We start from the raw sequence: 57671 nt of genomic DNA on the forward strand, positions 1-57671 counted from the left end.
AATCAGCATCAACGCGCCGAAATGGATGAAGCGTAACGCCACGTAGACCAGCGCCAGCATATTACTTCACGCTAAAGTGATAGCTGCCTTTGGTTTTGTGGCCATCAACCGAGACCACATGCCAGTCCACCTGATAGGTGCCCGCCGCCAGCGGCTGTTCCAGTGGCACAACCAGCCGGGCGTTGTCTTTTTCATCCCGCTTCACGGTACCGGTTTTCATCAACTGCTGTTGCGCATCGGTCACCACAACGCCGCTAAATGCCGGTTCAATACCTTCGGAGAAGTTCAGCGTAAGGGTCTGCGGGGCCGCTACCTGAGTATTGGCCGCCGGGGATTGCTGTTTGAGATGCGCGTGAGCCAGAACGGCGGGCGTCACTGCCGATGCGATCAATAAAGTGAGCGCACGCACCGCGCGGGAAGAGGAGAAATCCATCACAATCATTCCTTTTTGTTATGCCTGTAAGGTAAAGAATAACGCTGTATAATAAACGAGTCGAGGATCATCCTCCCTTCGCTTGTCATCGTCATCCAATCGCGGTAACGTTGCCACCGCATAAAAAGGAGAAGGTAATGAACATTAATCTGGCTGCCCTTCCTCAGGACGAGATGGACAAAGTCAATGTCGATCTCGCTGCCGCTGGCGTGGCATTTAAAGAACGCTACAACATGCCCATCGTGGCTGAAGTTGTCGAGCGTGAACAACCCGCGCACCTGCGCGACTGGTTTCGCGAACGCCTGATTGCGCATCGCCTGGCCTCGGTTAATCTCTCGCGACTGCCGTACGAACCGAAAGTTAAATAAGCTTAACGACGCATTACACTTCCTTACGCGGATTATGGCAGGATAAGAAAACCCTTAGTTAATTAGGTGTATTCTTAAATCCCGGCGACTCAGTGTATAAGGAAGTCACGATGTCTCGATGGAATATTGCAGCAGCTCAATATGCCGCACAGCACCCCAGTGTCGATAGCCACGTAAAACACCACCTCCGTTTCATTGACGAAGCGGCGCGACAGCAGTGTCAGTTGCTGGTGTTTCCTGAACTCTCATTAACAGGCCCCGGCGAGGCTGACCTGCCCGCGCCGCCCGACGATCTGCAGCTTGCCCCACTCCTTTACGCCGCGCAGTCACACAATATAACGGTTATTGCAGGGCTGACGCTCGTTCATCAGGGCCAGCGTCAGAAAGGACTCGCCCTCTTCACGCCCCATCTTGATACTGTCCTCCGTTATCCTCAGGGAAGCGGTGCAAGCCTGATCCCAGGGGATAAACAGCTCACCATTATCGATACCCAGTCAGACACCCCTAACCTCGATCCGCAAGCCACGTTATTTACCAGCTGCCAGGCGGTGGGCGATAACCGCTGGCGGCAGTCCATCAGCACATTGCAGCGCTTCGCGCATAAGTATGCCATTGCGGTATTGATGGCCAACGCCCGCAGCGGCAGTGCATTATGGGATGAAAAAGGTCAGCTGATCGTTCGTGCCGACAAAGGCGAACTGCTCTTAACCGGATCTCTTGGCAGACAGGGTTGGCAAGGCGATATCATTCCTTTAGGCTAAGCGTTTTAGGGTCAGGAGCGATCAATGCTGCGCGTCATCGATACCGAAACCTGCGATCTGCAGGGCGGAATAGTAGAAGTGGCTTCAGTCGATGTGGTTGACGGAAAGATAGTCAACCCGATGAGCCACCTGGTGCGTCCCGACCGTCCGATAAGTCCGCAGGCGATGGCAATCCATCGCATTACGGAGTCGATGGTGGCGGACAAGCCATGGATTGAAGAGATCATACCGCATTATTACGGCAGCCCGTGGTATGTCGCACATAACGCCAGCTTTGATCGTCGCGTTCTTCCGGAAATGCCGGGCGAATGGATTTGCACCATGAAGCTGGCTCGTCGACTGTGGCCGGGGATTAAATACAGCAATATGGCGCTGTATAAATCCCGCAAGCTCAGCGTCAGGACGCCCGAGGGGCTGCACCATCACCGCGCCCTCTATGACTGCTATATCACCGCCGCGTTGCTGATTGATATTATGAATATCTCTGGCTGGACGCCGGATGATATGGCAACCATCACCGGACGCCCTGCGTTACTGACCACCTTTACCTTTGGGAAATATCGCGGCAAACCGGTGTCGGAAGTGGCGGATAAAGATCCGGGTTATCTGCGCTGGCTGTATAACAACCTCGACAGAATGAGCCCGGAGCTTCGCCTGACGCTGAAGCACTATCTGGGCGACGCCTAACGTTCTGCGCGGCCTGGCAGCGTATCCTGCGCCAGGCCAATCAGGAACGCGTACTCCAGCGCGACGCCTTCATAAGATTTAAATCGCCCTGATTTCCCCCCGTGCCCGGAGTCCATGTCGGTACAGAGCAGCAGCAGATTATCGTCGGTTTTCAGTTCACGCAGTTTCGCCACCCACTTTGCAGGTTCCCAGTATTGCACCTGTGAATCATGCAGGCCGGTGGTGACCAGCAGATGCGGATACGCTTTCGCCTCCACGTTATCGTAGGGGCTGTACTCTTTCATGTAGCGATAATAGATTTCGTCCTGAGGATTCCCCCACTCTTCAAATTCACCCGTGGTTAACGGGATGGACTCATCCAGCATGGTGGTCACCACATCGACAAACGGAACCTGCGCAATGATGCCCTTAAAGCGCTCAGGGCGCTGATTAATCACGGCCCCCATCAGCATGCCGCCCGCGCTTCCTCCCATCCCAAAGCAGAGCGTCGGGTCGCCATAGCCTTGTTCGATGAGGGCATCGCAGACGTCGAGATAGTCGTTGAAGGTGTTTTTCTTCTTCAGGAATTTCCCCTCTTCATACCAGTGCTGGCCCAGTTCACCGCCACCGCGCACGTGGGCAATAGCATAGACAAAGCCACGGTCGAGAAGGCTCAAACGGCTTCCGCTGAAATCCGCATCCATACTGGAGCCGTAGGAACCGTAGCCGTAAACCAGAAGAGGGTTTTTACCCTTTTTAAAATGCGCCTTGTGATACACCAGGGAGACCGGCACCTCAACGCCATCGCGGGCGGTCACCCACAGGTGTTCGCTGCGGTAGTTATCCGACTCAAATCCTTTTACCTCAGCCTGTTTAATCACCTGGCGCTGCCCGGTATCCATATCCAGTTCAAACAGGGTGTCCGGCGTCGTCATAGAAGAGTAGCCATAACGCAGGCGCGACGATTCCGGTTCAGGGTTGAAGCCAATCCACGTGACATAGGCCGGATCGTCGAAGGCAATTCCCACGACTTCCCGCGTTTTCCTGTTGATTTGGCGGATACTGGTCAACCCCCGCTGACGCTCTTCCACCACCAGCCAGTCGGTAAACAGCGTAAAGCCTTCCAGCATCACATGTTCCCGCGCGGGGATCAGCACCTCCCACTTGCGCTCATCACGCACTTTGGTCTTGTAGAGGCCGAAGTTTTTACCCTCGCGATTCGATCGCAGGTAAAAACTGTGCTGAAAATGGTCAAGACTGTACTCATGATCTTTGCGGCGCGGCAAGAAGCAGAGCGGCTGCGCATCAGGCAGCTCAGCATCCAGCAGCAGGACTTCCGAGGTGGTGGCGCTGGCCAGGTAAATAATCACATAGTGACGCGATGAGGTTTTGTGCAGGCTGACGTAAAATGTTTCGTCTTTCTCTTCATACACCAGTTCATCATCGGCAGAATCCGTCCCTACGGTGTGCCGCCAGACCTGATAAGGCAGCAGCGTGGACGCATGCTTTTTGACGTAGTAGACCGTTTCAGAATCATTCGCCCAGACAAAATCCGGGGAGATATTCTCCAGCATTTCCGGATACCAGTTCCCGGACTCGAGATTGCGGAAGCGCAGGCCGTACTGTCGGCGAGAAAGATAGTCTTCAGCAAGCGCCATAATGGCGTTATCTGGCGACACCGACATACCGCCCAGCGTATAGAATTCACTGTGAGCGGCACGCTGGTTGGCGTCCAGCAGGATTTCCCATTCGTCCCATTCGGCACATAGCACCGACTGGCGCTGATAGATGGGGTATTCATTGCCGGGCTCATAAATATGACGGTAGCGATAACCGTTTTTGGTCCAGGGGGCAGATACATCGCGCTGGGGAATACGCTGCACCATTTCGTTCAGCAGCTGGTCCTGTAGCGCCTGCTGGCTGGACATGACCTTGCGGCCATAATCGTTTTCCTGGTGCAGATAGTCGAGCACGTCTGGCTGGGAACGCGAGTCATCCCGCAGCCAGTAATAGTGGTCTATGCGCGTATCACCATGCGTGGTGATCGCATAAGGAGTGCGTCGGGCTTTCGGTGGCATGTCATGATTCTTTTGAGTTTTACACCCTATAAGGTTGGCAAAACACGCGCATGATGCAAGCGAAACATGACCACATCAGATGATTACCCGGCCTGTAACGTCTGTTTTTGCTGCTGAATATCCTGCTCAATGCCCTCACGAACATCCTGAGGGATCTTCAGCGCATCGCCGAGCGCATTGAGGTAGCTGCGCTCCATAAAGTGATCGACATCGATAGCCGCGCAGCTCAGAAAATAGAGTTCCAGCGCCTCTTCTTCGTTCTTCACGCTTTGCGCCAGACGCTGGGGATCGAGAGGCTGTTCGATGGCCTGTGCAACCAGCGCTCTCCCCTGCTCTTCCACACCGGCCTCACGCATTTGCTGCTCTATCGCCGCACGCTCTTTGCTATCAATATGCCCGTCGCTTTTGGCCGCAAATACCAGCGCCAGAATGAGCCGCTCTGTTCGGAGATCCAGCGGTGTGACATGCTCGCCGTATTGCGGTTCACCCTGATGCGCGGTGCGCACTTTGTCCTTGTATTTGTTCCACAGGACGGTACCCGCAATGGCTCCGCCCCCCGCCAGGAGCGCGCCAGTGCCATATTTTGCCAGCAGCTTACGCGATGACTTATTGGCGACCAGCAGCCCCGCCAGTCCTCCCAGCGCGCCCGGCACCAGGAGCTTGCTGAGTCCTTGCTCACCCGACGACACGCCTTTCTGACCCAGCATGGATTGCAGTTGATTTAACCAGCCTGACATAATTTCCCTCACTTAACGGTGCATATGCTCACAGCCTAAGCGAGTGGGTGTCAGGAAATGTCTGCCGGCACTAAAGAAGCGCAAATTCTTACGTGATGAAACGCCCCGTGCGCAAGACAGACGCAAACGTTTTCGTTTATACTGCCCGCAACTTTTTCAGGGGGATTTTTATGACTCGTTTAGGAACCGCGCTGCGACCTGCGGCGACACGTGTGATGCTTTTGGGCTCGGGTGAACTGGGTAAAGAGGTCGCTATTGAATGCCAGCGTTTGGGCATTGAAGTCATTGCCGTAGACCGTTATGCCGATGCCCCCGCGATGCACGTTGCCCATCGTTCTTATGTCATTAACATGCTGGATGGCGATGCCCTTCGCAAGCTGATTACGCGTGAGAAACCCGATTTTGTCGTGCCGGAAATTGAAGCCATTGCCACCGACACGCTCATTGCTCTTGAACAGGAAGGTCAGCGCGTGGTGCCCTGTGCCAACGCAGCAAAGCTGACCATGAACCGCGAGGGCATTCGCCGCCTGGCCGCAGAAGAGCTGGAGTTGCCCACGTCGAGCTACCGTTTTGCTGGCGATAAAGGCGCGTTCCTGCAGGCCGTAGAGGAGATTGGCTACCCGTGCATCATTAAGCCGGTGATGAGCTCCTCCGGTAAAGGACAGAGCTTTATTCGTGACAGCAGCGCGCTGGATAAGGCGTGGGATTATGCCCAGCAGGGCGGTCGTGCCGGAGCCGGTCGTGTGATCGTTGAGGGCGTCGTGAAGTTTGATTTCGAAATCACTCTGCTCACCGTTAGCGCTGTTGATGGCGTCCATTTCTGCGACCCGATTGGCCACCGTCAGGAAGACGGCGATTACCGTGAATCCTGGCAGCCGCAGCAGATGAGCGCTCTGGCGCTGGAGCGCGCACAGGAGATCGCCCGCAGGACCGTCCTGGCGCTCGGCGGCTATGGCCTCTTCGGCGTAGAGCTGTTTGTTTGCGGCGACGAGGTGATTTTCAGCGAAGTCTCCCCTCGCCCGCATGATACCGGCATGGTGACGCTTATTTCGCAGGATCTCTCCGAGTTCGCCCTGCACGTGCGCGCTTTCCTCGGCCTGCCTGTTGGCGGCATTCGCCAGTACGGTCCTGCGGCATCGGCAGTGATCCTGCCCGAGTTGACCAGCCGGAACGTGACGTTTGATAACGTCGACGCAGCGGTAGGTGCAGGATTGCAGATCCGTTTGTTCGGCAAGCCGGAGATCGACGGAACTCGTCGTTTGGGCGTAGCGTTAGCCACCGGGGATAACGTTGACGACGCCGTGGAGAGAGCGAAAGCGGCCGCTGCGAACGTCAAGGTAGAGGGATAAAAAAACGGGCCAAAAGGCCCGTTTTTCATGCTGCGATTAACTTACTGTTTCGCACCTTCAACCGCTTCGCGAGCCAGTTTGGTGATGCGATCCCAGTCGCCGGCTTCCAGCGCATCCGCTGGCACCAGCCATGAACCGCCGATACACAGTACGCTTTTCAGCGCCAGGTAGTCACGGTAGTTGGCAGGAGAGATACCGCCGGTCGGGCAGAAACGCACCTGAGAGAATGGACCCGCAATCGCCTGCAGCGCTTTGGTGCCGCCGTTCGCTTCAGCCGGGAAGAATTTAAACTCTTTCAGACCGTAATCCATGCCCAGCATCAGTTCAGACACGGTGCTGATACCAGGGATCAGAGGAATAGAACCTTCGGTTGCCGCTTTCAGCAGAGGCTCAGTCAGTCCCGGGCTGATCGCGAACTGAGCACCGGCTTCCGTCACTTCTGCCAGTTGCTGCGCATTCAGAACGGTACCCGCACCGATGATGGCATCCGGCACTTCTTTGGCGATAGCGCGGATAGCGTCCATCGCACACGCGGTGCGCAGGGTCACTTCCAGGACGCGAACGCCGCCCGCAACCAGCGCTTTCGCCATTGGGACAGCGTGCTCCAGTTTGTTCACCACGATGACCGGCACGACAGGGCCAGTGGTCAGGATTGCTTCTGCACTTGTTTTCCAGTTTTTCATCAGAGTTTTCTCTCGCCAGATCGTTAAAAACACGTCGTCTTAAAACGTAATACAGGTTGCGCCCTGCTCTGCGCCGGACAGCTTCTCGCGCAGCGCGCCAAACATTTCGCGTCCGGTACCCACGCGCGATGCGCTCAGGTCAGGAATATGAGGCTGACGTGCTGCCAGCTCTGCATCATCGACCAGCAGGGTTAACTCACCTGTCTGGCCGTTCACGCGGATCATGTCACCGTCACGCACTTTCGCCAGCAAACCACCGTCGTAGGCTTCCGGGGTCACATGGATGGCAGAGGGCACTTTACCCGATGCGCCAGAGAGGCGTCCATCGGTCACCAGCGCGATTTTGAAACGGCGGTCCAATAATACACCAAGTGGTGGCATAAGTTTATGTAATTCTGGCATCCCGTTGGCTTTTGGCCCCTGATGACGCACCACCACCACGCAGTCTTTATCAAGCAGGCCCGCGTCAAAGGCAGGCAGCACGTCGTGCTGGCTTTCGAACACCACCGCAGGCGCTTCGATAATCTGGTTCTCTTCCGGGACGGCAGAGGTCTTCATGACTGCACGACCGAGGTTACCGCTCAGCACTTTGGTGCCACCGTGACGCGAGAACGGCTGTTCGAAGGTCGCGATTACCTGAGGATCGAGAGAGTCGCTCGCCCCTTCGCGCCAGTCCAGCTCGCCGTTGTTCAGCCACGGCTCAAGGGTATAACGCTGCAGGCCAAAGCCCGCCACCGTGTTCACGTCTTCATGCAGCAGACCGCCTTTCAGCAGCTCGCGCATCAGAACAGGAACGCCGCCCGCCGCCTGGAAGTGGTTGATGTCTGCCGGACCATTCGGGTACAGGCGCGCCATCAGCGGCACGACGGAGGAGATGTCGGAGAAGTCATCCCAGTTGATCAGGATACCCGCCGCGCGCGCCATCGCGACCAGGTGCATGGTGTGGTTGGTTGAACCACCGGTTGCCAGCAGCGCAACAATCCCGTTGACGATGACTTTCTCATCAACCATTTTGCCCATCGGCATCCAGTCGTTGCCGTTCCCGGTCAGACGCGTCACCTGACGCGCCGCGGCTTCAGTCAACGCCTTGCGCAGCGGCACATCCGGCTGGATAAAGGACGAGCCTGGAAGCTGCATCCCCATGAACTCCACCACCATCTGGTTGGTGTTGGCCGTACCGTAGAAGGTACAGGTGCCCGGCGCATGGTAGGAGGCGGCTTCCGCTTCCAGCAGCGCCTGACGATCGGCTTTGCCTTCCGCGTAGAGCTGGCGGATACGCACTTTTTCTTTATTTGGCAGACCGCTCGCCATCGGGCCGGACGGCACGAAAATCGCGGGCAGATGACCAAATGACAGCGCCGCCATCACCAGGCCAGGGACGATCTTGTCGCATACGCCGAGATAGAGCGCTCCATCGAACATATTGTGAGACAGGCCCACCGCCGCGGACATCGCAATCACTTCGCGGCTCAGCAGCGACAGCTCCATCCCGTCCTGTCCCTGCGTCACGCCGTCGCACATGGCGGGCACACCGCCTGCCACCTGACCCACGGCATTTACGCTGTGCAGCGCGTTACGAATGATAGTGGGATAGACCTCATACGGCTGGTGTGCGGAGAGCATATCGTTGTAGGAGGTGATGATGGCGATATTGTTACGCAGCATGCTTTTCAGCGAATCTTTATCACCCGGCTGGCAGGCGGCGAAACCGTGCGCGAGGTTACCGCAGGCCAGCTGCGAACGGTGGACGGTCTCACTCTTTGCTTGTTCAATACGGGCGAGGTAGGCGGAACGGGTCTCTTTCGAGCGTTCAATGATGCGTTGTGTTACGCGTAACAATGTCGGATTCATAAAAGCTCCTCTAATTTATTTGTCTGGGCTCGGGAGTTTACAAAGTCGCTGGCAGTTGTTAACAACGCTGAAACGCTTGCTGTCCGGAGCTCAAGGGCAAAATCGCTTCCGGCAGTGTAATAAAAAAAGCTCCGCGGGTGAATCCACGCGGAGCTTAAAAGTTTAAAAAATGTGCCACTAGCTGTGTTAGATCATGTTACCGGTAAAATAACACCTTTGGGCTAGAGGTGACTGTTACTCAAACTCGTTCCAGGAGCGACCGTCACGGGTGATCATCGCAACCGATGCGACCGGTCCCCATGTTCCTGCCTGATACGGTTTTGGCGCATCCTGATCGGCTGCCCAGGCTTCGGTGATGGAGTCGACCCATTTCCACGCCTCTTCCACTTCGTCGCGACGCACGAACAGCGCCTGGATACCGCGCATGGTTTCCAGCAGCAGACGCTCGTACGCATCAGCCAGGTGCGTCTGGTTGAAGGTTTCGGAGTAGCTCAGATCCAGCTTGGTGGTCTGCAGGTTATGTTTGTGATCCAGACCCGGCACTTTGTTCAGGATCTGGATATCCACACCCTCGTCCGGCTGCAGACGGATGGTCAGTTTGTTCTGCGGCAGCTCCTGCCAGGACTCTTTGAACAGGTTCAGCTCTGGGTTTTTGAAGTAAACCACCACTTCGGAACATTTAGCAGGCAGACGTTTCCCGGTACGCAGGTAGAACGGAACCCCCGCCCAGCGCCAGTCGTCGATATCCACGCGGATCGCCACGAAGGTCTCGGTGTTGCTGGACTTGTTCGCGCCCTCTTCTTCCAGATAGCCAGGCACTTTTTTACCCTGAGCAAACCCGGCGGTGTACTGGCCGCGGACGGTCTTCTCACGCACGTTGGAGCGGTCGATGCGGCGCAGTGATTTCAGCACTTTCACTTTGGCGTCACGAATGCTGTCGGCCGTCAGGTCAGACGGTGGAGACATGGCAATCATGCACAGAATTTGCAGCAGGTGGTTCTGGATCATGTCGCGCATCTGACCGGCCTGGTCAAAGTAACCCCAGCGACCTTCAATCCCCACCTCTTCCGCCACGGTGATCTCCACGTGGTCGATGGTGCGGTTGTCCCAGTTATTCACAAACAGGGAGTTCGCAAAACGCAGCGCCAGCAGGTTCAGTACCGTCTCTTTTCCGAGATAGTGGTCGATACGGTAGACCTGGCACTCTTCAAAGAACTCGCCCACCTGGTCGTTGATTTCCCGCGACGTTGCCAGCGAGGTACCCAGCGGTTTTTCCATCACGACGCGTGCCGGTTTAGCGTTCAGCTTCGCTTCGCCCAGACCTTTGCAGATCGCGCCGAAGGTGCTTGGCGGCATCGCAAAATAGTTAATGGTGACGCGATTTTTTTGATCCAGCATCTCGCCCAGACGGGTAAAGGCGCTTACGTCGTTTACGTCCAGATTGCAGAAATCAAGGCGTCCGCTCAGCGTATCCCACAAACTTTCATCAATTTTCTCTTTCATGAAAGTTTCGAGCGCTTCGCGCACCACTTTTGTATAAGCGTCCTTGTCCCAGTCGGCGCGCCCAACACCCAGGATACGGGTATCCGGATGAATTTGACCCGCTTTCTCCAGTTGATACAGGGAAGGCAGCAATTTTCGGCGTGCTAAATCGCCTTTCGCGCCGAAAATGACCAGGTCACATGCCTGGGCTGTTTGCGTTACCGCCATGTCATTCTCCTCAGTTAGATCACCTGGTGCTTCTGCCAGGTATCGTTGTAATTTTATTACAATGCACTGTACTGCTTTTACGTCATTCCTGAAACCATTAGCGCTTAACGTCGCGTGCGATACCGCGATTTTCCGTCCTTCAGACGTTAGCGATGGCGCAATGACGCAACAAACGTCGATTCTTTGCGCAACAGGGTCCCAGCAAAATCCGACATCGATCAAGTAATGAAAAAAAACAACAACATTTCTTGTCGACTGTTACCCTTTCGTAAAACACAGGGGTAATATCGGCTAAATCGAATCTCGATTTCATCTATTAATGAAATCGTTTCCACCCCCACGAGCGCCCTGTTAACAATGAACATGCTGGAAAAAATCCAGTTTCAACTGGAACACCTTAGCAAATCCGAGCGAAAAGTGGCCGAAGTTATTCTTGCCTCTCCCGCTCAGGCGATTCATTCAAGCATCGCCGCTCTGGCGCAGGAATCGGGCGTCAGCGAACCGACGGTTAATCGATTCTGCCGCAGCCTGGAAACGCGCGGCTTTCCTGATTTTAAACTGCATCTTGCGCAAAGTCTGGCGAACGGCACCCCGTATGTTAATCGCAATGTGGATGAAGACGACAGCGTTGATGCATACACAGCGAAAATATTTGAATCCGCCATGGCGACGCTGGACCACGTACGTCAATCGCTGGACATGGGCTCGGTCAATCGCGCGGTCGATTTGCTGACGCAGGCCAAACGCATTGCCTTCTTCGGTCTTGGCTCGTCGGCTGCCGTGGCGCATGATGCCATGAACAAGTTCTTCCGCTTTAACGTACCGGTAATTTATACCGATGACATTGTGCTGCAACGCATGAGCTGTATGAATTGTAGCGAAGATGATGTCGTGGTACTGATCTCGCACACCGGGCGCACCAAGAGCCAGGTTGAGCTGGCTCAACTGGCACGTGAAAACGATGCCATGGTGATTGCCCTGACGACCGCAGGCACGCCGCTGGCGCGGGAAGCAACGCTCGCCATCACTCTGGACGTGCCGGAAGACACCGACATGTATATGCCTATGGTGTCACGTCTGGCGCAGCTAACGGTGATTGACGTGCTGGCGACCGGTTTTACCTTGCGCAGGGGTGCAAAATTCAGAGATAACTTGAAGCGTGTCAAGGAAGCGCTCAAGGAATCGCGTTTTGATAAAGAATTGCTTATAAAGAGCGATGTTCCCTAATAACTAAGATGTACGACTTACGGCATTCGGTCCCCTCTTTGCTGCCTTGCGGCAGATGAAGGCCGATTTAATGTTCACGCAACACCAAAGTTGTTTCAGTCAACGGAGTATTACATGTCCAGAAGGCTTCGCAGAACCAAGATCGTAACTACATTAGGCCCGGCTACCGATCGCGATAATAATCTCGAAAAGATTATCGCCGCGGGTGCCAACGTGGTGCGTATGAACTTCTCTCACGGTACGCCAGAAGACCATAAATTACGTGCCGATAAAGTGCGTGAAATCGCGGCTAAACTTGGCCGCCATGTTGCCATCCTCGGTGACCTCCAGGGTCCAAAAATCCGCGTATCGACCTTTAAAGAAGGCAAAGTCTTCCTCAATATTGGCGATAAATTCCTGCTGGATGCCAACCTGAGCAAAGGCGAAGGCGACAAAGAGAAAGTGGGTATCGACTATAAAGGTTTGCCTGCTGACGTTGTGCCTGGCGACATCCTGCTGCTCGATGACGGACGCGTACAGCTGAAAGTCCTCGAAGTTCAGGGCATGAAGGTGTTCACCGAAGTGACCGTCGGTGGCCCGCTCTCGAACAATAAAGGTATCAACAAACTCGGCGGCGGCCTCTCTGCAGAAGCGCTGACCGACAAAGACAAAGCGGATATCGTGACTGCGGCGCAAATTGGCGTTGATTATCTGGCCGTCTCCTTCCCGCGCTGCGGCGAGGACCTGAACTATGCCCGTCGTCTGGCGCGTGATGCAGGCTGCGACGCGAAGATCGTTGCCAAAGTGGAGCGAGCTGAAGCCGTGTGCGATCAGGACGCGATGGACGACGTGATTCTGGCGTCTGACGTGGTGATGGTTGCCCGTGGCGATCTGGGTGTAGAAATTGGCGACCCGGAACTGGTCGGCATCCAGAAAGCGCTGATTCGTCGCGCGCGCCAGTTGAACCGCGCGGTAATCACCGCCACCCAGATGATGGAATCCATGATCACTAACCCAATGCCAACCCGTGCGGAAGTGATGGACGTGGCGAACGCCGTGCTGGACGGTACCGATGCGGTTATGCTGTCTGCGGAAACCGCTGCGGGCCAGTATCCGGCAGAAACCGTGGCCGCCATGGCGCGCGTGTGCCTGGGTGCAGAGAAGATCCCAAGCATTAACGTCTCTAAACACCGTCTGGACATTCAGTTCGACAACGTGGAAGAAGCGATTGCGATGTCTGCGATGTACGCAGCCAACCACCTGAAAGGGGTGACTGCCATCATCACCATGACCGAATCTGGCCGCACCGCGCTGATGACCTCGCGTATCAGCTCCGGCCTGCCGATCTTCGCCATGTCCCGTCACGAGCGTACGCTGAACCTGACGGCGCTGTACCGCGGCGTGACCCCGGTTCACTTCGACAGCACCAATGACGGCGTCGCTGCCGCGCACGATGCCGTGAACCTGCTGCGCGACAAAGGCTACCTGGTGTCCGGTGATATCGTCATCGTGACGCAGGGTGATGTGATGAGCACCATCGGCTCAACCAATACCACTCGCGTACTGACCGTAGAGTAAGATCCGCTCCCCTCTCCCCTAAGGGGAGAGGGATAGGATGAGGGGAAGGTTTTTTATTTCCTCGGGAAAAGCTCTTTGCGCTTGTACGGCTCTGTTTCACCCGGTTTACGCGTCTTCAGCAGCTTCAGTATCCACGTGTACTGTTCGGCATGCGGCCCCACCAGAATTTCCACCTCTTCATTCATACGCCGCGCGATAGTGCGATCGTCTGCGGTCAGCAGGTCATCCATCGGTGGCCGCACCTCAATGCTCAGGCGATGCGTTTTACCATCATAGACCGGGAACAGCGGGATCACGCGAGCGCGACAAACCTTCATCAGGCGACCAATCGCAGGCAGCGTGGCTTTGTACGTTGCAAAGAAATCGACAAACTCGCTGTGCTCCGGGCCGTGGTCCTGATCCGGCAGATAGTATCCCCAGTAGCCCTGACGAACAGACTGAATAAACGGCTTGATGCCATCGTTTCGCGCGTGCAAACGTCCACCAAAGCGACGGCGCACTGTGTTCCAGACAAAATCATAGATCTTGTTACCCTGGTTATGGAACATCGCCGCCATTTTCTGCCCCTGAGAAGCCATCAGCATCGCCGGAATATCAACGCCCCAGCCGTGTGGCACGAGGAAAATAACCTTTTCGTCGTTGCGACGCATTTCGTCGATGATTTCCAGCCCTTTCCAGTCAACGCGGTCGACGATCTTCTCCGGCCCTTTCAACGCCAGTTCGGCCATCATCGCCATTGCCTGCGGCGCGGTGGTGTACATCTCATCAATGATGGCTTCGCGCTCGGCCTCGCTTTTTTCAGGAAAACAGTAGTAAAGGTTGATCTGCGCGCGACGGCGGGCGCTCTTGCCTAAACGCCCGGCCAGACGGCCAATTTTACCCAGAACGGGATCGCGCACCGAAGCAGGCAGCATCGCTATGCCAGCAAAAGCATATACCCCAAGCCAGGCGCCCCAGTTGCGCGGATGGCGAAAAGATTTTTCAAACTCAGGAATGTATTCAATATTGTTTTTTTTGGTTTCCATGCTGGTTCCAGGGTCTGGTGACGCAAAAATATATTCAGATAGTGTAGCGAGGCAGTCGCTTGCGTACAAAAGAAAAAGCCGGCGCATACAGACGCCGGCTTCATTAACAAACAGAGGGCTTAATCAAAGCGCAGCTGTGGCATCACCTCTTTGACCTGTGCCAGGTAATCGGTACGATCTTTACCCGTCAGACCTTCGGTACGCGGCAATTTCGCCGTCAGCGGATTCACGGCCTGCTGGTTGATCCACACTTCATAGTGGAGATGTGGGCCGGTTGAACGTCCGGTGTTACCCGAGAGCGCAATGCGGTCGCCACGCTTCACTTTCTGGCCAGGTTTAACCAGCAGCTTACGCAGGTGCATATAGCGCGTGGTGTAAGTACGACCGTGACGGATAGCCACGTAATACCCTGCCGCACCGCTGCGTTTTGCCATGACCACTTCGCCATCGCCAACCGACAGCACTGGCGTACCTTGTGGCATCGCGAAGTCTACACCACGGTGCGGCGCAACGCGTCCGGTGACAGGGTTAAGACGGCGCGGGTTGAAGTTTGAGGAGACACGGAACTGCTTAGCCGTTGGGAAGCGCAGGAAGCCCTTCGCAAGCCCCGTACCGCTTCGGTCGTAGAACTTACCGTCTTCGGCACGGATCGCGTAATAATCTTTGCCATCAGAGCGTAAACGAACGCCCACCAGCTGGCTCTGCTCGCGCTTACCGTCCAGCATTTCGCGGGACATCAGCACGGAGAATTCGTCGCCTTTTTTCAGTTTGCGGAAATCCATCTGCCACTGCATGGCTTTGATCACCGAGCTGATTTCAGCGCTGGTCAGCCCGGCATCGCGCGCGCTGGAAACAAAGCTCGCCCCGACGGTACCCTTCATCACGCTGTTAACCCAGTCGCCCTGCTGCATTTCGCTGGTCATTTTGAAACCGTTTGCAGTGCGATCGTAGGTGCGGGTTTCGCGGCGGGACATCTCCCAGGTCAGACGTTGTAAATCGCCATCTGCGGTTAGGGTCCAGGAGAGCTGTTGACCAATTTTCAGATTACGCAGATCTTTGTCCGAGGCCGCGAGCTGGCTGATATTCCCCATGTCGATACCGTACTGGTTGAGCACGCTGCTCAGCGTATCACCGGTCGACACGACATATTCATGGATACCCGCTTCATTGGAGATTTTATCGTCCAGCTCATCCTGCGGGATAGCTTCATCTTCCTGAGCAGCCTGGTCGATAGGTTCACTGGCCTCAGGCAACAGCGAACGGATCTCACTTTTCTCAAGCTCGATGGTTTTAATGATAGGGGCAGAACTCGGGTGGTAAACATAGGGCCGCCAGACGGCGACCGCTAAGGTGAGAACTGTAAGCGACCCCAGCATAACGCGGTGGGGTCGAGGCAGATTGTTAAATGCCAGGGCGACAGAGCGGGCTATCTGTTGCACGTATTCACTTCCTCGTTAATCTCCTTTCAGGCAGCTCGCATACTGATTCCCCAGTTGGCTGAGGAACTGCGAATAGCTCGCTTTGCTCAACTGGATGTTCGTACCTAGCGGGTCAAGGGTTCCCATGCGCACGGATGTTCCCCTGGCCACGGCTTCTACGACCGCTGGCCTGAACTGTGGCTCAGCAAAAACGCACGTCGCTTTTTGCTCAACCAACTGTGTTCTAATCTCATGTAAACGCTGCGCACCAGGCTGAATTTCAGGGTTAACGGTAAAGTGCCCCAGTGGGGTCAGGCCGTAGTGTTTTTCGTAATAGCCATAGGCGTCATGAAAAACGAAATACCCTTTTCCTTTTAGCGGTGCGAGCTCGGTACCCACCTGCTTGTCGGTTGCAGCTAATTGAGCTTCAAACGCTTTCAGGTTGGCGTCGAATTTGACTCGACTTTGCGGCATAAGTTCCACTAATTTGTCATGGATTGCAACCGCCGAGAGCCGCGCTATCTCTGAGGAGAGCCAGAGATGCATATTGTACTCGCCGTGATGGTGATGCTCGTCACCTTTTTCGTCGTGAGCATGATCGTGGTCGTGTTCGTCACCGTCGTCATCTGCCCCTTTCATGAGCAGCGGCGTTACGCCAGAAAGTTCGGCAATAGTGACCTGTTTTGCAACGGGTACCTGTTTCGCCGACTTCTGCATGAACGCTTCCATTTCTGGTCCAATCCAGACAACTAAGTCCGCGTTTTGTAAGCGTTTTACATCAGACGGACGCAGAGCATAATCGTGCTCGGATGCACCATCCGGGAGCAGAACCTCGGTCTCAGTCACCCCATCAGCAATGGCGGCGGCAATAAATCCAAGCGGTTTAAGCGAAGCGACAACGGCGGCGTTAACATCTTGTGCTGTTGTCCCCCAAAGCGCAGCGGATAATGCTGCGAAAAGAAGCGTATTTTTATGTAACATAATGCGACTAATCATCGTAATGAATGCGTGGAATGTGATATTATAACATTCGTTGACTTCTGCAAGCTTAAATTGACATGACGACTTTGGTTTCTCTTGAAAATGTGTCGGTATCATTCGGTCAGCGCCGCGTCCTTTCTGACGTGTCACTGGATCTAAAACCCGGCAAAATTCTGACGCTGCTTGGCCCTAATGGCGCAGGCAAATCTACGCTCGTGCGCGTGGTACTGGGTTTGGTAGCTCCCGATGAAGGTGTTATCAAACGTGAAGATAAACTGCGTATCGGCTATGTACCGCAAAAATTACACCTGGACGCCACGCTGCCGCTGACGGTCAGTCGCTTTCTGCGTCTGCGCCCGGGTACCCGTAAGGCCGATATCCTCCCCGCACTGAAACGCGTACAGGCAGGTCATCTTGTCGACGCCCCGTTACAAAAGCTTTCTGGCGGTGAAACCCAGCGCGTGTTGCTTGCCCGTGCACTACTGAGCAGCCCGCAGCTGCTGGTGCTGGATGAACCCACCCAGGGCGTGGACGTGAACGGTCAGGTTGCGCTTTATGATTTGATCGACCAGCTTCGTCGTGAGCTTGATTGCGCGGTGTTGATGGTTTCTCACGATCTGCATCTGGTGATGGCGAAAACTGACGAAGTGCTGTGCCTGAATCATCACATCTGCTGCTCCGGCACGCCGGAAGTGGTCTCGATGCACCCGGAGTTCATCTCAATGTTCGGCCCGCGTGGTGCAGAACAGCTGGGAATTTACCGCCATCATCATAACCACCGCCATGATTTACAGGGACGAATTGTCCTGCGCCGGGGAAACGGACACTCATGATTGAACTGTTACTGCCCGGCTGGCTGGCCGGGATTATGCTTGCCTGCGCTGCGGGCCCGCTGGGCTCGTTTGTGGTGTGGCGCAGAATGTCCTATTTCGGCGATACGCTGGCCCATGCTTCTCTGCTAGGGGTAGCTTTTGGCCTGCTACTGGACGTGAATCCCTTCTACGCGGTGATTGTGGTGACGCTGCTGCTGGCGGCCGGTCTGGTCTGGCTGGAGAAACGCCCTCATCTTGCGATAGACACGTTGCTTGGCATTATGGCACATAGCGCCCTCTCTCTCGGCCTGGTGGTCGTCAGTCTGATGTCGAATATCCGCGTTGACCTGATGGCATACCTGTTTGGCGACCTGCTGGCCGTTACGCCGGAAGACCTCATCTCTATCGCCATCGGCGTGGTAGTGGTGCTCGCTATTCTGCTCTGGCAGTGGCGTAATTTGCTGGCGATGACCGTCAGCCCGGACCTGGCGTTTGTCGACGGTGTGAAGCTGCAGCGCGTGAAGCTGCTGCTGATGCTGGTGACGGCATTAACCATCGGCGTGGCGATGAAGTTCGTCGGTGCGCTGATTATCACGTCACTGCTGATCATCCCTGCGGCAACCGCGCGTCGTTTCGCCCGTACGCCTGAGCAGATGGCCGGTGTGGCCGTCATTATCGGGATGATTGCGGTAACGGGTGGGCTAACCTTCTCGGCGTTCTATGACACGCCAGCGGGGCCGTCAGTGGTGCTGTGTGCGGCGGCGCTGTTTATCGTCAGCATGATGAAAAAAACCGCAAATTAACATGGAGGGCACTGGTGCCCTCACCCTGGCCCTCTCCCACCGGGAGAGGGCACAATGCATTACGGCATCGCCGGTGGCGTAATGCCGAAATGATTCCACGCCCGCACCGTTGCCATACGTCCACGCGGCGTACGCTGCAAGAAGCCCTGCTGGATCAGATACGGCTCCAGCACATCCTCAATCGTCTCTCGCTCTTCTCCGATTGCCGCCGCCAGGTTATCCAGCCCGACCGGGCCGCCAAAGAACTTATCCAGTACTGCCAGCAGTAGCTTACGGTCCATGTAATCGAAGCCTTCCGCATCGACATTCAACATATCCAGCGCCTGGGCGGCGATCTCTGCCGAAATCGTGCCATCATGCTTCACTTCGGCAAAGTCACGCACGCGGCGCAGCAGGCGGTTTGCGATACGCGGCGTACCGCGAGAACGCTTCGCCACTTCAAACGCGCCCTCTTCGCTCATCTCCAGCCCCATATAGCGGGCGCTACGGCCAACAATATGCTGGAGATCGGGCACCTGGTAAAACTCCAGGCGCTGCACGATGCCGAAACGGTCGCGCAGCGGAGAAGTTAACGACCCGGCGCGGGTCGTGGCGCCAATCAGGGTAAACGGCGGCAGATCGATTTTAATGGAACGCGCGGCTGGACCTTCGCCGATCATGATATCCAGCTGGTAGTCTTCCATCGCCGGATAGAGCACTTCCTCCACCACCGGCGACAGACGGTGGATTTCATCAATAAACAGCACGTCGTGCGGCTCAAGGTTGGTGAGCATTGCAGCCAGATCGCCCGCTTTCTCCAGCACCGGACCGGAGGTGGTGCGCAGATTCACGCCCATTTCATTGGCGACGATATTCGCCAGGGTCGTTTTCCCCAAACCCGGAGGGCCAAAAATCAACAGGTGATCGAGCGCATCGCCGCGAAGTTTTGCCGCCTGGATGAAGATCTCCATCTGGGAACGAACCTGCGGCTGGCCGATATACTCATCAAGCAGTTTTGGGCGGATCGCGCGATCCACCACGTCATCTGCCTGAATTGTGCCTGCCGATACCAGGCGGTCTGCTTCAATCATCCTTTACCTCACAATGCAGCGCGCAGCGCTTCACGAATCAGGGTTTCACTGCTGGCATCCGGTTTGGCAATTTTACTCACCATACGGCTGGCCTCCTGAGGTTTATAGCCCAGCGCCACCAGCGCAGCAACCGCTTCCTGTTCCGCATCGTCATCCGACGCAGGCGCGCCCGGGGACGTCAGCACCAGGTCAGCCGCCGGGGTAAACAGATCGCCGTGCAGACCTTTAAAGCGGTCTTTCATTTCGACAATCAAACGCTCGGCGGTTTTCTTGCCGATACCCGGCAGTTTGATCAACGCAGCAGGATCTTCGCGCTCAACGGCATTCACAAACTGTGGAGCGGACATGCCGGATAATATCGCCAGCGCCAGCTTCGGTCCGACGCCGTTGGTTTTAATCAGTTCGCGGAACAGGGTGCGTTCCTGCTTGTTATTGAAGCCGTACAGCAGTTGGGCATCTTCACGCACCACGAACTGGGTAAAGACAATCGCCTCTTTGCCCGCGTCCGGCAGCTCGTAGAAGCAGGTCATCGGCATATGGACTTCATAGCCCACGCCACCCACTTCCAGCAGCACTAACGGGGGTTGTTTTTCAATGATGATGCCTCTGAGTCTGCCTATCACGTGACGCTCCTGCGTTCTGGAAAAATGTTGACTGGCGACATAATAAAAAAAGGCTGGATGTTTATCCAGCCTGATTTCTTATTATCGTAACCTGCCTCGTGCCAGATTAAGCCGCGACTCGCTCATCTGCATCGCGTTCTGGCTGACGTGACAGTGGGTAATCGCAATGGCCAGCGCATCGGCGGCGTCGGCCTGCGGGTTCGCGGGAAGCTTCAGCAAGGTACGCACCATATGCTGCACCTGGCTTTTCTCCGCGCTACCGATGCCCACCACCGTCTGCTTAACCTGTCTTGCCGCGTATTCGAATACCGGCAAATCCTGGTTCACGGCAGCGACGATGGCAACGCCGCGCGCCTGACCGAGCTTTAGCGCCGAATCAGCGTTTTTCGCCATAAAGACCTGCTCAATGGCGAAATAGTCAGGCTGAAACTGGGTGATGATCTCCGACACGCCCGCATAAATGAGCTTCAGACGCGACGGCAAATCGTCGACTTTGGTGCGAATACAGCCACTGCCCAGGTAGGTTAGCTGGCGTCCAACCTGACGGATAACGCCATAACCGGTGACGCGTGAGCCTGGGTCAATCCCGAGAATAATCGACATCACGCGTCTCCTGTAACGGATTTATACGCTCTCATTAGAGAGTCGCTGCAACCTCATCAGAGATTTCACCGTTGTGATACACTTCCTGCACGTCGTCGCAGTCTTCGAGCATGTCGATAAGACGCAGCAGTTTTGGCGCAGTCTCTGCATCCATATCCGCTTTGGTGGACGGGATCATGGAGACTTCAGCGTTGTCAGCTTTCAGGCCAGCCGCTTCCAGCGCGTCGCGCACCGCACCCATCTCTTCCCACGCGGTGTAGACGTCGATAGCACCGTCGTCAAAGGTCACCACGTCTTCCGCACCGGCTTCCAGTGCCGCTTCCATGATCACATCTTCGTCGCCTTTCTCGAAGGAGATGACGCCTTTTTTGCTGAACAGGTAAGCCACGGAACCGTCAGTGCCCAGGTTACCACCTGTTTTGGTGAACGCATGACGCACTTCCGCTACGGTACGGTTACGGTTGTCAGACAGACATTCAACCATTACCGCTGTACCGCCAGGACCGTAACCTTCATAAATGATGGTTTCCATGTTCGCGTCTTCATCACCGCCCACGCCACGTGCGATTGCACGGTTCAGGGTGTCACGCGTCATGTTGTTTGACAGCGCTTTATCGATCGCTGCACGCAGACGTGGGTTAGAACCCGCATCGCCGCCGCCCAGACGCGCTGCAGTCACCAGCTCGCGAATGATTTTGGTAAAGATCTTACCGCGCTTGGCATCCTGTGCCGCTTTGCGGTGTTTGGTGTTGGCCCACTTACTATGACCTGCCATAAAAATATCCTCAAAGAGCGCGCCTTTTCAGGCAGCGTTAATTACAAATTCTTCAATCGCCTGCCGGTTGCTCCACGACTTGGTGAGTGCGGCGGCATCCGCCGCATTCATCCAGCGGTAGGTCAGGTGTTCAGTGAACACGATCTCCCGTTCGTGGGGAAGCGCAAGACAGAACCACGATTCCGTATTGCGTTCGATACCCGGCGCATAGCGATGACGTAAATGGCTAAAAATTTCAAACTCCACCGTGCGCTGACAGTCCTTCAGGGTCAGTTGCTCGCGAGCAACATCAATGGCGACCTCTTCCTTTACTTCACGCGCGGCGGCCTGCGGCGCAGTCTCCCCCTCTTCCAGACTGCCGGTAACCGACTGCCAGAAATCAGGATCGTCGCGCCGCTGCAACATCAGCACCCGCTTCGTGTCTTCTGCATAAATGACCACCAGGACAGAAACGGGAAGCTTATATGCCATATCAGTTTTTCTCTTCCTTCTTCACCACTTCAATGCCCAACTCAGCCAGAGAGGCCGGGTTGGCAAAGCTTGGCGCTTCGGTCATCAGACACGCGGCAGCAGTGGTTTTCGGGAAGGCAATAACATCACGGATGTTATCGGTGCCGGTCAGCAGCATGGTCAGACGGTCAAGACCAAATGCCAGACCCGCGTGTGGAGGCGTGCCGTATTTCAGGGCGTCCAGCAGGAAGCCGAATTTCTCGCGCTGCTCTTGCTCGTTAATGCCGAGAATGCCAAACACGGTCTGCTGCATTTCGCCGCTGTGAATACGCACGGAACCGCCGCCCACTTCATAGCCGTTGATAACCATATCGTAAGCGTTCGCGACCGCGTCTTCCGGCGCCGCTTTCAGCTCTGCCGCACTCATGTCTTTTGGCGAGGTGAACGGGTGGTGCATTGCGGTCAGACCGCCTTCACCGTCGTCTTCAAACATTGGGAAGTCGATAACCCACAGCGGCGCCCATTTGTTTTCGTCGGTCAGGTTCAGGTCTTTGCCGAGCTTCAGACGCAGCGCGCCCATCGCATCCGCCACGACTTTCTTATTGTCTGCACCGAAGAAAATCATGTCGCCGTCCTGTGCGCCTGTGCGCTCAAGGATCGCTTCCACGATGTCTGCGTTCAGGAATTTCGCTACCGGGCTGGTGATACCTTCCAGACCTTTTGCACGTTCGGTCACTTTAATATAGGCCAGACCTTTCGCACCGTAGATCTTAATGAAGTTACCGTAGTCGTCGATCTGCTTACGGCTCAGGGCCGCACCGCCCGGAACGCGCAGGGCCGCGACGCGACCTTTCGGATCGTTAGCCGGGCCAGCAAATACCGCAAACTCAACGGCTTTCACCAGGTCTGCCACGTCCACCAGCTCCATCGGGTTACGCAGGTCTGGTTTATCAGAACCGTAACGGCGCTCGGCTTCGGCGAAGGTCATGATTGGGAAGTCACCCAGCTCAACGCCTTTCACGTCGTTCCACAGGCCGCGCACCAGCGCTTCCATCACTTCACGCACCTGCTCGGCGGTCATGAAGGAAGTTTCGACGTCGATCTGGGTAAATTCTGGCTGACGGTCAGCGCGCAGGTCTTCGTCGCGGAAGCATTTTACGATCTGATAGTAACGGTCGAAGCCGGACATCATCAGCAGCTGTTTGAACAGCTGAGGAGACTGTGGCAGCGCGTAGAATTTGCCTTTATGAACGCGGGACGGGACCAGATAATCGCGCGCGCCTTCCGGCGTGGCTTTGGTCAGCATCGGGGTTTCGATATCGAGGAAACCGTGGTCATCCATAAAACGACGCACCAGGCTGGTGATTTTCGCACGGGTTTTCAGGCGCTGAGCCATCTCCGGGCGACGCAGATCCAGGTAACGATACTTAAGACGCGCTTCTTCAGTGTTGACGTGGTTTGAGTCCAGCGGCAGCGCTTCAGCACGGTTGATGATAACGAGGTCAGACGCCAGGACTTCAATCGCACCGGTCGCCATGTCTGCGTTAACGTTTTTCTCGTCACGCGCACGCACGGTGCCGGTGACCTGAATGCAGAACTCATTACGCAGTTCAGAAGCCAGCTTCAACGCCTCTGCACGATCCGGATCGAAGAACACCTGAACGATACCTTCGCGGTCGCGCATATCGATGAAGATAAGGCTACCAAGATCACGACGACGGTTGACCCAACCACACAGGGTAACCTGCTGCCCGACGTGGGACTGACGCAGCTGCCCGCAATATTCTGTACGCATGAGATATCCCTTAATTAGCCGCAGGCTGATTGTCGCCTGTCTTGCAGGCCACGATGTCGCAGCTTTCTGTATGTCACAACTGGATGAAAAAAGGCGGCTATTATACTGGAAATTCCGCCGGACGATAAGAGAGAAGCGCGGCCTGGCGCTCGTTTGCTGCTCTCTTATTGCGTATTCTCACAAAAATTAACAAAATTATCCGACCGATAACAGGCAATCACGTCGTAAGGTGTGGCCGAAGCTATTCATTTAACTGGAGTTACTATGTTGACACTTGATGCCACCAAAACTGCACTTGTGGTGATTGATTTACAGGAAGGGATCCTCCCCTTTGCCGGTGGCCCACATACCGCTGACGATGTGGTCAGCCGTGCGGCCCGTCTCGCGGAAAAATGCCGTGCCAGTGGTGCGCCTGTTATCATGGTGCGCGTCGGCTGGTCAGCGGATTTCGCCGAAGCGTTGAAACAGCCGGTTGACGCACAGGCTGCCGCGCACGCATTGCCGGACAACTGGTGGACATATCCTCTCTCGCTCGGCAAACGCGACAGCGATATCGAAGTCACCAAACGCCAGTGGGGCGCGTTCTACGGCACCGATCTGGAGCTGCAGCTACGCCGTCGCGGGATCGACACCATCATCCTGTGCGGGATCTCCACCAACATCGGCGTGGAGTCAACGGCCCGCAACGCCTGGGAGCTGGGTTTTAACCTGGTGATCGCCGAAGATGCCTGCAGCGCGGCATCTGCGGAGCAGCATCAGGGCAGCATGACCCACATCTTCCCGCGCATCGGTCGCGTACGCAGCACAAGCGAGATTTTAAGCGCCTTATGATATACGTGGGTCTGCCCCAGTGGTCGCACCCAAAATGGGTGCGTCTGGGCATCACCAGCCTTGAAGAGTATGCCCGACACTTCAACTGTGTCGAGGGGAATACCACGCTGTACGCGCTCCCCAAAGCAGAGATTGTTGAGCGCTGGCGGGAACAAACCACGGACGCGTTTCGCTTCTGCTTTAAATTTCCGGCAACTATCTCCCACAACGCCGCGCTGCGTAACTGCGGTGACTTAACCGAAGAGTTCTTTACGCGCATGTCCCCGCTGGCCAACCGAATTGGCCAATACTGGCTCCAGCTTCCCGCAACCTTTGGCCCACGCGATTTGCCCGCGCTGTGGCAGTTCCTGGATGTTCTGCCCCGTGAATTCACCTACGGCGTTGAAGTCCGACACCAGGACTTCTTTGCGAAAGGTGAGGCCGAACGCGCGCTCAATCGCGGTCTTCTTGAACGTTCCATTAACCGGGTGATCCTCGATAGCCGCCCGGTACACAGCGCAATTCCTCATAATGAGGCTATTGTGGATGCCCAGCGCAAGAAGCCAAAAGTTCCGGTGCACGCCATCGTGACCGCGCAAAATCCAATGGTCAGGTTCATCGGCAGCGATAACATGCAGCAAAATCAGGATATGTTCGCCGTCTGGCTGCAAACGTTAGCGAAATGGGAGCAAACGACCACACCCTATCTTTGCCTGCACACCCCCGACATTGCCCAGGCTCCCGAACTGGTCGATGCTCTCTGGCAGGCCTTGCAGGCCGCGGTACCGTCCGTCGGCAGCGCCCCTTCTATTCCACAACAATCTTCTCTTTTTTGAGGAAGGCACTTATCATAGAGAGGTGCCATCTGCCAAATAACAGGGAGTTTGTATGGTCAGCGCGCTGTATGCGGTGTTAGGTGCATTACTGCTGATTAAGTTTTCATTTGATGTTGTGCGCCTGCGAATGCAATACCGCGTCTCCTACGGTGACGGTGGTTTTTCCGAACTGCAGAGCGCCATTCGCATTCACGGTAACGCGGTTGAATACATTCCCGTCGCACTGATCCTGCTGCTGTTTATGGAAATGAACGGGGCAGAAACCTGGATGGTGCACGTCTGCGGCCTGCTCCTGATTGCGGGTCGGTTAATGCATTATTATGGCTACCACCACCGCGTATTTCGCTGGCGTCGTTCCGGCATGAGCGCGACCTGGTGTTCGCTTGTGCTGATGGTGCTGGCTAACCTTTGGTATATGCCGTGGGAGTTGGTTTTCTCCTTCCGTTAGCGCACAATACGCCCCTTTATTTTTCCCGGATTTTTACGTTATGTCAGATCGCGACACGCTTTTTTCCGCGCCTATCGCCAGCCTGGGCGACTGGACCTTTGATGAACGGGTGGCCGAAGTCTTCCCGGATATGATCCAGCGCTCTGTTCCCGGTTACTCCAATATTATTTCTATGATCGGCATGCTGGCTGAACGTTTCGTTCAACCCGGCACGCAGGTCTATGATCTGGGCTGTTCGCTCGGCGCGGCAACGCTGTCGATCCGTCGTAACGTACGTCAGGATGACTGCAAAATCATTGCCGTCGATAACTCTCCGGCCATGGTCGAACGCTGTCGCCGCCACATTGACGCCTATAAAGCACCCACCCCTGTCGAGGTGGTGGAAGGCGATATTCGTGATATCGAGATCAGAAACGCGTCGATGGTGGTACTGAATTTTACCCTGCAGTTCCTGGTGCCTGAAGACCGCCAGCTGCTGCTGGACAAAATTTATAAAGGTCTGAACCCCGGCGGTGCGCTGGTGCTCTCAGAGAAGTTTAGCTTTGAAGACGCTAACGTAGGCGAACTGCTGTTCAACATGCACCACGATTTCAAGCGTGCGAACGGCTACAGCGAGCTGGAGATCAGCCAGAAACGCAGCATGCTCGAAAACGTGATGCTGACGGACTCCGTAGAAACCCACAAGGCGCGCCTGCGCAAAGCGGGATTTGAGCACAGTGAACTGTGGTTCCAGTGCTTTAACTTTGGCTCTCTGGTGGCGCTGAAAGCTGAGGATGCAGCATGATTGAGTTCGGCAACTTCTATCAGCTGATTGCAAAAAATCACCTCTCCCACTGGCTGGAAACCCTGCCTGCGCAAATCGCCACCTGGCAGCGCGATCAGCAGCATGGGCTGCTTAAGCAGTGGTCCAACGCGGTGGAGTTTCTGCCGGAGCTGACGCCGCACCGTCTGGATCTGCTGCACAGCGTGACGGCGGAAAGTCAAGAGCCGCTCCCTGCCGGGCAGATAAACCGCATCGAGACCCTGATGCGTAACCTGATGCCGTGGCGCAAAGGGCCGTTCTCGCTGTACGGTGTGGACATTAATACCGAATGGCGCTCAGACTGGAAATGGGATCGCGTTCTGCCACATCTTTCAGACCTGAGCGGGCGCACCATTCTGGACGTGGGCTGCGGCAGCGGTTACCACATGTGGCGCATGATCGGCGCAGGTGCCCATCTGGCCGTCGGTATCGACCCGATGCAGCTGTTCCTGTGCCAGTTTGAAGCGGTGCGTAAACTGCTGGGCAACGACCAGCGCGCGCACCTGCTGCCGCTGGGCATTGAGCAACTCCCTGCCCTGAAAGCCTTTGATACCGTCTTTTCCATGGGCGTGCTGTACCACCGTCGTTCCCCGCTTGAACATCTCTGGCAACTGAAAGATCAGCTGGTCAGCGGCGGCGAACTGGTGCTGGAAACGCTGGTGATTGAAGGTGATGAACATGCCGTTCTGGTGCCGGGCGATCGCTACGCGCAGATGCGCAACGTCTATTTCATCCCTTCCGCGCTGGCGCTGAAGAACTGGCTGGAAAAATGCGGGTTTGTGGATGTGCGGATTGCGGATGTCAGCGTGACCTCTCTCGAAGAACAGCGCCGCACCGACTGGATGATCACCGAATCGCTGGAGCAGTTCCTCGACCCAGCCGACCACAGCAAAACCATTGAAGGCTACCCGGCCCCGATGCGTGCAGTGTTGATTGCGACCAAGCCGTAGCCTTTTAGCCGGGTGGCGGCTGCGCCTTACCGGGCCTACTCCCGATGTTGTAGGCCCGGTAAGCGAAGCGCCACCGGGCGCAGGAGAAAAAAAGGCCCCTGTTGAAATTGCAGGGGCCTGGTACAAGCAAGCATCATATTGGGCGACATGATGCGCGGTAAAAATCGGTACGTTGCTACACGTGATGACGTTCAATCAACGATTTCATTACCGCAACCGACTCTCCATCTACACCGTAGCGCGAGTACTCATCCGCTTCAGCATCCGTCGACATAGACAACCCTGTATTGCGATAACGCATGGGTGACGGTATCCATTTCCCGGCAGAGCTGTGAAGCTCTTCTACCCCTGCGTCTAAAAACAGTTCCAGATTGCTGGCGCGTACTCCTGCGCCCGCCATGATTATTGGAACACCGGAATGTGCTTTTAGTTCCGTAATTAATTGCAGTCCTTTTTCAGCTGACGACTGCTGACCCGATGTCAAAATGCGCGCCACGCCAAGTTCTCCAAGCGTTTCAAAGGCCTGAAGCGGATCTTTACACATATCAAATGCACGATGAAAAGTGACGGCCAGCCCCTGCGCGGCGCTTATGACCTGACGCATGCGCGGTATATCAATATTGCCGTCTTCATCCAGCAGACCGGTAACCAGCCCCGGGAACCCCAGTTCCCGAACGAGCGCAATATCATCAAGCATGGCACTGAACTCGCCCGCCGTGTAACAAAAATCACCGCCGCGCGGACGAATAATCGGGTGAACGGGGATCGTGACGGCCTGACGGGCAGACTTTAACACCCCGCAGGAGGGCGTCAGCCCGCCTTCTTTCGGTGCCGCGCACAGTTCAATGCGGTCTGCACCCTGCTCCTGCGCGGTCACGGCACACTCCACGCTGTAACAACAAATCTCCAGCAGCGCCATTTAATCCTCCTTAATTTCCACTCAACGAACCATCATGTCACGCCATCCCTTTTCGGTCCCGGCCTGAACTCACAACTCTTACGCTTCACTGGCAACGATCTGTTCGATCGTCCACGGATGAAATTTCACCGTGACCTGTCCGTCAGTAACGGCAAGCGTCGGATTGGGTAAACGCTCGCGCTCACCTTTTGGTGAACTCGTTTTCACATAGATACCCGGCTGGCTTAAGCCCGCGTCGGATAACAGCGCCAGCGCGCGCGCATTCAGCGTTTCAGGCTCGCCCGGCAAAACAATTTCAATATGCTCCCAGCCTTCATGCGGATAGCGTTTCTCACCCGGCCACGGCAGTTCAACCACGGTGAATTGCCAGTGCGCGACACACACCGGTTCATGCAGTTTGAACAGGCAGATTGGGCGACCGTTAATGATATTCTCAGAAAGCAGTTCACCGCACTGCTTGAAACCGCGACGCCAGCGCTCGGCTGTCGCATTCTGATGGCAGCGCAGAGAAATGTGATCGGCCTCAAGCGGTGCGATATCCAGACCCAGGCGGGTGGCAAGTTCTGTGAACGCCTGAGTGAAGCGCGGTAAATCTGCGGAAATATCATGCAGTTCGTCAATGGTTTGCCAGTTCGCCATACGTCAGTCTCTTATCATGTCGCAAAGCCGCTAATTTACTCTGTTCCCCTCTTTCGACCAACCGCAGAATAGGGGTTTTTACGACTGCATGATTATGCACACCTTCTTAGCCTGGATTCTGTACTATCTTCAGCCCCCGCAGTGCTGACGCCAGAGGGCATTTGCAGTATACTCCCGCCCTAAATTCTTTAACGGGCGCGGGTCGTTGTTCCCCCGCACCAAAAACGTAAGGTATCCAGGTGAATATTCAGGCTCTTCTCTCAGAAAAAGTCAGTCAGGCACTGATTGCCGCAGGTGCGCCTGCGGATTGCGAACCGCAGGTTCGTCAGTCAGCAAAAGTACAGTTTGGCGACTATCAGGCTAATGGCGTGATGGCAGTGGCTAAAAAACTGGGCATGCCGCCGCGACAGCTCGCTGAGCAGGTACTGACGCATCTGGATCTCACCGGGATTGCCAGTAAGACTGAAATCGCCGGTCCGGGCTTTATCAACATCTTCCTCGAGCCCGCTTTCCTGGCAAGCCACGTTGACGCGGCGCTGAAATCAGACCGTCTGGGCGTTTCCCAGCCGAAGGCGCAGACCATCGTGATCGACTACTCCGCGCCAAACGTCGCAAAAGAGATGCACGTTGGTCACCTGCGTTCCACCATTATCGGCGACGCCTCCGTGCGTACCAATGAATTCCTCGGCCATAAAGTGATCCGCGCGAACCACGTGGGCGACTGGGGAACCCAGTTCGGTATGCTGATTGCTTACCTGGAAAAACAGCAGCAGGAAAACGCAGGCGAGATGGCGCTGGCGGACCTGGAAGGGTTCTACCGTGAAGCCAAAAAACACTACGACGAAGACGAAGCCTTCGCCGAGCGCGCGCGTAGCTACGTGGTGAAACTGCAGGGCGGGGATCAATACTTCCTCGAGATGTGGCGCAAGCTGGTTGACATCACCATGTCCCAGAACCAGCTGACCTATAACCGTCTGAACGTCACCCTGACCCGCGACGACGTGATGGGTGAAAGCCTCTATAACCCAATGCTGCCTGGCATTGTGGCAGACCTGAAAGCCAAAGGTCTGGCGGTAGAGAGCGAAGGTGCAACGGTGGTGTTCCTTGATGAGTACAAAAACAAGGAAGGCGAACCGATGGGCGTCATCATCCAGAAAAAGGATGGCGGCTATCTCTATACCACCACCGATATCGCCTGTGCGAAATACCGTTACGAAACCCTGCATGCAGACCGCGTGCTGTATTACATCGACTCCCGCCAGCACCAGCACCTGATGCAGGCATGGACCATCGTGCGTAAAGCCGGTTACGTGCCGGATTCCGTACCGCTGGAACACCACATGTTCGGTATGATGCTGGGTAAAGACGGTAAGCCGTTCAAAACCCGCGCGGGCGGCACCGTGAAGCTTTCTGACCTGCTGGACGAAGCGCTGGAACGCGCCCGCCGTCTGGTCGCGGAGAAGAACCCGGACATGCCTGCTGACGAGCTGGAAAAACTGGCTAATGCTGTCGGTATCGGCGCGGTGAAATACGCGGATCTGTCCAAGAACCGTACCACCGACTATATCTTTGACTGGGATAACATGCTGGCATTCGAAGGCAACACTGCACCCTATATGCAGTATGCCTACACCCGCGTGCTCTCCGTGTTCCGTAAGGCAAACATCGACGAAAGCGTGCTGGCTAACGCCACGGTGAGCATCACCGAAGATCGCGAAGCACAGCTGGCAGCGCGTCTGCTGCAGTTCGAAGAGACGCTGACGGTTGTGGCACGTGACGGTACGCCGCACGTGATGTGTGCTTACCTGTACGATCTGGCGGGTCTGTTCTCCGGCTTCTACGAGCACTGCCCTATCCTATCGGCAGAAAGCGAAGCGGTTCGCAACAGCCGCCTGAAGCTGGCGCAGCTCACGGCGAAGACCCTGAAGCTGGGTCTGGATACCCTGGGTATCGAAACCGTAGAACGTATGTAAAAACAAAACCCGGCGCAAGCCGGGTTTTGTTTTGTAGCCCCGGTAAGCGCAGCGCCACCGGGGATATCCACAGGTTCAGAAGTATTTCCGCAAATACTCCGTCAGACACAGTATCGCCATCGCCTGTCCGTACGGCATCGACGTCAGCGGGATCTGGCGATAAAACTCAAGATCGCTTCCCATCCCCGTACCGAACGACGTTTGCAGCAGCTCCCCTTCCGGCGAGATGTTTTTCACGATACCGCGAATCGCTTTCTCAGCCACCTCGCCATATTCTGGCCCAACATAGCGCTTACGCACTGCTTTCAGGATCCCGTAAGCAAACCCGGCGGTAGCCGATGCTTCAAGATACGAATTCGGATCGTCGAGCAGCGTATGCCACAGCCCACTCTCGTCCTGACATTTCGCCAGCGCCGCAACCTGCGCGTTCAGCACCTGCACCAGATAGCGGCGCACTGCGTTGTTTTCCGGCAGATCCACCAGCTCGAGGAAGTCCGGGATGACGATAGTGAGCCAGCTGTTGCCGCGCGCCCAGCGGGCATTGGCGAAGTTATGGTTGCCGTCGTAGCTCCAGCCGTGGAACCACAGGCCGGTCTCCCGATCCATCAGGTTTTGCACGTGCAGCAGGAACTGATAGACCGCCTCTTCAACGTACTCCGGCTTGTTGAGCAGCTTGCCGATTTTCGCCAGCGGCAGGACCGTCATCATCAGCGTGTCGTCCCACATCTGCTGGTGGTTCTCTTCCGCGAGGGTGATGTGCTGCATGCCACCGTGTTCGGTGCGCGGCATCTCATTCATCGCCCATTCCGCCCAGCTTTCCAGCCACGGCAGCCAGGCCGGGTTTTTCGTCTCTTCGTAGCGATAGGCCAGCGTCAGGAACGGCGACATGGTATTCACGTTTTTGGTGGTTGCGCCTTCCGCAAAACGGTCGGCAAACCAGCCGTCGATAATCTCGCGCATACCTTCGTCGCCGGTCTGGCAGTAGTACTGCCAGATCCCATACAGGCCGACGCCGTGCGTCCATTCCCATCCGGCCCAGCCTTTGGTGTCGATTACGCGCCCGTCGTCCAGCCGCAGCAAAAATTGCCCCGTTTTGTCGTGGATATTGACCAGGTTATGCGTCACCTTTTGAATCAGCGACTTCAGCTCGTCCCGGGCGATAAAGCGCTCGGGTTGACGCAGTAACGGGCTATGTTTGACAGGCCAAACTTTCATCATCTTAACCTCTGTTGTATGTCGAATTCAGTACCGCACGATCCTTCAGCGAAGGTGCCGCCGGTTTATTACGATTCAGATAACCAATGTTGTTGTTGCCCCACAGTGACTCGTAAGGTATGCCGGCCAGCATTTCCACTGTCTCGCGGGCCTGCGGCGTAGCGGCTTCTGGCATCGCCCGGCCGGACTCGCGCATTTTGGCGGTCTCTTCGCGCAGCGTGCTGTGGGTCTGCAAATTGAGCTTGAAGCGCAGGGAAACGAGGAAGCCGCAGAACAGCACCAGAATGGTGCCCACGCTCAGGATCATCAGAATAGTGTGGCTCACTTCCGCAGGCTGCACTTTCTGACCGCTGACGAAGCCGGACATCTGCATCACGATGCCCACCAGCATCACCGCACCAGCCTGTGACGCCTTACGGGTTAGGGTCATGATGCCCGCGAAGATCCCCTCGCGGCGCTGGCCGGTGATCACTTCATCCACGTCGGCAATGTAGGTGTAGGTGTTCCACGGTACGTAGTTGATACCGCCGCGACCGAGGCCCGCCACCGCAGAGATCAGCAACAGCAGAGAGTAAACGTCGCTCAGACCCGCGTAGTAGAGCACGGCGTAAGAAATTGATGCCAGACCGAACAGCACCACCACCATGCGGTAAGACGGCGCAGGCCCGAAGCGAATGCACAGCGGGATCATCCCGATTACGGCCAGGAACTGGAAGATGGCCATCGTGCCCAGCAGGTTGGACGCCATAGAGGCTTCCTGCATCAGTACGAACACCACGTAGTAGGTGAACACCGCGTTAAAGACGTCCTGCGCGATGTACCCACCGAGGTACATACCCAGATGCTGGCGGAAAATCTTAATACGCAGCGTCGAGCTTAACTCCACGAACAGACGGTTCAGGCTCTGGCCCAGCGTCAGCTTCTTCTTCTCCTCTTCGGCACGCAGCGCCGCTTCAGACCACTCCTCACGCGGGCGCTCCCAGGTAAAGAACCAAACGAAGGTCAGCATCAGCGCGCAGAGCACAGAGAAAACCAGGCTTGCGTAGAAGAAGGAAACCGCGTTGTCTTTCCCGAAATGGGTCAGCAGGATCCCCGGCAGGAAGGAGGCCAGAATGGCGGACATCTGCGCCATTGAGATACGCGCCCCGGAGAACTTGGTTTTCTGTTTAAAGTCATCGGTCATTTCCGGTACCAGCGTTTCGTACGGCACCAGAATCATCGTGTAGACAATATCAAACACCAAATAGGTCAGCAGGTAGTACCAGAAGCTCATGTCCCCTACCCACATCAGCGAGTAGCTGAACACGCACGGAATCCCCAGCAGAATAAAGAACTTACGGCGGCCAAAGCGCTTACCGAGCCAGGTCGTACCAAAGTTATCGGTCAAAAAGCCCATCAGCGGGCTGACAACGGCATCCAGCACCCTTGCGGCGGCAAAGATGAACGTCGCTTCAATCGGTGTGAGTCCACAGAAGGTGGTATAAAAATACAAAAGCCAGGCCGCCGTCAGCGCAGTGGTACCCGCGCCGAGGAAATCGCCTGACCCGTAAGCAAGATAATTTGCGAGTCCAATTTTACGTGTTTTCATTGCCGTCAACCCTAATCAGTTTTGGGAGACTCCCTGTAAGCAAACCTCGTCCGGGAGTTTTTACACGGCTACAGTAAAAGTATCGACTTGTTGATACCTTTCTGTTTCTGCCATCGCACAGGGGGGAATGGCAAAAATGCAAAGAGTGTCGTCACGCGTGTCACTGATTTATAAAACAGCGTTTCTATTGCATCAAAAGGTGAGGTCAATTTTGCGAGCCAGCCATCAGATTTGCCTGAAGGCTGGCGAAAAGGCAGGCAGTTAACGGTAGTTGACGATGACGGAATTGCTCTGAACCTTCAGCGCCGGGATCAGGCGACCGCCACCCGGCACCTCCCAGATAAAGCGTAAAGGCTCGACGGCGGGCACTCCGTTGAACGCCTGGGTCGTTCCGCTTTCACCGTCTATTTCGGTACAGCGCGTCTGAGAGCAGAGACGCACCCGCAGCCCGGCGGGCGTTGGGCCAATCAGCGTATAGTTCCAGACCACCAGCGTCATGAGGCCAGAAGCCGGTTCCGGCGACGACAGCGGACGCGAAGACATTGCCACCCCGCGATGGCTTAGCGTGACGCCCATACTGCTGGCCTGCCACGTTTCCTCACCTGCGGCCTGCGCCGCCAGCGGGAAAAAGAGTACCCATAGCCACTTTCGCATTATTTTCCTCCAATGGTCGCCGTCATACGAATGTGGCGATTGTCCGACAGCTCCATATTCGACAGCACCACCAGCTGGTTCAGGCTACGGCGCAGGAAGCGTGAAAGCAGCGGCCTCAGTGCATGATTCACCAGCAGAACCGGCGGCGCACCCAGCATCTCCTGACGCGCCAGCGCCTCCTGCGTCTGCGCCAGCAAGCGGTCGGCCAGACCCGGCTCAAGGCCACCCCCCCCCTGCAACGCCTGCAGCAGCAGACGCTCAAGCGGCGTATCGAGGCCAATCACCTGCACTTCTCCGGTGCCAGGGAACCACTGCTGGGTGATCGCACGGCCCAGCGCCACGCGTACCACCGCCGTCAGCTCGTGCGGATCGCTTTGCAGCGGCGCGTGCTCAGCCAGTGTTTCCAGGATGGTGCGCATATCGCGGATCGGCACCTTCTCATCAAGCAGGTTTTGCAGCACCTTGTGCAGCGTGGTCAACGTCAGCACGCCCGGAACCAGATCTTCCGTCAGCTTCGGCATCTCCTGCGTCACGCGGTCAAGCAGCTGCTGCGCTTCCTGACGCCCAAACAGCTCGGCGGAGAACTGCCCAATCAGGTGGTTGAGGTGGGTCGCCACCACGGTACTGGCTTCAACAACGGTATAGCCCTGAATCTGCGCCTGCTCTTTCAGGGCGCTCTCAATCCAGATAGCCGCCAGGCCAAAGGCCGGATCGATGGTTTGCTCGCCCGGCAGCGTGCCCGCGGCGGTGCCGGGGTTAATCGCCAGCCAGCGGCCCGGATAGGCATCACCGCTGCCAATTTCGACACCTTTCATTAGAATGCGGTAGCGCGCGGGCGGCAGATCCATATTGTCGCGAATGTGAACCACCGGCGGGAGGAAGCCCATATCCTGGGCGAATTTTTTACGGATGCTGCGGATACGCCCCAGCAGTTCGCCATCCTGCTGGAAGTCCACCATCGGGATCAGGCGATAGCCCACTTCCATCCCCAGAGAATCTTCCAGCTGCACGTCGTTCCAGGTGGCCTCCACGGCCTGGGTATTTTCCGGCATTTTCACCGGCGCAGGCTCTGCCGCCGGTTTCATTTCACGCCCGCGCATCCACCAGGCCAGGCCCAGCAGGCCCGCGGTGAACAGCAGGAACACCAGGTTTGGCATCCCCGGCACCATGCCGAGCAGGCCCAACACCGCCGCCGACAGCAGCATCACGCGGGGGTTGCTGAACAGCTGCCCCACCATCTGCTCACCCACGTCCTGATCGGTACTCACGCGGGTGACGATAACGCCTGCTGCGGTCGAGATAACCAGCGCCGGGATCTGGGCGACCAGACCGTCACCGATGGTCAGCAGCGTATAGCTTTCCGCCGCGTGGCCCATGTCCATCCCGTGCTGAAGGACGCCGACCAGCAACCCCCCGACCACGTTGATGACCATGATCAGGATGCCCGCGATGGCATCACCGCGCACAAACTTACTCGCACCGTCCATCGAACCGTAGAAGTCCGCTTCCTGCGTCACCTCCGCGCGGCGCTTTTTCGCTTCATCTTCTGCGATAAGCCCGGCGTTCAGGTCGGCGTCGATCGCCATCTGCTTGCCCGGCATCCCGTCCAGCACAAAGCGCGCGCCAACTTCCGCGATACGCCCCGCACCTTTGGTGATAACCATAAAGTTGATGATCACGAGGATGACAAACACCACGATACCGATGGCAAAGTTACCGCCCACGAGGAAGTGGCCAAAGGCCTCAACCACTTTACCCGCCGCCGCCGCGCCGGTATGGCCTTCCATCAGAATGATACGGGTAGACGCCACGTTCAGCGCCAGTCGCAGGAGCGTGGTAAACAGCAGAATGGTCGGGAACGCCGCAAATTCCAGGGTGCGCTGGGTGAACATCGCCACCAGCAGCACCATGATGGACAACGCAATGTTGAATGTGAAAAGCAGATCGAGAATGAATGCCGGGAGCGGCAGTACCATCATCGACAGAATTAGCAGGATGAGAATCGGCCCGGCAAGGATCTGCCATTGGGTCGATTTCAGGTTGCCGGGCAGGCGCAACATTGCCACCAGATTAGCCATCAGTGTCCTTCTCGTTCAAAAAATCCAGCGCGTCAGGCACCGGAAGGTTTTCAGGTTTCACAGGTCGTTGACCGCCAGCCAGACGCCAGCGTTTTAATTGCCATACCCAGGCCAGCACTTCCGCCACGGCGGCATAAAGTTGTCCTGGGATCTGCTGCCCAATTTCCGCATGGCGGTATAAGGCACGCGCCAGCGGTGGCGCTTCAAGAATGGGGACGCGGTTCTCCGTCGCGATTTCACGGATACGCAGCGCGATAAGCCCGGCCCCCTTTGCCACCACTTTTGGCGCACTCATTTTGTTTTCGTCATACTGCAGCGCAACGGAATAGTGGGTCGGGTTGGTGACGATCACATCGGCTTTAGGCACGTCTTCCATCATGCGTCGACGAGCAGCCGCACGCTGCATCTGGCGGATACGCCCTTTCACGTGCGGGTCACCTTCCATCTGCTTATATTCGTCACGAATATCCTGACGCGACATGCGCAGCTTCTTGAAGTGGCTATAGAGCTGGAAGATGACGTCGAAGCCCACCATCGGGATGATGCTCAGCACCACCAGCAGCGAGCAAAACCCGATGAGGTTCATGGCGTTGCGCATGGCGCTGAGCGGCGATTCGCTGATCAGGCGCATCATGTCAGGCCAGTTATGCCACAAATAAAACCCGGCAGCGCTGCCCATCAGGGTCGACTTGAGGATGGCTTTAACCAGCTCAGCCCCGGTCTGGGCCGAAAACATACGTGCTATACCGGGAAACGGGTTGAGTTTTGAAAACTTGGGCTGCAGTGATTTGCCGCTGAACACCAGACCACCCAGCATGATCGGCGACACTATCGCCACCAGCACCACGCCGGTAATCAGCGGCAGTAAGGCGATCATTGCGCCTTTAATCAGAATAATGATTTGACCCAGAATGAGATTGGGATCGTTGACCATGCTGTGGTCAAAACGTAACCCAGAAGAGAGCATCCCCGCCAGTTTACGGGCGAGCGACTCCCCACCCAGCCAGATAATGCACACGCCTACGATAAGGATCAGCAGGGATGTCAGTTCTCGGGATCGGGGGATCTGCCCTTCCTCACGCGCTTTTTCAAGTCGGTGGGGTGTGGGGGCTTCCGTTTTGTCGTCGTTCTCTTCTGCCACAGTGCATGCTCAGCCCATTACGTCACGGGTATCATGCCAGCACAGAGAAAATCCAATGGCGGGAAAAGCCCGTTTATTCGGGCTCTTTTCGGAGATTCTTGATTTTGCCGCCTCGGGCCGCGTTAACAACCTGAGGCGGCAGACACGCTTAGAAGCCGAGGCTGTCCAGCAGGTCGTCCACCTGGTCCTGGCTTGCCACAACGCCCGCTTTGGTGGCGTCGAGCTGTGGGCCGTTGAGCAGGCTTTCGTTCTCGCGTTTCGGACGGGCAGCCGGTTCCGGGATGTTCTCCAGCAGCACCATCAGCAGCTGACGTTCAATCTCCTGAATCACATCCATCATGCGCTTGATAACCTGACCGGTGAGGTCCTGGAAATCCTGCGCCATCATGATGTCCAGCAGCTGTGCGTTGGTAAAGCTGGTGTGGCCTGGCACATCGCCCAGGAACTGGCGGGTATCGGTCACCAGCTCTCGCGCGTCAGCCAGCTCGATAGGGTTTTCAAACCACTCATCCCAGCGCTGGGTCAGCGCTTTCGCGCCCTTTTCCATCGCGTCCTGGTGGGGCTGTGACGCTTCAACGCTGTTCAGCGCACGTTCAGCGGCCTGCGCGGTCATCTGCACAACGTAGTCCAGACGGTCACGCGCATCAGGAATCGCTTCTGCTGCTTCGGCGATAGCCTGATCCAGTCCCAGTTCACGCAGGCTGTCGCGCAGCATGCGCGTCAGGCTACCAATACGGGCGATAATGTCGCTCGGTGAATGTTCTTCAACGGGTTTCATAGCAGGTTGCAACATTTCCATCACCTCACATGCCGAGTTTCTCGAAGATCTTGCCGAGCTTCTCTTCCAGGGTTGCTGCAGTGAATGGCTTCACCACATAGCCGCTTGCGCCCGCCTGGGCTGCTGCAATGATGTTCTCTTTTTTCGCTTCTGCGGTCACCATCAGCACCGGCAGTGACGCCATACCGGCATCGGCACGAATGGTTTTCAACAGTTCCAGACCATCCATGTTCGGCATGTTCCAGTCGGAAATCACAAAACCAAAGCCACCCGCCTGCAGTTTGTTCAGCGCATCAACGCCGTCTTCTGCTTCTTCAACGTTGTTGAAGCCCAGCTCTTTCAGCAGGTTACGCACGATGCGACGCATGGTGGAAAAGTCATCCACAACCAAAAATCTGAGCTCTTTGTCCGCCATAAAACTACACTCCTCTTTAAATACGTATTGCCTGTCCGGCACTGATTTTCGCCAGCATCTGCTGGCTTACCTGGCTAAGATCGACCACTTCGCTCACGCCACCCATATTGATGGCCTCGCGCGGCATGCCGAACACCACACAACTTGCTTCATTCTGCGCAATCGTCCAGGCGCCAGCCTGGTGCATCGCAAGCATTCCAGCGGCACCGTCGTTGCCCATCCCCGTCAGGATCACCCCCACGGCGTTGCGCCCCGCATGTTTCGCCACCGAATGAAACAGCACATCCACCGACGGACGGTGCCGGTTAACCGGCGGTCCGTCATGAATTTTGATTTGATAGTTCGCGCCGCTGCGCGACAGCTCCATATGCTTATCGCCCGGCGCGATGTACGCGTGTCCCGGAAGCACGCGCTCGCCGTCTTCCGCCTCTTTCACGCTGATCTGACACAGTTTGTTCAGGCGTTCAGCGAACGAGCGGGTAAATCCCGGCGGCATATGCTGCGTAATGAGAATACCCGGACTTGATAGCGGCAATGGCTGGAGTACATGACGAATTGCCTCTGTTCCTCCGGTTGACGCCCCAATCACCAGCAGTTTTTCCGAGCTGAGTAACGGACCGGCCTTCAAAGTTGCCGGTGCCGACATCGGTTTGTGCGCCGCAAGCTTCGCCCGGGACGCGGTGCGGATCTTCTCGGCAATCATCTCGCTGTAGGCCAGCATCCCTTCGCGGATACCGAGCTGAGGCTTGGTGACAAAGTCCACCGCCCCCAGCTCGAGCGCGCGCAGGGTGATTTCCGAGCCCTTCCCGGTCAGGGAGGAGACCATCACCACCGGCATCGGGCGCAGGCGCATTAATTTTTCAAGGAAATCGATGCCATCCATGCGCGGCATTTCGACATCCAGCGTCAGTACGTCGGGGTTATATTTTTTAATTAAATCCCGCGCTACCAGAGGATCGGGGGCGGTCGCCACCATCTCCATATCGCTGTGGCTATTGATGATTTCAGTCATGATCTGGCGCATCAGCGCCGAATCATCGACAGACAATACCCTGATTTTACTCATGCTTTTTCCTTACTCAGCGCATATACCGTTTGCCCACGCAGGCTAAACTCACGCACGAGGTTGCTGAAGTTTTCCGAGTGCCCGGCAAACAGTAAACCGTCAGGCTTGAGCAACGGAACAAAGCGACGCAAAATGTCCTGCTGCGTCGTTTTATCAAAATAGATCATGACGTTACGGCAAAAAATGGCGTCGAACGGACCCGGCACGTTGTACTGCTTATCCAGCAGGTTAACGGGCGCGAATTCGACGCAGTTCGCCAGCTCCTGGCGTACGCGTACCAGGCCTTCATGCGGGCCAGTGCCGCGCATGAAGTAACGCTGCAGCTGCTGAGGCGACAGCGTTTTCAGTTCATCCTGGCGATAAACACCGTTACGCGCCTTCTCCAGCACCTCGGTGTCGATATCGCTGGCGTAGACTTTCCAGCGTCCGGGCGCCATGCCCAGCGTGTCTGCAAGGGTGATAGCCAATGAGTACGGCTCTTCCCCCGTCGAGGCGGCCGCACTCCAGACGCGATACTCGCCGCTGCGTCGACGCGCGTGGTCCGCCAGCACCGGGAAGTGGTGAGCTTCACGGAAAAACGCCGTCAGGTTAGTGGTTAATGAGTTAATAAAAGCCTGCCATTCGGCGCTGTTCTGGTTCGCTTCGAGCATGCTCAAATAGCGACCAAAATCATCCAGCCCAAGCGTGCGCAAGCGCCGCACCAGCCGGTTGTAGACCATGTCTCGCTTATGATCCGCAAGCACGATCCCCGCACGCTGGTAGATTAACTGACATATCCGACGAAAATGCGCGTCGGACAGCGCGAGGCGCTGTGTCATCTGTAACAATAATGACGTTTGCCCTGAGGGCGTGGGTGATGTCATAGCGCCTTCTTAATCACATTCAGGATACAACTGGCACGGCCTGCGACCGCCCGACTTCTGTTACTGCTTCAACGTGCTCTTTGACATTAAACACCGCGACCAGCCCGGTGAGATGGTCGGCCTGGTTTGCCAGCTGATCGGTCGCGGCTGCCGCCTCTTCCACTAACGACGCGTTCTGCTGCGTGACCTGATCCATCTGGCTGACGGCCTGGGCCACCTGTTCGATCCCACGGCGCTGCTCATCCGACGCCGAGGCGATTTCACCCATGATGTCGTTAACCCGGGTGACGGAAGTGACAATCTCGGTCATGGTTTTCGCCGCCGTATCGACCAGGGCAGATCCCTGCTGAACACGGGAGACCGACTCTTCTATCAGCCCTTTAATCTCTTTCGCCGCGTTGGCGCTGCGGCTCGCCAGGTTGCGCACTTCGCCCGCAACGACCGCAAACCCGCGCCCCTGCTCGCCCGCACGCGCCGCTTCAACGGCGGCGTTGAGCGCCAGAATATTGGTCTGGAACGCGATACCGTCAATCACGCTGATGATGTCGCCAATTTTCTGCGAACTGGCGGCGATATCCTGCATGGTGCTGGCCACGTGAGAGGCCTGGTCGCCCCCTCGCTTCGCCGTCATCGCCGCCTGTTTTGACAGATCCGACGCCTGACGCGCGTTGTCGGCGTTCTGGCTTACCGTCGCGGTCAGCTGCTCCATACTGGCCGCCGTCTGCGCCAGCGAGGCCGCCTGCTGTTCGGTGCGGGATGAGAGATCGTTATTGCCTGCTGCAATCTCTGAGATCCCGGTGTGCATGGCATAACTGCCCTGCCGGACGTCGCTCACCGTTTCCCGCAGCGATCCCTGCATCGCCTTCAGGCTGGCAAAGATGGCCGAAATTTCGTTCTTCCCGTACACCGCCACCGGACGCGCAAGGTTGCCTTTTGCAATGCTGTCGAAGTGGCTGCTGATAATCGCCAGCGGTTGCACAATCATCTTGCGTGCCCAGAACAACGCGCCGCCGGTCAGCAACCCCGCCAGAATCACGACCACGGCAAAGATGACGCCCGACATGTGATAGCTGGTACGGCTCGCTTCACCGGCACGCTGAACAGACTGGTTAATATCCTGCTGCCACGCGTTAAAGCTGCCGTCAAACGCCGCCTGAGACGCCTGTACCGGCGCGGTCATGAAATCCGAAAGCTGGTTGTTTTCAAGCCAGGTCGCCTGGTGGTCCAGATCGCTGTACCACTGTTCAAAATTCTTTTTCATGGCCGCTTTAAGCGCTTTCTCTTTCTCGCTGTCGGTGGCCTGCGCCGTAAAGGCTTTAAACTGTGCGTCAGCCTGCTTCAGGCTGTCGCGCGCGGTCGCCATCAGCGCCTTGATGTCATCCGGCGGATAGCTCAACGCAGTCAAGGTTCCCGCCTTGTTCAGCGCAGTACTTGCCTGCAACAGCACGGCACGGATTTGTGCCAGCGCGGAGCGCTGCTGATTACTCGTCTCGACTTCCTGCAAATTCTGATAACCATCGCGAAACGCCCAAAAAGACAACCCGTTACTGCCAACCTGCAACACACCGCAAAGGATCAGAATCAAAAACAGTGTGGTCGAGATACGAATACGATTTAACATCCACGCTCCCATCAAGCGGCAAGCAGCCGCGGTTTAATTGTCAGTCAAAATGTTTCCCAGTTTTTATCTTGTCCGGACGTCACGGTACGCGTAGGTGTTGCTGCCGTTGCTGCGGCGGGCGCACGATACATCGTATGTGAATCGACCGTTTTTGCTGCGAGTGAAGCGAGACGAAACGCCGAGACGGCCATCTTCAGACGGCTCGCCTGGTCTTCCAGCGCAGCGGCCGCCGCAGCGGACTCCTGTACCAGCGCGGCGTTTTGTTGTGTCACGCGATCCATTTCCGATACCGCCAGGGCGACCTGGTCGATACCACGACTCTGCTCATCAGACGCAGAGGCGATTTCACCCATGATGTCCGTTACGCGGGTAACGGCATTCACGATGTCATTCATGGTCTCCCCTGCGCTTTCTACCAGCACGGAGCCGGTATCCACGCGGGAGACGGAATCTTCAATCAGGGCTTTGATCTCTTTCGCCGCATTGGCGCTGCGGCTGGCGAGGTTACGCACTTCCCCGGCCACCACGGCAAACCCGCGTCCCTGTTCGCCCGCACGCGCCGCTTCCACGGCGGCGTTCAGCGCCAGAATGTTGGTCTGGAAGGCAATGCCGTCGATGACGCTGATGATGTCGGCGATTTTCTTCGAGCTGTCGGCGATTTCGTGCATGGTTTTCACCACGCCATCCACCACGCGACCGCCGCGCTGCGCCGTCTCAGAGGCGCTTTCTGCCAGCTGAGACGCCTGACGGGCGTTATCGGCGTTCTGCTTCACGGTGGCCGTCAGTTCTTCCATGCTGGCTGCGGTCTCTTCCAGAGCAGACGCCTGCTGTTCCGTACGGGAAGAGAGGTCGTTATTCCCCATCGCAATTTCGCTGGTGCCGGTATAGATTGCCTCGGATCCGTTACGCACGTTGGTGACGGTCTCCACCAGCGAGCGCTGCATATGGTCAACGCTGTTTGCCAGTTCGGTGATCTCGTTGCGCCCGGAAACGGTCAGCGTTTTGGTCAGATCGCCTGAGGCGATGTCGCGGATATGCGCAATCACGCGGCCCAGCGGGTTGAGTAGGATGTGACGAATGCCGTACCAGACGGCCACCAGCACGATAACCAGCGCCAGCGCCAGCACGGCCATCTGCCATTTAGCGAAACGGTAGTCGTTCTGGCTTTCAGTAAATGCGGAGTGGTACAAGTCGCTGCTGGCTTTGGCATACTCACCCAGCGCCGCACCGAGTGCGTTTTGCATCCCCTGCGTCGGCTGAGCGAAATAGGCATCCATGTTGCCGCTCTCCAGGAACTGGATCAGCTCCGTCAGCCCGGCAAAGTAGGCGTTATATTTCTCATCAATATTGGCGCTCGCCTGCTCCATCGCAGGCTGCGGGGCAATCTTTTTGAAGGCGTCGTAATGTTTTGCCGCGTCGGCAAGCGTCGCACGCGCGTTTTTCAACAGATCCGTTTTCGCGCTGCTCTGCTGATTGTTGGGATCCATCATCATGCGCGCGGACGAACGGCTCAGGTTGATACGCGTTTGCAGCATCAGATCCCACGTCGTGGTCAGTTCACTCTGCTGCAGCCGCAGATCGTTCGAGGCCACGAAGCTGTCCTGGTTCTGTTTTAACGACGAGAAAAAGAGGCTACCGGAAATAAGCTGAAGAAGTGCGAAAATGACCAGCACCATCATGAGCATTGTGACAACGCGGATACGGTTCAACATACAACACCTTCTCATAGATTTATTAACGGTGTTATCGGCACAGGACACAGGAACTTTACATTTGCGAAAGGGAAAAGCGCGGGGTTAAAACGCCACGTCGACAATCAGCGTATCGGTGTAGGTTCCGGCGGGAGGCGTGGCCTGGCTGGTCAGGACTTTTGCGGTGTAGTTATAGGTACGCAGTAAACCGTCGGTGCTGACCTGCGACGATGTCGCGCTGGTCCAGCGCTCGCTGCCGCTACTGCCCCAGCGGTTGGTCGTGGCTTCTTTATAAATGTCGTAGCTCATGGTGTTACTGCCGCTGACCATCCGGCGGACATTATTGAGGGCGTTGGCACCATTATTAATGCCGATAGTGTAGGTGCTGCCTTTGGTGCAGGTGACGGCAATGGCCTGCGAGACGGTAGGGAAACTTTGTACCAACGGTGCGCTGTTGAAGTTCACGTCCGGCGTGGTCATGGCGCTGCAGTCGTTGGTGACGCTCATGTTAAGCAGAATGGTGGTCGTTGCGGTTCCCGTCTGGGGGGACGTACAAAGGCTTCCAATACCTAAGGCACAGACGTTGTAGTTGATGCTGAAGGTCAACAGCACCTGATAAGGACCGGCGGTGACGTTTTGTCCGGGGACGGTGCGGAAATAGAGCGGAATGTTGTACTGCTTTGACCCGAGCAATCCCAGCAATGTGTTGCCGCTCCAGGTATACGCTTTGCTTATCTGTACCTCGCTGCTGCTCGCGCACCCGGATAATCCGCACAGCCGGGTGGGGATCACGTCCGTAATCGCCGCATTATCCGTGCGCTTCATGGTGGCGCGGCTGTTACCCGACACCGAGGCCGAGGTGAAGTTCAGCGTCACCGAGTCGCTGGTCAGGACGTTGAGCACGGCGTCACACGCCACCACCAGCGTGCCGGTGGTTTCCACCTCCCCATTTCCGCTGAGCGCGAACGAGGTGACGCTGCCAAACGATGCATTGACCGTACTGACGGTGCACGCCGCCCAGCCGCCGCCGGAAAACAGCAGCAGCATCCACAGCAGCAGGCGCGTCATGGCCCCTCCCGGCACACCAGTGGACCGTAGGTTTGCAGCTTGTGATCCGGATTGGCTCCCACGGTCAGCGTAGCCTTGCAGCGTTTTCCGTCTGGTGCGATCACCTCGAGCGGATTCACATCGCTGAGATTTTCCAGCCAGGCGATGCCGTCATACCCCACCACCGCGTTGCTGCGCGAGACGCGTCGGACCTGGCTTCCCACGGGCAACGCCTGCCCGTGCGCATCGTGCAGAATAACGCTGGCCACCCGCTCCTGCTCCATCGGGAAATCGACCAGATAGCCGCTGTGGCGGCGAATGGCGATCCGGCGCTCCGTCTCTTTCAGGCGGGTATCCGCGGGCAGATTCAGGGTATCAATTCGGTAGCTTGCCGGGTAATACGCCGACACCCCGCTCACCAATAGGTAACCGTTGTTATTGGTTTTACCGACGGGCTGGTTCTCATAGCTGACGGGCACGTCCGGGTGGCCGTCGGTACTGATCACCACAAACGCATCGTTGATTTTGTTTGCCGCAAACAGCTCGCCGTCCATAAGCACAACGGAACCCATCGCCTCGCCCCACCAGGTCATGGTGTCCCTTTCGCCATAGCCGCCGCCCTGCAGCTCGATGTTGTTATTGCGCCAGCCCAGCGTTCCCTGTTGATAATCACTGGCTCTTGACTGGTTGGCCCAGGCCATATTCCAGCTGAACCCACCGTCAGAAGGCATGGCGTGGTTGTAGTTAATGCGCTGAGTACTGCCTGCGTCCGGGGTGTTCTCAACGGTGACGGCAGCGCTGTCGCGCTCCCCTAGCGGCACCTGTAGCGACAGCGCAACGGTCCAGTCTCCGCGCTGCTGATCCCGGCTGCCGGCGAGGTAAATACTGCTCGCGCCCCACAGGTTGCGGCTCCAGGAGAGATTAAGCAGCTCGGTTTTTTGACCGTCAAAACTCTCCACGCCGATCCAGGCCGCGCCGATGTTGCCGTACTGTCCCAGATTGAAGGTGAGAGAATACTGGTCCGTATTGCGGCTAAAGCTGGCGATGGGTTTATCGTTTTCGTCATAGATCGTCGGCTGGTCGTAAAGGGCGAGGTTGCCAAAGCCGCGGTCGCGACGCGTGTGCTGGGTGGCGACGCTAAACTCGCTGGTGCTGTACTGGTAACCCCAGTTGATTTGCCCACCCTCGTCACCGCGCATGCGGCTTTGCGAGTAAGCGGTATTCACCACGCCAAACTGGCCGAGTTTTATCACCGTCCCCGCCCCGCCCAGCGCCAGCTCCTGCGCCCCTTCCGCGTGCCCCTCCAGCGTCAGCCAGTCCGTCATCCCGTAGCGATACGAGCCGCTGCCTGCTGCCGAACCGTAGTCAAAATTCTTGATACCGTAATTACGCCGCAGGCTGCCCAGGGTCACGGCACCGTCGCTCAGCCCTTGTTTAAGCAAGTCGCTGGTGACGTAGAACGGGAGCGTGGTGCTCACCTGTCGCCCCAGCGCATCCGTCGTGACCAGCACCGCATCCCCGGCGCCGTTGATATAGGGCAGATTGGTCAGGGTGAAGGGGCCAGGCTGAAGCTGGGTAGAGCCGGAGCGATAGCCGTTGATAAAGAGATCGACCGAGGTGGGTACTGCGGCTTCCCCCGCGAACTCGGGCAGCGGCCATGTCACCAGATCGGGACGCAGGGAGAAATCCCGCCCGACGCTTACCCCGCCCATCCGCACGCTGGAGCTCCAGCTCAGGGCATCGCTGATCACATCCCCGACGCTCCAGCTCATCGCGTCATCTTCATTCGTGAACAGCAGGGTCGTGTCATAGCGAACATACCCTTCTTGCTGCCCGTCGTTACCGGTGAAGTTTTCCCGGGCGTAGCCGGTGGAGGAAAAGGAGCCGTTCTCGTTGAAGTAGCGGAACTCATGCCAGAGCGACGCCTGACCGCCGATATGTTCCGTGTGGTTGGTGTAGAGATCGTAATTCAGCAGCGCTCCGCGCCCGTAGTGCGGTTTGGCCTGCGCCGTTTGCGCGCTGAAAGGGGTCACGCGGGCCGTCACCCAGTCGCGGGGAACGGTCAGCAGCAGGCGCTGCGCGGCGCTGTCGTACTCCACCCGAACCTGATCAAGCGAGGAGAGATTCACCTCACCGGCAGGAACATGCGCCGGGGGCAGCCCCGCGCGCAGCAGGTCGGCGCTGGAAATAAAGAAAGCACCTTTACGCTGCGTCACCGGCACGACCAGACCGGTATCGTAGTGGTTGAGCACGAGGGCGAGCTGGAAGACCGCTTCATCATTTATCGCCTGTGCCTGAGGAGGCGGCGGCAAACTGTCGTCGCCGGGCTCGGCCAGGGTCGCGGAACTGACGCAAAGCAGCATCATCATCGCTGGCTTCAGTTTACGGGCGTCGACTGCCATTGTGCTTCCCTGGCATTAATCTGCGCGCTCATCCGCTCTGGCTGACGAACGCCAGCGGGTACTGGCCAGCTGCGGGTACTGCGCGGGAGGACGTAACCCAGTAATCCCTCCGCTACCGTGCGTTTCTGCCCTCCCTGCTCCAGCGCCACCTGGCTCAGCCTGACATGAACATCCCCCCGGTTTCGAACCTCCAGCGCAGGCTGTCCACCCGCCTGCGTCACCCGCCAGCTCAGATTTTGGGGCTCCGCCAGCGCGTGGTGCGCGCCCTCTTTTACAGTCGGCACCCCCTGGCCATACACAAACAGAGGGATGGAGTAGCGCATCTGCAATTTGAGGCCGATGGCAGGTTCGGCTTTGGCATCTGGCTGGGGAATTTCATCCACGATGATGCGGTAAGCCTGTTCGATACCTGCGGGAACTGAAGCCTGTTTGATAAGGCGAATGAGCTGCTTGCTCCCAGTACCAATCGTGACGATGGGCGGGCTGGCGACCACATCCTGCTGCGCGGTATAACGCTCGTGCCCATCCTCCTGTTTCCAGCGCACGATGCGGACCTGCATCGTCGTGGCGCTGTTTCCCTGGTTCTGGATCCACAGTTCCGTAGCGTTGGCGTCCGCAGCCAGCCACGGATCGATCGGCCACAGCAGGATGGTGGCCGCCGCCTGCGCCTGCCCGGTTGCCACCGTCATGCTCAACGCGCCCGCCAGACAAACAGGTCTGAAAAATGGCTTCATCAATACTCTCCCTTTATTACCATGACAAGGTCACGGTGAGCTGATCGGTATAAGTTCCTGCTGGGCTAAACCCGGTCAGTAGCGCCACGCCGAAAAGCGGCAGCGCGATGTTATTGCTGTTGGCATAGGTCACCGGTATCGCCTGGTTGACGCCAATTTCGCTGTTGGCGGCCAGCGAGCTGCTGCTGTAGAGCCGGTAAGGCACCAGTTCTGTTCCACCGGACCGTTTCATCCGACGAACGGATGAATAATTTTGACCGCCGTTAATGCTCATGCTCAGCGCCACGCCCGGCGTACAGGCGATGGACAACGCCCCGTTTGGCACAAAGCTGGTGCTGACCGGCGCGCTCTCGACGCCGTTATGACTGCCAAAATTCAGCGTGCCCAAAAGCCCGCCGCTACCGGTAGCCACCGCACATCCGGGTACAATCGTGGCGCTGACCTTAAAGGACTGAGACGTCACCGCATCCGCCGTCGGCATCATGAGCAATACAACCATCAGCGTGAAAAAAGGGTGCACGCGTCCCTCTGCGCGTTTGCGCAGACTTGTCAACGTTGCCTTCATGGCGGTAGAGGACTAGTAGGTGACGCTGACGTTAATCGTGTCGGTGTAGGTCCCCGGTACGACCGTCACGCTGTTGCCGCCGCCGGTAATACGCCCGTAGAGGGTGTAACTGTCTACCCCTCCGGTCGTAGAGGCGATCGGCAACGCGGCGTTATTGGCAATCACGGTATTAAACCCGCTGTCGCTGTACAGGCTGTAAGCCACGCCCTGTGCCGTATTGGCGGTGTTAACCAGATAGCGCGCAGGGGTGCCTGGCGTGCCGACAACGGTGCCGGGGGCCGTGGAGTTGGTGTTGCCGACAATCGCCACCGTATAGCTGGCGGTCGTGCACTGAATGGTGAAGGTGTTTCCGCCGCTGGCACCGGAGAGTTGCGTGGTCAGGGTAGAAAACGTGGCGGGATGGGTCCCGAAATCGAGCGTACCGAAGTTAATGCCACTTTGCGCGGGCGATCCGTTTATCAGACACCCGTTTGTCAGCGTCAGCGTCGCGCCGATGGTGCCGCTGCTGGTCACGGCCAAAGCCTGAGGGGCCATTGTCGCAGCCAGTAACGAGCCTGCGCAGATCAAAAGGCGTTTTCTTTTCATTTACCACTCTCCAGAAGACGTCGCCGTTCCCTTGCCACATTTTATTTTTGCTGTTCAAGATGTTAGCCCCGCTTAAGGTTCCTCTGAGGGGGGTTATTGAGAATTTAGTTTATGGATATCGCTTCGACCACTTTCCCTTTTACACATAAGCCATATGTCTTATTGACACATTATCTTTATAAATAACAGAGAGTTAAATTTTTTCAGGCGGCAATTTTGTTTTATCAGGAGAGAATATATCCATTAAAGTGTGATTTTAATCACAATATATCGTCAGCACATTCACAACAAATTTAATAAAACTTAAAAAGGAGTTGTATCCCCCTACGCTTTGCGTCAATTTATGGGCCGAATAATTTCCCGTTTCGTAATAAAAAATTTATATGTATCGACGCGGGCTACATCTGAAGCGCATAGAGGGTATTTTTTCGTGGCAAGTGCAAACAAACTCACACTCTTCATCGTGATATTCATGCTGGCGGGTATTCTTTCAGGGGCAGCAATTCATGAATATGCATCTGCGGATGCCATCAAAGCCTGGTCGGATAATATTACCCTTCTGACCGATATTTTCCTCCGTCTGATCAAAATGGTGATTGCGCCCCTGGTCTTCAGCACGCTGACCGTTGGCATTATGAAGCTGGGCGAAACCTCCACCATTGGCCGCGTGGGCGGCAAAGCGATGGTGTGGTTTATCAGCTCATCCGTGCTCTCTATTCTGGTGGGGCTGTTTATCGTCACCCTCGAGCATCCCGGCAGCGGTCTGAACCTGACGGTGCCGAAAGAAGCTGTGGATACCGGCCTGGCCGTCAGCGGCATGACGCTGAAAGCCTTCCTGTCGCACACCATTCCGACCAGTATCGCAGGGGCGATGTCGAACAATGAGATCCTGCAGATTGTGGTGTTCTCAATGTTCTTTGGCATTGCTGGCGCATCGCTGGGGCAGAAATTCAACGCGCCGCTGGTGGCCGCGCTGGATGTGGTTTCCCATATCATGCTGAAGGTCACGGGTTACGTGATGTACGTTGCGCCGCTGGCCATTTTCGCGGCGATCTCCTCCGTCATCGCCACGCAGGGTCTGGGCATTCTGCTGAACTACGCCTCCTTTATCGGCGGTTACTATGTGGCGATCCTGCTGACCTGCATGGTGCTGCTGGCCGTGGGTTACATGGTGCTGAAAAAAGAGGTGTTTCGCCTGGTCAGCATGCTGAAAGATCCGGTCCTGGTGGCCTTTACCACCAGCAGCTCTGAAGCCGCCTATCCTAAAACGCTGGAACAGCTGGAGCGTTTTGGCTGCTCGCGCAGTATTGCCTCTTTCGTCCTGCCGATTGGTTACTCCTTTAACCTGGTGGGCTCGATGGTGTACTGCTCTTTCGCCTCGATGTTTATCGCCCAGGCCTACAACATTCACCTGAGCTTCTCGGAAGTGACGGTTCTGATGCTGACCCTGATGCTGGCGTCAAAAGGCATTGCGGGCGTACCGCGCTCGTCGCTGGTGGTGCTGGCGGCAACGATCCCCAGCTTTAATATTCCGGTGGCCGGGATTCTGCTGCTGATGGGCATCGACCACTTCCTGGATATGGGCCGTTCGGCGATTAACGTGCTGGGGAATGGTATTGCGACGGCGATGCTGTCGCAGAATGAAGGTGCGCGGGAAGCGGAAGCTGAAGCTGAGCTGGTGAAGCAGGAAGCGTAAGTAAAAAAGCCGGGTGGCGGCTTCGCCTTACCCGGCCTACAAATGGCTCGAACACGTAGGCCGGGTAAGCGTCAGCGCCACCCGGCTTTGTTTTATGCTACATGGCTCGCGGCGATATCCAGCAGCGCCATCTCGTCGCTGTTCAGCAGCTTCTCAATGTTCACCAGAATCAGCATACGCTCGCCGAGCGCGCCCAGGCCGGTGAGGTATTCGGTCGACAGCGTGACCGCAAATTCCGGCGCAGGACGGATTTGGTCAGAGGTCAGGGAGAGCACGTCAGATACGCCATCCACGACGATACCCACCACGCGCTGTCCCAGGTTGAGGACGATCACAACGGTGTTGTCGTTATACTCCACGTCGCCCTGGCTGAACTTCACGCGCAGATCGACGATAGGCACGATCACGCCGCGCAGGTTGGTCACGCCTTTGATAAACGCAGGCGTGTTAGCGATGCGGGTAACCTGATCGTAACCCCGAATTTCCTGCACTTTCAGGATATCGATGCCGTACTCCTCATCGCCCAAAGTGAATACCAGGAATTCCTGCCCTGATGGCTCGCCCGCCAGCTTCGTTACATTACTCATACCGGTCATGTTTTTACCTTCTACTTAATCAGGCGGCTGTGTACGCCACACGTTGTTCACGATTTAATCCCTGAAGCGCCGACACATCGACGATCAGCGCCACGCTGCCATCGCCCAGAATGGTCGCAGCAGAAATCCCCGGCACTTTGCGGTAGTTGCTTTCGAGGTTCTTCACCACCACCTGGTGCTGACCAATCAACTGATCGACCAGCAGCGCGTAGCGGCGACCGGCACTTTGCAGGATCACCACGATGCCCTGCGTGGCTTCGGTTTTCGCGCCGTCCACTTCGAACACTTTCCACAGTTCAACCAGCGGGAGATACTCGCCGCGCACTTCCAGCACGCGCTCGCCGCCCGCCAGCGGATGCAGATCTTCTTCGCGCGGCTGCAGGGATTCCATCACCGCGTTCAGCGGCAGAATGAAGACTTCGTCCGCCACTTTGACTGACATGCCGTCGAGGATCGCCAACGTCAGCGGCAGCAGGATGCGAATGGTGGTGCCAGAGCCCTGTTTAGACTGGATCTCAACGTGGCCGCCCATCTCCTGGATGTTACGTTTCACCACGTCCATGCCCACGCCGCGCCCGGACACGTCGGTCACCTGCTCGGCGGTTGAGAAGCCCGGCGCGAAGATCAGCATGCCCACTTCTTCGTCGGTCATGTTTTCGTTAACCGCCATGCCCTGCGAAATCGCCTTCGCGAGAATGCGCTCGCGGTTCAGGCCCGCGCCGTCATCGGTCACTTCGATGCAGATGTTCCCGCCCTGATGTTCCGCGGAAAGAATCAGGTTTCCGACAGGGGATTTCCCTGCTGCCACGCGGTTTTCCGGCAACTCAATGCCGTGGTCCAGGCTGTTACGCACCAGGTGCGTTAACGGGTCAATGATGCGTTCAATCAGGCTTTTGTCCAGCTCGGTGGAGCTGCCCATCAGCGTCAGTTCGATCTGCTTATTGAGCTTGCTGGCCAGGTCGCGCACCAGGCGCGGGAAGCGGCTGAAAACATATTCCATCGGCATCATACGGATGGACATCACTGATTCCTGCAGATCGCGGGCGTTACGTTGTAACTGACCCATGCTGGTGATGAGATCGCCGTGGGTCACCGGGTCCAGTTCGTTAGAACGCTGTGCCAGCATCGACTGGGTGATCACCAGCTCACCGACGAGGTTAATCAGCTGATCAACCTTCTCAACCGCCACGCGGATGCTGGTGGACTCGCTGGAGCGCGCGGCCGGTTTTTCGCCGCGGGCAGGTGCAGCCGTATCTTTCGGCACGGCTTTTAATGCAGGCGTGGCCGGTACGACGGTAGGCGCAGCCGCTTGTGCGGCCTCCTCCACTGCGACAGGGGCATCGACTGCCGCGGCTTCAGTTTCAAAGGCAATTTGGTCGGCTTCGATAACAAAGCACAGCACCGCCACAATATCGTCCTGACTGATACCGTCATCGAGCGTCGCGGCAAGGCTGTCTTTGCCTTTCACCACATTGCTCAATGTCGCCAGGTTGCCCAGTTCTTCTTCGAGAAGGTTGACTTCGCTCTCTTTAAGACGGGATAACACCACGCGCAGTTTCGCCGGGCGGTCGGCAACGGGCGCCGCGTCCTGTGCGGCCATGGCATCAACAACGCTCAGCTTCGCCGCCGGTACGGCAGCGACCACGTCACCTTTTGCTTCCAGCGCCAGCTGGCGCAGCGCGTTGCAGATATATTCAAAGCTGGCGGCATCAGGCTCTGCCGAACTTTTATAGGCGTCGAGCTGTTCCTGCATAATATCTTTGGTTTCCAAAAACAGGTTGATAATGTCGGTATTGAGCTGCATCTCACCGCGTCGTGCTTCATCCAGCAGGTTTTCCATTAAATGGGTCGTTTCCTGCAAAATGGTAAATCCAAAGGTCCCTGCACCACCTTTAATAGAATGCGCTGCACGGAAAATGGCATTGAGCTGCTCTGAATCCGGTGCTTCAGGCACCAGGTCCAGCAGGTGTTGCTCCATATCGGCCAACAGTTCATCGGCTTCATCAAAAAATGTCTGGTAAAAATCGCTAATATCCATGCTCACGCTATCACCTCGGATTGGCTGGTGGCGATGTTGGAACGGCAGCCGAAGGAACGGCCCCAGGCTGTTTTAAATCGTCCAGTGACTCATTCTGACTTTCGGCGTTTTCATGCAGGATGGCCTGCTCCGCCTGCTGGTTCAGCACTAAAAGACTGATACGACGGTTGATGGCGTCGTCCGGCCCGCGGTCGGTGACGCGCATGGTTGCTGCCATGCCGACCACGCGCAGAACCTTGCCATCATCAAGCCCACCCGCCACCAGCTCGCGACGCGAGGCGTTGGCACGGTCGGCAGAAAGCTCCCAGTTGCTGTATCCCTTCTCACCGCTGGCGTACGGGAAATCATCCGTGTGGCCTGACAGGCTGATTCGGTTAGGAATGCCGTTCAGGACCGGGGCAATGGCGCGTAAAATATCGCGCATATACGGCTCAACGTCCGCACTGCCGGTTTTAAACATTGGGCGGTTCTGGCTGTCGATAATCTGGATGCGCAGACCTTCCTGCACCAGATCGATCTTCAGGTGCGGGCGCAGCGCGCGCAGTTTCGGGTCCGCCTCAATCAGCTGATCGAGATCGCCACGCAGTTTCTTCAGGCGCGCCTGTTCCATTCGTCTTTTCAGATCGTCGATGTTTGGCTCTTTTTTCACTTCACCCTTCTGCTGGGTGTAATCGTCGCCACCGCCAGGAATGGGGCTCTCGCTGTTCGAAATGCGCGGCCCACCGGTCACCGCCGTTGCCAGCGGCGTTCTGAAATATTCCGCAATCTGGATCAGCTCTTTCGGGCTGGAGATGGAGATCAGCCACATCACCAGAAAGAACGCCATCATGGCAGTCATAAAGTCGGCGTAAGCAATTTTCCACGAGCCGTGGGAACCGTGTCCGTGCCCCTTATGCTTGCGCTTTTTTACGATGACGATCGGATGGGACTGGTTTTTCATGCGTCCTCAGTTGTCGTCTGTTGGTTTGGGTTTTTCACCGCACGCACGTGTTCTTCAAGCTCGATAAACGACGGACGCTCGCTGGAGTACAGCGTTTTACGGCCAAATTCGACGGCGATCGGTGGTGCGTAACCGTTGAGGTTGGAGAGCAGCGTGATCTTCACGCACTGCATCATTTTGGTGGTTTCCGCGCTCTTTTGACGCAGAACGCTCGCCAGCGGAGAGATAAAACCGTACGCCAGCAAGATACCGAGGAAAGTCCCGACCATCGCGTGGGCAATCAGCGCACCTAACTCTGCCGCCGGACGATCCGCCGAGGCCAGCGCGTGAACCACCCCCATCACCGCCGCAACGATACCAAACGCCGGAAGCGAGTCGCCCACCAGCGCCAGGCTGTTGGCTGGCACTTCAGATTCGCTTTCGTGGGTTTCGATCTCTTCGTCCATCAGCGCTTCAATTTCGAAGGTGTTCATGTTGCCGCTGATGATGAGGCGCAGGTAATCGACGATAAAATCCAGCATCATCGCGTCAGCCAGGATACGTGGATAGCTGGCGAAGATTTCACTCTCTTTCGGGTTTTCGATGTCACGCTCCAGCGAGAACATGCCCTGCTGGCGTGACTTCGCCATCAGGCGATAGAGCAGCGCCAGCAGATCCATATACATGCTTTTGGTGTATTTCGAGCGACGGAACAGCAACGGAATCGCTTTCAGCGTGCCCTTGATCGATTTACCGTTGTTACCAACGATAAAAGCCCCTACCCCTGCGCCGCCGATGATAATAAGTTCAGCCGGTTGATAGAGTGCTCCAAGGTGCCCGCCGGTCATCATGTAACCGCCGAAAACTGTACCGAGAACTACCAGGTAACCTAATAAGATAAGCACGACATCATCCTTCCGCTAGTGACTAAGGCAGGACGTTCATTTCGACAGCGTTACCGGAATGCGGGGTAAAAAAAAGCAGCGGTAATTGCTTACCGCTGCTGGAATCTTGCCCACACGTTCGGGTTAAACAGCTTGTTCGATCTGTTCATCCAGCAGTTGTGGAATAATATCGGCAGCATCCCGGGAAAGTTTACGTCTTTTTACGGCGCGGGATGGAGGCTGGCATAAACTACAGGCGAAGCTGCCAGCAGGCTGATGAGCATGGGTAATAAAATTGCCATCGCAGCAGTTGCAGCGAGACAGTTCAAGCATTCCGCTTTCAACAAAACGCACCAGCGTCCATGCGCGGGTCAGTGCCAGCAGGGGTCCATCTTCCTGCTGAGGGCATTGTTCAAGGTAAAGTTTATACGCTTTGATCACGGCATCGACGCCGCTACACAAACCGGTTTTCAGAAGGTACTGCCAGGCGTTACAGAACATCGATGCATGGATATTCTGTTCCCAGGTCATAAACCAGTCCGTTGAGAACGGCAGCATTCCTTTAGGCGGTGGACTACCACGTAATTCTTTATACAGTTTGATGAGACGACCACGGCTCAGCTGAGTCTCGCTTTCCAGCATTTGTAAACGAGCACCCAGCGTAATCAGCTCCATTGCCAGCTGTATATCACGCGCTTCCTGAACAATGCTTTTCTCGCTCATTTTTATGCCCTTTTCTTACGGGCAACGTCATCAGGCTGGCTGATTTCGCTGAGCAATCGTGTGGAGAGAAGAATACCGGTATGGACCTGTTGAAGATCGTCAACGCGGGATTCCTGGGTAAGACGCGTGATTGTCTGCGGATTATCAAAGCGGAACTGGCAAACGAGTTGATTCGTTTCTGCCAGCTTGACCATTTGCGGGAGCGTTAATCCACCCAACATGGTTGCCATCTCTTCGTTAATACCCAGACGAAACATCGCGGACGCTTTGTCCTGACTAATCAAACGCTGCGCGAGCAGTAAATATGACAAATTGATGTCATAGATATGTTTTAGCAACTCGGATGTATGCATTGTTCCCATCCCGAATAACCAACTATTATTTTTATGCGGAAAGACCGCACCCCGTGATGTCGCCGGGAAATCACCCGGTATAAAAAAGAAAAGGCTAAATGCATAGTTGAATTTAGGTTTGTATTCAACAAAACGTACAACAGCTGAAACGCAGCTGCGCCTCATAACGTTTTATCATTTCTTACAAATAACTAAGATTTTTCCTAATTCGACGCAAACTCTACTCGTCAGTTTTGACACATACAATGCAGCCATCCTCAAATTTAAAAAAAATGTGATCTACGTCACACAATTTAAGTGAATATTCCCCATAAATCCATCAGTATGACTTGTAATTTGGTCAAAACTTAACCAAACGAGACTGTTTTATATTCTTGAAGAGCGAATACTCATGCATGCGTATGAACAGATACGGCATAGCAATTGCTTTTTCTGCTTATATTGACTACGCCAATCATTCACATCGCGTACATCTGGCAGTCACAGTTCCATTACTTAGTAAAAACATATAGTTATGAAAAAAGCGCATAAAATTAATTTCACTGCGTGATCATTCAAATTGTGTTTATAACAGATTAAAACGATTTAACGTGACTGACTAAAAAAAGTGTGATTTACGTTAAGTTGTTAATTTTTTTCATTTAGACACACTTTGCAATTATTCTTCTTATAAGAATAATTAATGAATAATTATGATAAGCTTCACACTAATGCCCTATTCCCCCCTTGCGGAAGTCTTGAAATCGCGGTAAAGCTGAAGAAACCTTGTTGTTCAGACATCAAAGGAGTGCGTGATGAGTTACACCCATCTTCTTGTTTCTGTTGCGGTTTCGCCGGAAAGCCATCAACTCGTCGCCCGTGCCGTTT

At 56.2% G+C, this 57671-nt stretch carries 56 protein-coding genes (2 of these 56 running past the window's edge); 16 read left to right on the plus strand and 40 right to left on the minus strand.

Annotated elements, in window-relative coordinates:
- Window positions 1-60, minus strand: partial view of a copper homeostasis membrane protein CopD gene (copD, locus tag ACTJJA_RS09105; protein WP_440667530.1) — the beginning only. The gene continues 810 nt to the left of window position 1, outside the view; 60 of the gene's 870 nt are visible here — the first part of the coding sequence; it begins with the start codon at window positions 58-60; its stop codon lies off the left edge, out of view.
- Between the two features lies 1 nt (window position 61).
- Window positions 62-433 (minus strand): CopC domain-containing protein YobA, encoded by a 372-nt coding sequence (gene yobA / locus ACTJJA_RS09110; protein ID WP_440667728.1) that lies wholly within the window; start codon window positions 431-433, stop codon window positions 62-64.
- Window positions 434-570: 137 nt separating this feature from the next.
- Between yobA and ACTJJA_RS09115 the strand changes: the two genes are divergently transcribed.
- From ACTJJA_RS09115 to exoX, 3 genes are all read left to right on the plus strand, one after another.
- On the plus strand, window positions 571-801 hold the full coding sequence (locus ACTJJA_RS09115) for a DNA polymerase III subunit theta (protein ID WP_010432616.1): 231 nt from the start codon (window positions 571-573) through the stop codon (window positions 799-801).
- Between the two features lie 110 nt (window positions 802-911).
- Window positions 912-1562 (plus strand): nitrilase-related carbon-nitrogen hydrolase, encoded by a 651-nt coding sequence (locus ACTJJA_RS09120; RefSeq protein WP_440667532.1) that lies wholly within the window; start codon window positions 912-914, stop codon window positions 1560-1562.
- A gap of 24 nt (window positions 1563-1586) precedes the next feature.
- Window positions 1587-2249, plus strand: coding sequence for an exodeoxyribonuclease X (gene exoX / locus ACTJJA_RS09125; RefSeq protein ID WP_010432611.1), 663 nt, complete (start codon window positions 1587-1589; stop codon window positions 2247-2249).
- Here the strand turns inward: exoX and ptrB are convergent.
- Together ptrB and ACTJJA_RS09135 are read right to left on the minus strand one after the other, a co-directional pair.
- The gene (gene ptrB / locus ACTJJA_RS09130; protein ID WP_440667535.1) at window positions 2246-4306 is read right to left on the minus strand and encodes an oligopeptidase B; all 2061 of its coding nucleotides are present in this window, start codon (window positions 4304-4306) and stop codon (window positions 2246-2248) included. The genes exoX and ptrB overlap by 4 nt on opposite strands.
- 83 nt (window positions 4307-4389) lie before the next feature.
- Complete coding sequence (locus tag ACTJJA_RS09135) at window positions 4390-5043, minus strand: tellurite resistance TerB family protein (protein WP_336666879.1); 654 nt, start codon at window positions 5041-5043, stop codon at window positions 4390-4392.
- Between the two features lie 170 nt (window positions 5044-5213).
- On the opposite strand from ACTJJA_RS09135, the gene purT reads away from it, so the two are divergent.
- A complete protein-coding gene (gene purT, locus ACTJJA_RS09140; RefSeq protein ID WP_440667537.1) occupies window positions 5214-6392 on the plus strand; it encodes a formate-dependent phosphoribosylglycinamide formyltransferase in 1179 nt (392 codons plus the stop codon).
- A 41-nt stretch (window positions 6393-6433) separates the two neighbouring features.
- Here purT and kdgA read toward each other — a convergent pair whose 3' ends face one another.
- The 3 genes from kdgA to zwf all read right to left on the minus strand — a co-directional run bounded on the left by kdgA (window position 6434) and on the right by zwf (window position 10636).
- Complete coding sequence (gene kdgA, locus ACTJJA_RS09145; protein ID WP_006811025.1) at window positions 6434-7075, minus strand: bifunctional 4-hydroxy-2-oxoglutarate aldolase/2-dehydro-3-deoxy-phosphogluconate aldolase; 642 nt, start codon at window positions 7073-7075, stop codon at window positions 6434-6436.
- A gap of 39 nt (window positions 7076-7114) precedes the next feature.
- Window positions 7115-8926, minus strand: coding sequence for a phosphogluconate dehydratase (edd, locus tag ACTJJA_RS09150; RefSeq protein ID WP_440667540.1), 1812 nt, complete (start codon window positions 8924-8926; stop codon window positions 7115-7117).
- Window positions 8927-9160: 234 nt separating this feature from the next.
- Complete coding sequence (gene zwf, locus ACTJJA_RS09155; protein ID WP_089598193.1) at window positions 9161-10636, minus strand: glucose-6-phosphate dehydrogenase; 1476 nt, start codon at window positions 10634-10636, stop codon at window positions 9161-9163.
- A gap of 357 nt (window positions 10637-10993) precedes the next feature.
- Between zwf and ACTJJA_RS09160 the strand changes: the two genes are divergently transcribed.
- Window positions 10994-11863: a MurR/RpiR family transcriptional regulator gene (locus ACTJJA_RS09160; RefSeq protein ID WP_010432597.1), complete on the plus strand. Its 870-nt coding sequence runs from the start codon at window positions 10994-10996 to the stop codon at window positions 11861-11863.
- Between the two features lie 114 nt (window positions 11864-11977).
- On the plus strand, window positions 11978-13420 hold the full coding sequence (gene pyk, locus ACTJJA_RS09165) for a pyruvate kinase (RefSeq protein ID WP_010432595.1): 1443 nt from the start codon (window positions 11978-11980) through the stop codon (window positions 13418-13420).
- Between the two features lie 53 nt (window positions 13421-13473).
- On the opposite strand, the gene lpxM is transcribed toward pyk, so the two are convergent.
- From lpxM to znuA, 3 genes are all read right to left on the minus strand, one after another.
- A complete protein-coding gene (gene lpxM, locus ACTJJA_RS09170) occupies window positions 13474-14445 on the minus strand; it encodes a lauroyl-Kdo(2)-lipid IV(A) myristoyltransferase (RefSeq protein ID WP_089598192.1) in 972 nt (323 codons plus the stop codon).
- Between the two features lie 119 nt (window positions 14446-14564).
- Window positions 14565-15884: a murein DD-endopeptidase MepM gene (mepM, locus tag ACTJJA_RS09175; RefSeq protein ID WP_148399914.1), complete on the minus strand. Its 1320-nt coding sequence runs from the start codon at window positions 15882-15884 to the stop codon at window positions 14565-14567.
- A 15-nt stretch (window positions 15885-15899) separates the two neighbouring features.
- Window positions 15900-16844 carry a zinc ABC transporter substrate-binding protein ZnuA gene (gene znuA / locus ACTJJA_RS09180; protein WP_440667730.1) on the minus strand — a complete coding sequence of 315 codons (945 nt, stop codon included), beginning with the start codon at window positions 16842-16844 and terminating at the stop codon, window positions 15900-15902.
- A 77-nt stretch (window positions 16845-16921) separates the two neighbouring features.
- Between znuA and znuC the strand changes: the two genes are divergently transcribed.
- On the plus strand, window positions 16922-17677 hold the full coding sequence (znuC, locus tag ACTJJA_RS09185) for a zinc ABC transporter ATP-binding protein ZnuC (RefSeq protein WP_089598190.1): 756 nt from the start codon (window positions 16922-16924) through the stop codon (window positions 17675-17677).
- Window positions 17674-18459 carry a zinc ABC transporter permease subunit ZnuB gene (gene znuB / locus ACTJJA_RS09190; RefSeq protein ID WP_440667544.1) on the plus strand — a complete coding sequence of 262 codons (786 nt, stop codon included), beginning with the start codon at window positions 17674-17676 and terminating at the stop codon, window positions 18457-18459. Before znuC ends, znuB begins: the two co-directional genes overlap by 4 nt.
- A gap of 59 nt (window positions 18460-18518) precedes the next feature.
- On the opposite strand, the gene ruvB is transcribed toward znuB, so the two are convergent.
- The 6 genes from ruvB to aspS form a co-directional block, all read right to left on the minus strand.
- Window positions 18519-19529: a Holliday junction branch migration DNA helicase RuvB gene (gene ruvB / locus ACTJJA_RS09195; protein WP_010432579.1), complete on the minus strand. Its 1011-nt coding sequence runs from the start codon at window positions 19527-19529 to the stop codon at window positions 18519-18521.
- Between the two features lie 8 nt (window positions 19530-19537).
- On the minus strand, window positions 19538-20152 hold the full coding sequence (gene ruvA / locus ACTJJA_RS09200; RefSeq protein ID WP_010432577.1) for a Holliday junction branch migration protein RuvA: 615 nt from the start codon (window positions 20150-20152) through the stop codon (window positions 19538-19540).
- Window positions 20153-20233: 81 nt separating this feature from the next.
- Window positions 20234-20755, minus strand: a complete 522-nt coding sequence (ruvC, locus tag ACTJJA_RS09205) for a crossover junction endodeoxyribonuclease RuvC (RefSeq protein ID WP_003859749.1) — start codon at window positions 20753-20755, stop codon at window positions 20234-20236.
- 34 nt (window positions 20756-20789) lie between these two features.
- The gene (locus tag ACTJJA_RS09210; protein WP_040075122.1) at window positions 20790-21530 is read right to left on the minus strand and encodes a YebC/PmpR family DNA-binding transcriptional regulator; all 741 of its coding nucleotides are present in this window, start codon (window positions 21528-21530) and stop codon (window positions 20790-20792) included.
- Window positions 21531-21557: 27 nt separating this feature from the next.
- Complete coding sequence (gene nudB / locus ACTJJA_RS09215; protein ID WP_440667547.1) at window positions 21558-22001, minus strand: dihydroneopterin triphosphate diphosphatase; 444 nt, start codon at window positions 21999-22001, stop codon at window positions 21558-21560.
- Window position 22002: 1 nt separating this feature from the next.
- Complete coding sequence (gene aspS, locus ACTJJA_RS09220) at window positions 22003-23775, minus strand: aspartate--tRNA ligase (protein ID WP_126816313.1); 1773 nt, start codon at window positions 23773-23775, stop codon at window positions 22003-22005.
- 264 nt (window positions 23776-24039) lie between these two features.
- Here aspS and ACTJJA_RS09225 point away from each other — a divergent pair, with 264 nt between their 5' ends.
- Genes ACTJJA_RS09225 through cmoB form a run of 5 tightly spaced genes read left to right on the plus strand, consistent with a single transcriptional unit; the run spans window position 24040 to window position 27621 of the window.
- On the plus strand, window positions 24040-24606 hold the full coding sequence (locus ACTJJA_RS09225; RefSeq protein WP_100166021.1) for a hydrolase: 567 nt from the start codon (window positions 24040-24042) through the stop codon (window positions 24604-24606).
- Window positions 24603-25421 (plus strand): DUF72 domain-containing protein, encoded by an 819-nt coding sequence (locus tag ACTJJA_RS09230; RefSeq protein WP_440667550.1) that lies wholly within the window; start codon window positions 24603-24605, stop codon window positions 25419-25421. Before ACTJJA_RS09225 ends, ACTJJA_RS09230 begins: the two co-directional genes overlap by 4 nt.
- A 52-nt stretch (window positions 25422-25473) precedes the next feature.
- Window positions 25474-25869: an MAPEG family protein gene (locus tag ACTJJA_RS09235; protein ID WP_010432562.1), complete on the plus strand. Its 396-nt coding sequence runs from the start codon at window positions 25474-25476 to the stop codon at window positions 25867-25869.
- 40 nt (window positions 25870-25909) lie between these two features.
- Window positions 25910-26653 carry a carboxy-S-adenosyl-L-methionine synthase CmoA gene (gene cmoA / locus ACTJJA_RS09240; RefSeq protein WP_440667552.1) on the plus strand — a complete coding sequence of 248 codons (744 nt, stop codon included), beginning with the start codon at window positions 25910-25912 and terminating at the stop codon, window positions 26651-26653.
- The gene (cmoB, locus tag ACTJJA_RS09245; RefSeq protein ID WP_440667554.1) at window positions 26650-27621 is read left to right on the plus strand and encodes a tRNA 5-methoxyuridine(34)/uridine 5-oxyacetic acid(34) synthase CmoB; all 972 of its coding nucleotides are present in this window, start codon (window positions 26650-26652) and stop codon (window positions 27619-27621) included. Before cmoA ends, cmoB begins: the two co-directional genes overlap by 4 nt.
- A gap of 175 nt (window positions 27622-27796) precedes the next feature.
- On the opposite strand, the gene cutC is transcribed toward cmoB, so the two are convergent.
- Window positions 27797-28540, minus strand: coding sequence for a copper homeostasis protein CutC (cutC, locus tag ACTJJA_RS09250; protein WP_440667556.1), 744 nt, complete (start codon window positions 28538-28540; stop codon window positions 27797-27799).
- Between the two features lie 78 nt (window positions 28541-28618).
- Window positions 28619-29179 carry a VOC family protein gene (locus tag ACTJJA_RS09255; protein ID WP_440667559.1) on the minus strand — a complete coding sequence of 187 codons (561 nt, stop codon included), beginning with the start codon at window positions 29177-29179 and terminating at the stop codon, window positions 28619-28621.
- Window positions 29180-29418: 239 nt separating this feature from the next.
- Between ACTJJA_RS09255 and argS the strand changes: the two genes are divergently transcribed.
- Window positions 29419-31152, plus strand: a complete 1734-nt coding sequence (gene argS / locus ACTJJA_RS09260; RefSeq protein ID WP_221550416.1) for an arginine--tRNA ligase — start codon at window positions 29419-29421, stop codon at window positions 31150-31152.
- Window positions 31153-31227: 75 nt separating this feature from the next.
- Here the strand turns inward: argS and bglB are convergent, their stop codons facing one another.
- The 16 genes from bglB to ACTJJA_RS09340 form a co-directional block, all read right to left on the minus strand.
- Window positions 31228-32367: a beta-galactosidase BglB gene (gene bglB / locus ACTJJA_RS09265; RefSeq protein ID WP_440667732.1), complete on the minus strand. Its 1140-nt coding sequence runs from the start codon at window positions 32365-32367 to the stop codon at window positions 31228-31230.
- 4 nt (window positions 32368-32371) lie between these two features.
- Window positions 32372-33955, minus strand: a complete 1584-nt coding sequence (locus ACTJJA_RS09270) for an MFS transporter (RefSeq protein WP_089598184.1) — start codon at window positions 33953-33955, stop codon at window positions 32372-32374.
- Between the two features lie 261 nt (window positions 33956-34216).
- Complete coding sequence (gene flhE / locus ACTJJA_RS09275; protein WP_440667562.1) at window positions 34217-34609, minus strand: flagellar protein FlhE; 393 nt, start codon at window positions 34607-34609, stop codon at window positions 34217-34219.
- Entirely contained in the window at window positions 34609-36687 is a 2079-nt protein-coding gene (gene flhA, locus ACTJJA_RS09280; RefSeq protein WP_089598182.1) for a flagellar biosynthesis protein FlhA, read from the minus strand. The genes flhE and flhA overlap by 1 nt, the downstream gene beginning before the upstream one ends.
- Window positions 36680-37828, minus strand: coding sequence for a flagellar biosynthesis protein FlhB (gene flhB, locus ACTJJA_RS09285; RefSeq protein ID WP_238459412.1), 1149 nt, complete (start codon window positions 37826-37828; stop codon window positions 36680-36682). Before flhB ends, flhA begins: the two co-directional genes overlap by 8 nt.
- Before the next feature lie 148 nt (window positions 37829-37976).
- Complete coding sequence (gene cheZ / locus ACTJJA_RS09290; protein WP_029485121.1) at window positions 37977-38621, minus strand: protein phosphatase CheZ; 645 nt, start codon at window positions 38619-38621, stop codon at window positions 37977-37979.
- Between the two features lie 10 nt (window positions 38622-38631).
- Entirely contained in the window at window positions 38632-39021 is a 390-nt protein-coding gene (gene cheY, locus ACTJJA_RS09295; RefSeq protein ID WP_010432528.1) for a chemotaxis response regulator CheY, read from the minus strand.
- Window positions 39022-39037: 16 nt separating this feature from the next.
- Entirely contained in the window at window positions 39038-40087 is a 1050-nt protein-coding gene (locus ACTJJA_RS09300) for a protein-glutamate methylesterase/protein-glutamine glutaminase (RefSeq protein ID WP_010432526.1), read from the minus strand.
- The gene (gene cheR / locus ACTJJA_RS09305) at window positions 40084-40950 is read right to left on the minus strand and encodes a protein-glutamate O-methyltransferase CheR (RefSeq protein WP_100166014.1); all 867 of its coding nucleotides are present in this window, start codon (window positions 40948-40950) and stop codon (window positions 40084-40086) included. Before cheR ends, ACTJJA_RS09300 begins: the two co-directional genes overlap by 4 nt.
- Window positions 40951-40969: 19 nt before the next feature.
- Window positions 40970-42571 carry a methyl-accepting chemotaxis protein IV gene (tap, locus tag ACTJJA_RS09310; protein ID WP_417931613.1) on the minus strand — a complete coding sequence of 534 codons (1602 nt, stop codon included), beginning with the start codon at window positions 42569-42571 and terminating at the stop codon, window positions 40970-40972.
- Window positions 42572-42615: 44 nt separating this feature from the next.
- The gene (tar, locus tag ACTJJA_RS09315; RefSeq protein WP_440667567.1) at window positions 42616-44283 is read right to left on the minus strand and encodes a methyl-accepting chemotaxis protein II; all 1668 of its coding nucleotides are present in this window, start codon (window positions 44281-44283) and stop codon (window positions 42616-42618) included.
- Between the two features lie 84 nt (window positions 44284-44367).
- Window positions 44368-45330 carry a Csu type fimbrial protein gene (locus tag ACTJJA_RS09320; RefSeq protein ID WP_440667569.1) on the minus strand — a complete coding sequence of 321 codons (963 nt, stop codon included), beginning with the start codon at window positions 45328-45330 and terminating at the stop codon, window positions 44368-44370.
- The gene (locus ACTJJA_RS09325; RefSeq protein ID WP_440667571.1) at window positions 45327-47711 is read right to left on the minus strand and encodes a fimbria/pilus outer membrane usher protein; all 2385 of its coding nucleotides are present in this window, start codon (window positions 47709-47711) and stop codon (window positions 45327-45329) included. Before ACTJJA_RS09325 ends, ACTJJA_RS09320 begins: the two co-directional genes overlap by 4 nt.
- Window positions 47687-48445: a fimbrial biogenesis chaperone gene (locus tag ACTJJA_RS09330; protein WP_440667573.1), complete on the minus strand. Its 759-nt coding sequence runs from the start codon at window positions 48443-48445 to the stop codon at window positions 47687-47689. The genes ACTJJA_RS09325 and ACTJJA_RS09330 overlap by 25 nt, the downstream gene beginning before the upstream one ends.
- Before the next feature lie 16 nt (window positions 48446-48461).
- A complete protein-coding gene (locus ACTJJA_RS09335; RefSeq protein WP_440667734.1) occupies window positions 48462-48944 on the minus strand; it encodes a Csu type fimbrial protein in 483 nt (160 codons plus the stop codon).
- A 78-nt stretch (window positions 48945-49022) separates the two neighbouring features.
- Window positions 49023-49595, minus strand: coding sequence for a Csu type fimbrial protein (locus ACTJJA_RS09340; RefSeq protein ID WP_042716084.1), 573 nt, complete (start codon window positions 49593-49595; stop codon window positions 49023-49025).
- A gap of 430 nt (window positions 49596-50025) precedes the next feature.
- Between ACTJJA_RS09340 and ACTJJA_RS09345 the strand changes: the two genes are divergently transcribed.
- Window positions 50026-51291, plus strand: a complete 1266-nt coding sequence (locus ACTJJA_RS09345; RefSeq protein ID WP_440667576.1) for a dicarboxylate/amino acid:cation symporter — start codon at window positions 50026-50028, stop codon at window positions 51289-51291.
- A 92-nt stretch (window positions 51292-51383) separates the two neighbouring features.
- On the opposite strand, the gene cheW is transcribed toward ACTJJA_RS09345, so the two are convergent.
- The 6 genes from cheW to flhD all read right to left on the minus strand — a co-directional run bounded on the left by cheW (window position 51384) and on the right by flhD (window position 56804).
- Window positions 51384-51887: a chemotaxis protein CheW gene (cheW, locus tag ACTJJA_RS09350; RefSeq protein ID WP_010432502.1), complete on the minus strand. Its 504-nt coding sequence runs from the start codon at window positions 51885-51887 to the stop codon at window positions 51384-51386.
- Between the two features lie 19 nt (window positions 51888-51906).
- On the minus strand, window positions 51907-53931 hold the full coding sequence (gene cheA / locus ACTJJA_RS09355) for a chemotaxis protein CheA (protein WP_440667578.1): 2025 nt from the start codon (window positions 53929-53931) through the stop codon (window positions 51907-51909).
- Between the two features lie 4 nt (window positions 53932-53935).
- Entirely contained in the window at window positions 53936-54865 is a 930-nt protein-coding gene (motB, locus tag ACTJJA_RS09360; protein ID WP_010432487.1) for a flagellar motor protein MotB, read from the minus strand.
- Entirely contained in the window at window positions 54862-55749 is an 888-nt protein-coding gene (motA, locus tag ACTJJA_RS09365) for a flagellar motor stator protein MotA (protein ID WP_008500417.1), read from the minus strand. Before motA ends, motB begins: the two co-directional genes overlap by 4 nt.
- A 123-nt stretch (window positions 55750-55872) precedes the next feature.
- Window positions 55873-56457, minus strand: coding sequence for a flagellar transcriptional regulator FlhC (gene flhC, locus ACTJJA_RS09370; RefSeq protein ID WP_172411157.1), 585 nt, complete (start codon window positions 56455-56457; stop codon window positions 55873-55875).
- The gene (gene flhD / locus ACTJJA_RS09375; RefSeq protein ID WP_010432485.1) at window positions 56454-56804 is read right to left on the minus strand and encodes a flagellar transcriptional regulator FlhD; all 351 of its coding nucleotides are present in this window, start codon (window positions 56802-56804) and stop codon (window positions 56454-56456) included. The genes flhC and flhD overlap by 4 nt, the downstream gene beginning before the upstream one ends.
- 794 nt (window positions 56805-57598) lie before the next feature.
- On the opposite strand from flhD, the gene uspC reads away from it, so the two are divergent.
- Window positions 57599-57671, plus strand: the beginning of a protein-coding gene (gene uspC, locus ACTJJA_RS09380; protein ID WP_010432484.1) for a universal stress protein UspC. The gene runs 356 nt beyond the window's last position; 73 of the gene's 429 nt are visible here — the first part of the coding sequence; it begins with the start codon at window positions 57599-57601; the stop codon falls past the right edge of the window.

Origin of the sequence: Enterobacter sp. 22452 (assembly GCF_052045065.1) — a bacterium.
GTDB classification, from domain to species: Bacteria; Pseudomonadota; Gammaproteobacteria; order Enterobacterales; family Enterobacteriaceae; genus Enterobacter; species Enterobacter mori.

Coding starts and splice junctions, on each gene's coding strand:
- pyk (WP_010432595.1), top strand. CDS start 11,978: ATGTCCAGAAGGCTTCGCAGAACCAAGATCGTAACTACATTAGGCCCG.
- ACTJJA_RS09300 (WP_010432526.1), bottom strand. CDS start 40,087: ATGAGTAAAATCAGGGTATTGTCTGTCGATGATTCGGCGCTGATGCGC.
- flhD (WP_010432485.1), bottom strand. CDS start 56,804: ATGCATACATCCGAGTTGCTAAAACATATCTATGACATCAATTTGTCA.
- ACTJJA_RS09320 (WP_440667569.1), bottom strand. CDS start 45,330: ATGACGCGCCTGCTGCTGTGGATGCTGCTGCTGTTTTCCGGCGGCGGC.
- kdgA (WP_006811025.1), bottom strand. CDS start 7,075: ATGAAAAACTGGAAAACAAGTGCAGAAGCAATCCTGACCACTGGCCCT.
- znuC (WP_089598190.1), top strand. CDS start 16,922: ATGACGACTTTGGTTTCTCTTGAAAATGTGTCGGTATCATTCGGTCAG.
- cheR (WP_100166014.1), bottom strand. CDS start 40,950: ATGACATCACCCACGCCCTCAGGGCAAACGTCATTATTGTTACAGATG.
- ACTJJA_RS09255 (WP_440667559.1), bottom strand. CDS start 29,179: ATGGCGAACTGGCAAACCATTGACGAACTGCATGATATTTCCGCAGAT.
- exoX (WP_010432611.1), top strand. CDS start 1,587: ATGCTGCGCGTCATCGATACCGAAACCTGCGATCTGCAGGGCGGAATA.
- ruvB (WP_010432579.1), bottom strand. CDS start 19,529: ATGATTGAAGCAGACCGCCTGGTATCGGCAGGCACAATTCAGGCAGAT.
- purT (WP_440667537.1), top strand. CDS start 5,214: ATGACTCGTTTAGGAACCGCGCTGCGACCTGCGGCGACACGTGTGATG.
- znuB (WP_440667544.1), top strand. CDS start 17,674: ATGATTGAACTGTTACTGCCCGGCTGGCTGGCCGGGATTATGCTTGCC.
- flhA (WP_089598182.1), bottom strand. CDS start 36,687: ATGGCTAATCTGGTGGCAATGTTGCGCCTGCCCGGCAACCTGAAATCG.
- ACTJJA_RS09330 (WP_440667573.1), bottom strand. CDS start 48,445: ATGAAGCCATTTTTCAGACCTGTTTGTCTGGCGGGCGCGTTGAGCATG.
- yobA (WP_440667728.1), bottom strand. CDS start 433: ATGGATTTCTCCTCTTCCCGCGCGGTGCGTGCGCTCACTTTATTGATC.
- ACTJJA_RS09135 (WP_336666879.1), bottom strand. CDS start 5,043: ATGTCAGGCTGGTTAAATCAACTGCAATCCATGCTGGGTCAGAAAGGC.
- ACTJJA_RS09120 (WP_440667532.1), top strand. CDS start 912: ATGTCTCGATGGAATATTGCAGCAGCTCAATATGCCGCACAGCACCCC.
- aspS (WP_126816313.1), bottom strand. CDS start 23,775: ATGCGTACAGAATATTGCGGGCAGCTGCGTCAGTCCCACGTCGGGCAG.
- ACTJJA_RS09325 (WP_440667571.1), bottom strand. CDS start 47,711: ATGGCAGTCGACGCCCGTAAACTGAAGCCAGCGATGATGATGCTGCTT.
- ptrB (WP_440667535.1), bottom strand. CDS start 4,306: ATGCCACCGAAAGCCCGACGCACTCCTTATGCGATCACCACGCATGGT.
- ACTJJA_RS09210 (WP_040075122.1), bottom strand. CDS start 21,530: ATGGCAGGTCATAGTAAGTGGGCCAACACCAAACACCGCAAAGCGGCA.
- cmoA (WP_440667552.1), top strand. CDS start 25,910: ATGTCAGATCGCGACACGCTTTTTTCCGCGCCTATCGCCAGCCTGGGC.
- bglB (WP_440667732.1), bottom strand. CDS start 32,367: ATGAAAGTTTGGCCTGTCAAACATAGCCCGTTACTGCGTCAACCCGAG.
- ACTJJA_RS09335 (WP_440667734.1), bottom strand. CDS start 48,944: ATGGTTGTATTGCTCATGATGCCGACGGCGGATGCGGTGACGTCTCAG.
- ruvC (WP_003859749.1), bottom strand. CDS start 20,755: ATGTCGATTATTCTCGGGATTGACCCAGGCTCACGCGTCACCGGTTAT.
- tar (WP_440667567.1), bottom strand. CDS start 44,283: ATGTTGAACCGTATCCGCGTTGTCACAATGCTCATGATGGTGCTGGTC.
- flhE (WP_440667562.1), bottom strand. CDS start 34,609: ATGCGAAAGTGGCTATGGGTACTCTTTTTCCCGCTGGCGGCGCAGGCC.
- cmoB (WP_440667554.1), top strand. CDS start 26,650: ATGATTGAGTTCGGCAACTTCTATCAGCTGATTGCAAAAAATCACCTC.
- cheY (WP_010432528.1), bottom strand. CDS start 39,021: ATGGCGGACAAAGAGCTCAGATTTTTGGTTGTGGATGACTTTTCCACC.
- motB (WP_010432487.1), bottom strand. CDS start 54,865: ATGAAAAACCAGTCCCATCCGATCGTCATCGTAAAAAAGCGCAAGCAT.
- ACTJJA_RS09270 (WP_089598184.1), bottom strand. CDS start 33,955: ATGAAAACACGTAAAATTGGACTCGCAAATTATCTTGCTTACGGGTCA.
- zwf (WP_089598193.1), bottom strand. CDS start 10,636: ATGGCGGTAACGCAAACAGCCCAGGCATGTGACCTGGTCATTTTCGGC.
- cutC (WP_440667556.1), bottom strand. CDS start 28,540: ATGGCGCTGCTGGAGATTTGTTGTTACAGCGTGGAGTGTGCCGTGACC.
- ACTJJA_RS09235 (WP_010432562.1), top strand. CDS start 25,474: ATGGTCAGCGCGCTGTATGCGGTGTTAGGTGCATTACTGCTGATTAAG.
- tap (WP_417931613.1), bottom strand. CDS start 42,571: ATGTTAAATCGTATTCGTATCTCGACCACACTGTTTTTGATTCTGATC.
- ACTJJA_RS09160 (WP_010432597.1), top strand. CDS start 10,994: ATGAACATGCTGGAAAAAATCCAGTTTCAACTGGAACACCTTAGCAAA.
- ACTJJA_RS09340 (WP_042716084.1), bottom strand. CDS start 49,595: ATGAAAAGAAAACGCCTTTTGATCTGCGCAGGCTCGTTACTGGCTGCG.
- lpxM (WP_089598192.1), bottom strand. CDS start 14,445: ATGGAAACCAAAAAAAACAATATTGAATACATTCCTGAGTTTGAAAAA.
- nudB (WP_440667547.1), bottom strand. CDS start 22,001: ATGGCATATAAGCTTCCCGTTTCTGTCCTGGTGGTCATTTATGCAGAA.
- ACTJJA_RS09115 (WP_010432616.1), top strand. CDS start 571: ATGAACATTAATCTGGCTGCCCTTCCTCAGGACGAGATGGACAAAGTC.
- cheZ (WP_029485121.1), bottom strand. CDS start 38,621: ATGTTGCAACCTGCTATGAAACCCGTTGAAGAACATTCACCGAGCGAC.
- ACTJJA_RS09230 (WP_440667550.1), top strand. CDS start 24,603: ATGATATACGTGGGTCTGCCCCAGTGGTCGCACCCAAAATGGGTGCGT.
- edd (WP_440667540.1), bottom strand. CDS start 8,926: ATGAATCCGACATTGTTACGCGTAACACAACGCATCATTGAACGCTCG.
- cheW (WP_010432502.1), bottom strand. CDS start 51,887: ATGACCGGTATGAGTAATGTAACGAAGCTGGCGGGCGAGCCATCAGGG.
- ACTJJA_RS09225 (WP_100166021.1), top strand. CDS start 24,040: ATGTTGACACTTGATGCCACCAAAACTGCACTTGTGGTGATTGATTTA.
- znuA (WP_440667730.1), bottom strand. CDS start 16,844: ATGTTACATAAAAATACGCTTCTTTTCGCAGCATTATCCGCTGCGCTT.